Origin of the sequence: Sphingopyxis sp. 22461, from assembly GCF_052044915.1 — a bacterium.
GTDB lineage: Bacteria > Pseudomonadota > Alphaproteobacteria > Sphingomonadales > Sphingomonadaceae > Sphingopyxis.
In genome coordinates, this window is sequence record NZ_JBQENY010000010.1 from 57,672 (window position 1) to 112,394 (window position 54,723).

56 protein-coding genes are annotated in these 54,723 nt (G+C 63.2%); 26 read left to right on the forward strand and 30 right to left on the reverse strand.

Annotated elements, in window-relative coordinates:
• Positions 1-189: 189 nt before the first annotated feature.
• The 4 genes from ACTJI5_RS16925 to ACTJI5_RS16940 all read right to left on the reverse strand — a co-directional run bounded on the left by ACTJI5_RS16925 (position 190) and on the right by ACTJI5_RS16940 (position 3,270).
• Positions 190-543: a dihydroneopterin aldolase gene (locus tag ACTJI5_RS16925; protein ID WP_440861152.1), complete on the reverse strand. Its 354-nt coding sequence runs from the start codon at positions 541-543 to the stop codon at positions 190-192.
• The gene (locus tag ACTJI5_RS16930) at positions 540-1,394 is read right to left on the reverse strand and encodes a bifunctional 5,10-methylenetetrahydrofolate dehydrogenase/5,10-methenyltetrahydrofolate cyclohydrolase (protein ID WP_440861153.1); all 855 of its coding nucleotides are present in this window, start codon (positions 1,392-1,394) and stop codon (positions 540-542) included. Before ACTJI5_RS16930 ends, ACTJI5_RS16925 begins: the two co-directional genes overlap by 4 nt.
• A 4-nt stretch (positions 1,395-1,398) precedes the next feature.
• The gene (gene purU, locus ACTJI5_RS16935) at positions 1,399-2,256 is read right to left on the reverse strand and encodes a formyltetrahydrofolate deformylase (protein ID WP_440861154.1); all 858 of its coding nucleotides are present in this window, start codon (positions 2,254-2,256) and stop codon (positions 1,399-1,401) included.
• 144 nt (positions 2,257-2,400) lie between these two features.
• Positions 2,401-3,270: a methylenetetrahydrofolate reductase gene (locus tag ACTJI5_RS16940; RefSeq protein ID WP_440861155.1), complete on the reverse strand. Its 870-nt coding sequence runs from the start codon at positions 3,268-3,270 to the stop codon at positions 2,401-2,403.
• A 95-nt stretch (positions 3,271-3,365) separates the two neighbouring features.
• Here ACTJI5_RS16940 and ACTJI5_RS16945 point away from each other — a divergent pair, with 95 nt between their 5' ends.
• A complete protein-coding gene (locus ACTJI5_RS16945) occupies positions 3,366-4,076 on the forward strand; it encodes an alpha/beta fold hydrolase (protein WP_440861156.1) in 711 nt (236 codons plus the stop codon).
• A gap of 24 nt (positions 4,077-4,100) precedes the next feature.
• A complete protein-coding gene (desA, locus tag ACTJI5_RS16950) occupies positions 4,101-5,501 on the forward strand; it encodes a syringate O-demethylase (protein ID WP_440861157.1) in 1,401 nt (466 codons plus the stop codon).
• A 126-nt stretch (positions 5,502-5,627) separates the two neighbouring features.
• Here desA and ACTJI5_RS16955 read toward each other — a convergent pair whose 3' ends face one another.
• From ACTJI5_RS16955 to ACTJI5_RS17000, 10 genes are all read right to left on the reverse strand, one after another.
• Positions 5,628-6,374 carry an IclR family transcriptional regulator gene (locus ACTJI5_RS16955; RefSeq protein ID WP_440861158.1) on the reverse strand — a complete coding sequence of 249 codons (747 nt, stop codon included), beginning with the start codon at positions 6,372-6,374 and terminating at the stop codon, positions 5,628-5,630.
• A gap of 22 nt (positions 6,375-6,396) precedes the next feature.
• Positions 6,397-6,786 (reverse strand): nuclear transport factor 2 family protein, encoded by a 390-nt coding sequence (locus ACTJI5_RS16960; protein ID WP_440861159.1) that lies wholly within the window; start codon positions 6,784-6,786, stop codon positions 6,397-6,399.
• The gene (locus tag ACTJI5_RS16965) at positions 6,783-7,907 is read right to left on the reverse strand and encodes a cobalamin-independent methionine synthase II family protein (RefSeq protein ID WP_440861160.1); all 1,125 of its coding nucleotides are present in this window, start codon (positions 7,905-7,907) and stop codon (positions 6,783-6,785) included. Before ACTJI5_RS16965 ends, ACTJI5_RS16960 begins: the two co-directional genes overlap by 4 nt.
• A gap of 316 nt (positions 7,908-8,223) precedes the next feature.
• The gene (locus ACTJI5_RS16970; protein WP_440861161.1) at positions 8,224-8,628 is read right to left on the reverse strand and encodes a hypothetical protein; all 405 of its coding nucleotides are present in this window, start codon (positions 8,626-8,628) and stop codon (positions 8,224-8,226) included.
• 13 nt (positions 8,629-8,641) lie between these two features.
• Positions 8,642-9,580, reverse strand: coding sequence for a Gfo/Idh/MocA family oxidoreductase (locus ACTJI5_RS16975; protein ID WP_440861162.1), 939 nt, complete (start codon positions 9,578-9,580; stop codon positions 8,642-8,644).
• A gap of 26 nt (positions 9,581-9,606) precedes the next feature.
• The gene (locus tag ACTJI5_RS16980) at positions 9,607-10,476 is read right to left on the reverse strand and encodes a class III extradiol dioxygenase subunit beta (protein WP_440861163.1); all 870 of its coding nucleotides are present in this window, start codon (positions 10,474-10,476) and stop codon (positions 9,607-9,609) included.
• Position 10,477: 1 nt separating this feature from the next.
• Entirely contained in the window at positions 10,478-10,900 is a 423-nt protein-coding gene (gene ligA / locus ACTJI5_RS16985; protein WP_440861164.1) for a protocatechuate 4,5-dioxygenase subunit alpha, read from the reverse strand.
• Positions 10,897-11,922, reverse strand: a complete 1,026-nt coding sequence (locus tag ACTJI5_RS16990) for an amidohydrolase family protein (RefSeq protein ID WP_440861165.1) — start codon at positions 11,920-11,922, stop codon at positions 10,897-10,899. Before ACTJI5_RS16990 ends, ligA begins: the two co-directional genes overlap by 4 nt.
• On the reverse strand, positions 11,919-12,797 hold the full coding sequence (locus ACTJI5_RS16995) for a DUF1932 domain-containing protein (RefSeq protein ID WP_440861166.1): 879 nt from the start codon (positions 12,795-12,797) through the stop codon (positions 11,919-11,921). Before ACTJI5_RS16995 ends, ACTJI5_RS16990 begins: the two co-directional genes overlap by 4 nt.
• Before the next feature lie 71 nt (positions 12,798-12,868).
• On the reverse strand, positions 12,869-14,035 hold the full coding sequence (locus tag ACTJI5_RS17000; protein ID WP_440861167.1) for a LysR family transcriptional regulator: 1,167 nt from the start codon (positions 14,033-14,035) through the stop codon (positions 12,869-12,871).
• 95 nt (positions 14,036-14,130) lie between these two features.
• Here ACTJI5_RS17000 and ligK point away from each other — a divergent pair, with 95 nt between their 5' ends.
• The 8 genes from ligK to ACTJI5_RS17040 all read left to right on the forward strand — a co-directional run bounded on the left by ligK (position 14,131) and on the right by ACTJI5_RS17040 (position 21,144).
• On the forward strand, positions 14,131-14,805 hold the full coding sequence (ligK, locus tag ACTJI5_RS17005; RefSeq protein WP_440861168.1) for a 4-carboxy-4-hydroxy-2-oxoadipate aldolase/oxaloacetate decarboxylase: 675 nt from the start codon (positions 14,131-14,133) through the stop codon (positions 14,803-14,805).
• Positions 14,802-15,857, forward strand: coding sequence for a 4-oxalomesaconate tautomerase (locus ACTJI5_RS17010; protein ID WP_440861169.1), 1,056 nt, complete (start codon positions 14,802-14,804; stop codon positions 15,855-15,857). Before ligK ends, ACTJI5_RS17010 begins: the two co-directional genes overlap by 4 nt.
• Complete coding sequence (locus ACTJI5_RS17015; RefSeq protein ID WP_440861170.1) at positions 15,854-16,744, forward strand: amidohydrolase family protein; 891 nt, start codon at positions 15,854-15,856, stop codon at positions 16,742-16,744. Before ACTJI5_RS17010 ends, ACTJI5_RS17015 begins: the two co-directional genes overlap by 4 nt.
• 137 nt (positions 16,745-16,881) lie before the next feature.
• Positions 16,882-18,159 carry an aminodeoxychorismate synthase component I gene (gene pabB, locus ACTJI5_RS17020; protein ID WP_440861171.1) on the forward strand — a complete coding sequence of 426 codons (1,278 nt, stop codon included), beginning with the start codon at positions 16,882-16,884 and terminating at the stop codon, positions 18,157-18,159.
• A gap of 329 nt (positions 18,160-18,488) precedes the next feature.
• Positions 18,489-19,682 carry a DUF932 domain-containing protein gene (locus ACTJI5_RS17025; protein WP_440861172.1) on the forward strand — a complete coding sequence of 398 codons (1,194 nt, stop codon included), beginning with the start codon at positions 18,489-18,491 and terminating at the stop codon, positions 19,680-19,682.
• A 58-nt stretch (positions 19,683-19,740) separates the two neighbouring features.
• On the forward strand, positions 19,741-20,151 hold the full coding sequence (locus ACTJI5_RS17030) for a hypothetical protein (protein ID WP_440861173.1): 411 nt from the start codon (positions 19,741-19,743) through the stop codon (positions 20,149-20,151).
• Complete coding sequence (locus ACTJI5_RS17035) at positions 20,145-20,381, forward strand: hypothetical protein (RefSeq protein WP_440861174.1); 237 nt, start codon at positions 20,145-20,147, stop codon at positions 20,379-20,381. The genes ACTJI5_RS17030 and ACTJI5_RS17035 overlap by 7 nt, the downstream gene beginning before the upstream one ends.
• A 61-nt stretch (positions 20,382-20,442) precedes the next feature.
• Positions 20,443-21,144 (forward strand): hypothetical protein, encoded by a 702-nt coding sequence (locus tag ACTJI5_RS17040; RefSeq protein ID WP_440861175.1) that lies wholly within the window; start codon positions 20,443-20,445, stop codon positions 21,142-21,144.
• A gap of 29 nt (positions 21,145-21,173) precedes the next feature.
• Here the strand turns inward: ACTJI5_RS17040 and ACTJI5_RS17045 are convergent, their stop codons facing one another.
• A complete protein-coding gene (locus tag ACTJI5_RS17045) occupies positions 21,174-21,365 on the reverse strand; it encodes a hypothetical protein (protein WP_440861176.1) in 192 nt (63 codons plus the stop codon).
• Positions 21,366-21,626: 261 nt separating this feature from the next.
• Here ACTJI5_RS17045 and ACTJI5_RS17050 point away from each other — a divergent pair, with 261 nt between their 5' ends.
• The 5 genes from ACTJI5_RS17050 to ACTJI5_RS17070 all read left to right on the forward strand — a co-directional run bounded on the left by ACTJI5_RS17050 (position 21,627) and on the right by ACTJI5_RS17070 (position 25,718).
• Complete coding sequence (locus ACTJI5_RS17050) at positions 21,627-22,166, forward strand: hypothetical protein (RefSeq protein ID WP_440861177.1); 540 nt, start codon at positions 21,627-21,629, stop codon at positions 22,164-22,166.
• Between the two features lie 156 nt (positions 22,167-22,322).
• Positions 22,323-22,970 (forward strand): hypothetical protein, encoded by a 648-nt coding sequence (locus tag ACTJI5_RS17055; protein ID WP_440861178.1) that lies wholly within the window; start codon positions 22,323-22,325, stop codon positions 22,968-22,970.
• A gap of 11 nt (positions 22,971-22,981) precedes the next feature.
• Positions 22,982-23,440: a hypothetical protein gene (locus tag ACTJI5_RS17060; RefSeq protein WP_440861179.1), complete on the forward strand. Its 459-nt coding sequence runs from the start codon at positions 22,982-22,984 to the stop codon at positions 23,438-23,440.
• Positions 23,441-23,494: 54 nt separating this feature from the next.
• Positions 23,495-23,977 (forward strand): hypothetical protein, encoded by a 483-nt coding sequence (locus ACTJI5_RS17065; protein ID WP_440861180.1) that lies wholly within the window; start codon positions 23,495-23,497, stop codon positions 23,975-23,977.
• 79 nt (positions 23,978-24,056) lie between these two features.
• Positions 24,057-25,718, forward strand: a complete 1,662-nt coding sequence (locus ACTJI5_RS17070; RefSeq protein ID WP_440861181.1) for an ATP-binding protein — start codon at positions 24,057-24,059, stop codon at positions 25,716-25,718.
• Between the two features lie 52 nt (positions 25,719-25,770).
• On the opposite strand, the gene ACTJI5_RS17075 is transcribed toward ACTJI5_RS17070, so the two are convergent.
• A complete protein-coding gene (locus ACTJI5_RS17075) occupies positions 25,771-26,046 on the reverse strand; it encodes an HU family DNA-binding protein (RefSeq protein WP_440861182.1) in 276 nt (91 codons plus the stop codon).
• 1,073 nt (positions 26,047-27,119) lie between these two features.
• Between ACTJI5_RS17075 and ACTJI5_RS17080 the strand changes: the two genes are divergently transcribed.
• From ACTJI5_RS17080 to ACTJI5_RS17090, 3 genes are all read left to right on the forward strand, one after another.
• Complete coding sequence (locus ACTJI5_RS17080) at positions 27,120-27,587, forward strand: DUF736 domain-containing protein (RefSeq protein WP_440861250.1); 468 nt, start codon at positions 27,120-27,122, stop codon at positions 27,585-27,587.
• Positions 27,588-27,667: 80 nt separating this feature from the next.
• Positions 27,668-28,720 carry an SLOG family protein gene (locus ACTJI5_RS17085; RefSeq protein WP_440861183.1) on the forward strand — a complete coding sequence of 351 codons (1,053 nt, stop codon included), beginning with the start codon at positions 27,668-27,670 and terminating at the stop codon, positions 28,718-28,720.
• 508 nt (positions 28,721-29,228) lie between these two features.
• Positions 29,229-30,212, forward strand: coding sequence for an SLOG family protein (locus ACTJI5_RS17090; protein ID WP_440861184.1), 984 nt, complete (start codon positions 29,229-29,231; stop codon positions 30,210-30,212).
• Positions 30,213-30,408: 196 nt separating this feature from the next.
• Here the strand turns inward: ACTJI5_RS17090 and ACTJI5_RS17095 are convergent, their stop codons facing one another.
• On the reverse strand, positions 30,409-30,654 hold the full coding sequence (locus tag ACTJI5_RS17095; protein WP_440861185.1) for a hypothetical protein: 246 nt from the start codon (positions 30,652-30,654) through the stop codon (positions 30,409-30,411).
• A gap of 474 nt (positions 30,655-31,128) precedes the next feature.
• Here ACTJI5_RS17095 and ACTJI5_RS17100 point away from each other — a divergent pair, with 474 nt between their 5' ends.
• The 4 genes from ACTJI5_RS17100 to ACTJI5_RS17115 all read left to right on the forward strand — a co-directional run bounded on the left by ACTJI5_RS17100 (position 31,129) and on the right by ACTJI5_RS17115 (position 36,993).
• Complete coding sequence (locus ACTJI5_RS17100) at positions 31,129-31,452, forward strand: hypothetical protein (protein WP_058537153.1); 324 nt, start codon at positions 31,129-31,131, stop codon at positions 31,450-31,452.
• Positions 31,449-33,470 carry a type IV secretion system DNA-binding domain-containing protein gene (locus ACTJI5_RS17105; protein WP_058537152.1) on the forward strand — a complete coding sequence of 674 codons (2,022 nt, stop codon included), beginning with the start codon at positions 31,449-31,451 and terminating at the stop codon, positions 33,468-33,470. Before ACTJI5_RS17100 ends, ACTJI5_RS17105 begins: the two co-directional genes overlap by 4 nt.
• Positions 33,467-36,397, forward strand: coding sequence for a MobF family relaxase (mobF, locus tag ACTJI5_RS17110; RefSeq protein ID WP_440861186.1), 2,931 nt, complete (start codon positions 33,467-33,469; stop codon positions 36,395-36,397). The genes ACTJI5_RS17105 and mobF overlap by 4 nt, the downstream gene beginning before the upstream one ends.
• A 113-nt stretch (positions 36,398-36,510) precedes the next feature.
• Complete coding sequence (locus ACTJI5_RS17115) at positions 36,511-36,993, forward strand: lytic transglycosylase domain-containing protein (RefSeq protein ID WP_231732609.1); 483 nt, start codon at positions 36,511-36,513, stop codon at positions 36,991-36,993.
• 41 nt (positions 36,994-37,034) lie between these two features.
• Here the strand turns inward: ACTJI5_RS17115 and ACTJI5_RS17120 are convergent, their stop codons facing one another.
• Positions 37,035-37,865, reverse strand: coding sequence for a transcriptional regulator domain-containing protein (locus ACTJI5_RS17120; RefSeq protein WP_082639814.1), 831 nt, complete (start codon positions 37,863-37,865; stop codon positions 37,035-37,037).
• Positions 37,866-38,394: 529 nt separating this feature from the next.
• On the opposite strand from ACTJI5_RS17120, the gene ACTJI5_RS17125 reads away from it, so the two are divergent.
• Positions 38,395-38,796, forward strand: coding sequence for a MarR family transcriptional regulator (locus ACTJI5_RS17125; RefSeq protein WP_058540028.1), 402 nt, complete (start codon positions 38,395-38,397; stop codon positions 38,794-38,796).
• An 11-nt stretch (positions 38,797-38,807) separates the two neighbouring features.
• Here the strand turns inward: ACTJI5_RS17125 and ACTJI5_RS17130 are convergent, their stop codons facing one another.
• The gene (locus ACTJI5_RS17130; RefSeq protein ID WP_411340995.1) at positions 38,808-39,860 is read right to left on the reverse strand and encodes a nucleotidyl transferase AbiEii/AbiGii toxin family protein; all 1,053 of its coding nucleotides are present in this window, start codon (positions 39,858-39,860) and stop codon (positions 38,808-38,810) included.
• A complete protein-coding gene (locus tag ACTJI5_RS17135) occupies positions 39,853-40,461 on the reverse strand; it encodes a DUF6088 family protein (protein ID WP_058537147.1) in 609 nt (202 codons plus the stop codon). Before ACTJI5_RS17135 ends, ACTJI5_RS17130 begins: the two co-directional genes overlap by 8 nt.
• A 208-nt stretch (positions 40,462-40,669) precedes the next feature.
• On the opposite strand from ACTJI5_RS17135, the gene ACTJI5_RS17140 reads away from it, so the two are divergent.
• A complete protein-coding gene (locus tag ACTJI5_RS17140) occupies positions 40,670-41,194 on the forward strand; it encodes a hypothetical protein (protein WP_231732608.1) in 525 nt (174 codons plus the stop codon).
• Here the strand turns inward: ACTJI5_RS17140 and ACTJI5_RS17145 are convergent.
• From ACTJI5_RS17145 to ACTJI5_RS17155, 3 genes are read right to left on the reverse strand one after another with little or no spacing between them, the layout of a single operon-like run.
• Positions 41,191-44,931 (reverse strand): conjugal transfer protein TraG N-terminal domain-containing protein, encoded by a 3,741-nt coding sequence (locus ACTJI5_RS17145; protein ID WP_440861187.1) that lies wholly within the window; start codon positions 44,929-44,931, stop codon positions 41,191-41,193. The two genes, ACTJI5_RS17140 and ACTJI5_RS17145, sit on opposite strands and share 4 nt — an antisense overlap.
• Positions 44,932-44,936: 5 nt before the next feature.
• On the reverse strand, positions 44,937-46,358 hold the full coding sequence (locus tag ACTJI5_RS17150; protein ID WP_411340997.1) for a conjugal transfer protein TraH: 1,422 nt from the start codon (positions 46,356-46,358) through the stop codon (positions 44,937-44,939).
• Positions 46,359-46,410: 52 nt separating this feature from the next.
• Positions 46,411-46,920, reverse strand: a complete 510-nt coding sequence (locus ACTJI5_RS17155) for a conjugal transfer protein TraF (protein WP_231732607.1) — start codon at positions 46,918-46,920, stop codon at positions 46,411-46,413.
• Between the two features lie 127 nt (positions 46,921-47,047).
• On the opposite strand from ACTJI5_RS17155, the gene ACTJI5_RS17160 reads away from it, so the two are divergent.
• Both ACTJI5_RS17160 and ACTJI5_RS17165 read left to right on the forward strand, forming a co-directional pair.
• Positions 47,048-47,299, forward strand: a complete 252-nt coding sequence (locus ACTJI5_RS17160; protein WP_058537142.1) for an AbrB/MazE/SpoVT family DNA-binding domain-containing protein — start codon at positions 47,048-47,050, stop codon at positions 47,297-47,299.
• Positions 47,296-47,694 carry a type II toxin-antitoxin system VapC family toxin gene (locus tag ACTJI5_RS17165; RefSeq protein WP_058537415.1) on the forward strand — a complete coding sequence of 133 codons (399 nt, stop codon included), beginning with the start codon at positions 47,296-47,298 and terminating at the stop codon, positions 47,692-47,694. Before ACTJI5_RS17160 ends, ACTJI5_RS17165 begins: the two co-directional genes overlap by 4 nt.
• A 47-nt stretch (positions 47,695-47,741) precedes the next feature.
• Here the strand turns inward: ACTJI5_RS17165 and ACTJI5_RS17170 are convergent, their stop codons facing one another.
• The 7 genes from ACTJI5_RS17170 to ACTJI5_RS17200 form a co-directional block, all read right to left on the reverse strand.
• The gene (locus tag ACTJI5_RS17170; RefSeq protein ID WP_058537141.1) at positions 47,742-48,626 is read right to left on the reverse strand and encodes a conjugal transfer protein TraF; all 885 of its coding nucleotides are present in this window, start codon (positions 48,624-48,626) and stop codon (positions 47,742-47,744) included.
• The gene (locus ACTJI5_RS17175) at positions 48,626-49,084 is read right to left on the reverse strand and encodes a S26 family signal peptidase (RefSeq protein ID WP_440861188.1); all 459 of its coding nucleotides are present in this window, start codon (positions 49,082-49,084) and stop codon (positions 48,626-48,628) included. The genes ACTJI5_RS17170 and ACTJI5_RS17175 overlap by 1 nt, the downstream gene beginning before the upstream one ends.
• A complete protein-coding gene (locus ACTJI5_RS17180; protein WP_440861189.1) occupies positions 49,081-49,224 on the reverse strand; it encodes a hypothetical protein in 144 nt (47 codons plus the stop codon). The genes ACTJI5_RS17175 and ACTJI5_RS17180 overlap by 4 nt, the downstream gene beginning before the upstream one ends.
• Positions 49,196-50,098, reverse strand: a complete 903-nt coding sequence (locus ACTJI5_RS17185) for a type-F conjugative transfer system pilin assembly protein TrbC (RefSeq protein ID WP_082639811.1) — start codon at positions 50,096-50,098, stop codon at positions 49,196-49,198. The genes ACTJI5_RS17180 and ACTJI5_RS17185 overlap by 29 nt, the downstream gene beginning before the upstream one ends.
• Positions 50,070-51,074 carry a conjugal transfer protein TraN gene (traN, locus tag ACTJI5_RS17190; protein ID WP_440861251.1) on the reverse strand — a complete coding sequence of 335 codons (1,005 nt, stop codon included), beginning with the start codon at positions 51,072-51,074 and terminating at the stop codon, positions 50,070-50,072. The genes ACTJI5_RS17185 and traN overlap by 29 nt, the downstream gene beginning before the upstream one ends.
• Positions 51,075-51,181: 107 nt before the next feature.
• Entirely contained in the window at positions 51,182-53,125 is a 1,944-nt protein-coding gene (locus ACTJI5_RS17195) for a hypothetical protein (protein ID WP_440861190.1), read from the reverse strand.
• Positions 53,126-53,464: 339 nt separating this feature from the next.
• The gene (locus ACTJI5_RS17200; protein ID WP_082639808.1) at positions 53,465-54,550 is read right to left on the reverse strand and encodes a TraU family protein; all 1,086 of its coding nucleotides are present in this window, start codon (positions 54,548-54,550) and stop codon (positions 53,465-53,467) included.
• Between the last annotated feature and the right edge of the window lie 173 nt (positions 54,551-54,723).

Genomic DNA, 54,723 nt, shown 5'->3' on the forward strand with positions numbered 1-54,723 from the left:
TGGGAGGCCGGCGGAAATTGCAACGAGTTCGAGCCGGCTTCCCACAAGACCTACTATGTAGGAAATCCAAAAGCGTAGCGGCGCGTGCAAGGTGGTGATCGCGCCCGCAGAGGTGAAGGGCCAACGTAACCGGTCCGGTTCCCCAATCGGCAAACGAAGAGCACTGATACCGGCGCAGCGCGGGGTCGGTCAGCGGCCTATCACGACCTCCACGCCGGCAAGCCCGCGCGTCAGGGCAAAGGGTTTGTCGATGACCAGCCGGGCTTCGACGACGGCATGCCAGCCGATGAACTCTCGTCCCAGCCGCTGCGCGAAGGTCTCGATCAGCGGCACATGTTCTTCCGCCAGGGTTTCGGCAGCCTTCGCAATGCGCCTGTAGTCGACCGTCTCGGCGATCGCGGTCACCCTCGCGCTGTCCAGTACCAGTTCCACGGTGATGACCAGCGGCTGGCGGCGCCCGATTTCGTCCGGATTGATTCCGATGTCCGCCAGCAAGGGCAGATCGCGCACCCGGACCGTGGTGCGCATCGCCGCGTCATTCATGCATGCCTCTCGGCGGCCATGGCCGTGTTGCTCAAGAGGCACGCGATCGTCATCGGTCCGACGCCTCCCGGCACGGGGGTCACCGCCTTGGCATGATCCAGCTCGTGGGTGGCGCAATCGCCCACAATCCGCGACGTCCCGTCATGGTCAATCACGCGCGTAATGCCAACATCGATGACGATCGCCTCCGGTTTGATCCAGTAACCGCGGACGAGATGGGGCGCGCCCGCGGCCGCGATGACGATGTCGGCCGCGCGCGCAATGTCGGGCAGGTTTCGCGTCTCGATATGGGTGACGGTCACCGTTGCTTCGCGTTCCAGAAGCAGCATCGCGACCGGCTTGCCCACGATATTGGATTTGCCGATGATGACCACATTGAGGCCGCGATAATCGTCGACCACGCTGTCGAGCAACATCATGATTCCGAGCGGCGTGCACGGGACAAGACCAAGCGAACCGGTGGACAGGCGGCCGACGTTGACGGGGTGGAACCCATCGACATCCTTGTCGGGGGAAATCCGGTCGAGCACCTTCGCCGCATCGATCGCCGCCGGCAGCGGCAATTGGACGAGGATGCCGTGGATCCGGCTGTCCTCGTTCATCGTCTCAAGCAGGTCCAGAAGCGCTTCCTCCGTGCAATCGCCCGGCAACCGCCGTTCAATCGAATGAATTCCGACCTTGCGGCACTCGCTGATCTTGCGGCGGACATACACGTCGCTCGCCGGGTCGTCGCCAACGAGGACGACCGCAAGAGTCGGCTCGATCCCGCGTGCGTTGAGGTGGTGAACCGTCTCGGATGTTTTGTCGGACAGCGCACGCGCAATGGCTCGGCCGTCGATACGCACGCTCACCGGCTCAACCCCGAAAAACGACGGTGCGGGTCTGGCTCAGGAAGACGCGATCGTCGAGGTGGAGACGGACCGCCTCGGCCAGGACGCGGCGTTCGATATCCCGCCCCCTGCGAACCAGTTCTTCGGGCAGATCGGCATGGCCGATCGGTTCGACATCCTGGTGGATGATCGGACCCTCGTCGAGATCCATGGTCACATAATGCGCAGTCGCGCCGATCATCTTGACGCCGCGATCATAGGCCTGATGATAGGGCTTGGCGCCCTTGAAGCCCGGCAGGAAGCTGTGATGGATATTGATACAGCGGCCCGACAAAAAGACCGACAGATCGTCGGACAGGATCTGCATGTAGCGGGCCAGCACGATCAGTTCGGCGCCCGTTTCCAACACCACCTGCTTGATCTGCGATTCCTGTTGCGGTTTGGTGTCTTTCGAGATCGGAAAATGATAATAGGGAATGTCGCCGATCATCGAGGTGCGCAGCGTTTCCCTCGGATGGTTCGAAATGATGGCGACGACGTCCATCTGCAGCTCACCGATACGGTTGCGATAAAGCAGGTCGCCCAGGCAATGGTCGAATTTTGAAACCATCAGCACGACCTTCTTTGCCGCCGTCCAATCCCGCAAGGCCCATTCCATGCGGGCTTCGTCGGCGATGGACACAAAGCCAGCCCTGAGGCTCTCCGCCGTCTCGCCGTCGCCCGGCCTGAACGCGACGCGCATGAAGAACTGATCATTCATGCTGTCGTTGAATTGCTGCGCATCTACGATGTTGCAGCCGCGCTGCGCAAGATAGCCTGCCACCTGCGCAACCAGGCCGGGCTTGTCGGTGCATTGCAGACGCAGGGTGAAGATGTCGGTCACATTGGGGCTCCTCGATGCAGGCTCGTCAGCAAGGGGGGAAGGGGGTCTCGTGTGCCGCGCGCAGGCGCCAGATCGTGTCGCGGAGGGCGTCGGCGGTTTAGTACTCGCCCGAAAGCCAGAGTGGCGCGCTCGTGCGCATCGGTGTCAATGCGAGCGGGCATAGTCGCTGATCCAGCCGACCGTCCGTTCGAGGCCGCCGAATGGATAGAAGTGCAGGCGCACGCGACCATGCTCCGGTCGCAGGCCCTGTTCAAAGCCTTCGACCAGCTTGTCGGGGCCGGCCGCGCCGATGAGACGGGTTATCGAAATACCATATTTCGTAAGGACCGAGGTGGAGGCACCGACCCCGCATCGGGCAGCGAACCGCAACAGGGTCTTGACGCCGGCGGGACCGGGTACGCCGATGCGGACCGGCGCGTCGATTCCCCGGATCCGGAGCTCGCGGAGCCAGTCGAGGACGAGGTCGGCATCGAACACGAATTGCGTGACGATGAGAGGCGCCATGCCGCGCTCAGAGATTTCGGCGCACTTGCGTTCGAGAACCGACCAGCATTGGTCGCGCGACATGTTGGGATGGCCTTCGGGATGGCCGCCAATGCCGATGGCGGTGATCCCCTCACGTTCGAACGCTCCACTGCCGATGAGGGCGCTGCTGTCGAAGAAAGGTCCCTCGGGCTCCGAAGGATCGCCCGCAATGACGAAGCAGCGCCTGACCCCGGCCTTTGCCGCGACGGCGGACAGATAATGCTCGAACTCGTCCGCTGTGCCGATGCGGCGTGCGGAAAAATGAGGCATCGGCTCAAAACCCAGCGCCCTTACAGCCTCGGCCGCATCGAGCCGCGCCGAAAAGTCCTCACCGGGGAGGAAGGTGATCGCGACCGGTGTGTCGCGGGGAATCCCGGGCGCCGCTGCCCGGAGCGCATCGACATCTTTCGCGGTTATTTCCAGCGAAAAACCATCGACCATATTGATCGCGGGACGATCCCAATTGGGATGAATGACAGGCCTGCTCACCCTAATTCTCCTCCACCATTTGAATTGCATCTAGCGTCGCGTGATAAATTCGTATAGATGAAAATTTCGAGTATACGAATTTTATCGGAGATGGGATGTCTGAGCAATTGGTGATTCTTCCCGGTTTGATGTGCGACTCCCGCATGTTCGGCAGGCAGATCGGCGCCTTCGGGGCCGTCGTGGTCGATGGGTTTTACGGCGGTGCCGATCGGATCGGGAAAATGGCGGATTGGGCGCTTGCCCGCATGCCCGCACGCGCCGCATTGCTAGGGCATTCGATGGGCGCGCGGGTCGCTCTCGAAATCTACCGCCGCGCGCCCGATCGCGTGACGCGCCTGGCGCTGGCCGATACCGGAGTCCACCCGGCAAGGCCGGGCGAAGCGGAAAAGCGTTATGCATTGCGCGATCTGGGGCGCGAGCAGGGAATCGCGGCACTGGTGGACATATGGCTGCCGCCCATGATCGGACCGGCGCGCCGCGACGACGCCGGACTCGTTTCGACGTTGCGCGCAATGGCAGTCGATGCCGGCATCGAGATCTACGAGGCGCAGATCGAAGCGCTTCTGTGCCGTCCCGTGCTCGACGACCTCCTGCCTGCGATCACTTGTCCGGTCACCGCCATCGTGGGGCGCGACGACGAATGGTCGCCGGTCGCGCAACATGAGGCATTCGTCGCGGCAATGCCCCGTGCGCTCCTCTCCATCGTCGAAGCGGCAGGCCATATGGCTCCGGCCGAGCAGCCTGACGATTTCAACGAGGCCGTCCGCACATGGCTGGACATGCCCTCGAACGACGTTCCCTTGTAAACCCTAACTGAAAGGCACCCGAATATGAGTGACAAGTCCCTCCAGCAGCTGGTCGACGAGAAAGTCGATATCGTAGAGTTTCTGCGCAACCAGCAGGTTGGTCCCAACGTCTATCCCGGCGTCCCGGCCGAATATTCAAACTGGCGTGACGAACAGCGCTCCTGGGCCGAAACAGCGGTCTTCTTCAACCAGAGCTTCCACATGGTCGACTTGCTGGTCACCGGACCCGGCGCTTTCGACATGCTGGCCTATCTCGCTCCCAACAGCTTCAAGGGCTTCGTGCCGAACCGCGCCAAGCAGTTCGCGCCGGTCACGCCCGAAGGCTATGTTATCGGCGACGTCATCCTTTTCTATCTCGAAGAAGAAAAATTCGAGCTGGTCGGTCGCGCGCCATCGATCGAATGGGTCGAATATTGGGCCTCGACCGGCAAGTGGGACGTGAAGGTGGAGCGCGATGAGCGCACCGCCGCACGGCCGATCGACCAGCAGGGCTATCGCCGCAACTATCGCTTCCAGCTCCAGGGGCCGAACGCCATGCCGGTGCTTGAAAAGGCGATGGGCCAAACGCCGCCGGACCTCAAATTCTTCCACATGGCTCCGATCACGATCGCGGGAGTTGAGGTGCGCGCGCTGCGCCACGGCATGGCGGGCCAGCCCGGCTACGAGCTCTTTGGTCCGTGGAAGGATTATGACACCGTGCGCGACGCGCTGATCGAAGCGGGCAAGGGCCATGGCCTCACCCTGTGCGGCGGTCGCACCTATTCGTCGAACACGCTCGAATCCGGCTGGATTCCCTCGCCACTGCCCGCAACCTACACTGGCGAGGGTTCGAAAGGCTTTCGCGAATGGATCGGCGCCAATAGTTACGAAGGCAAATGCTCGCTGGGTGGCAGCTTCGTGTCGGACAATATCGAGGATTATTATCTCAACCCGTGGGAACTGGGCTATGGCATCATGGTGAAGTTCGACCATGACTTTGTCGGCCGCGAAGCACTGGAGAGGATCAAGGACCAGCCGCACCGGCAGAAAGTGACGCTGGCGCTGGATAATGAAGATATTGTCCGCGTCATGAGTTCGATGCTCCAGACCGGCGACAAGGCGAAGTTTCTGGAGTTTCCGAGCGCCGTCTATTCTATGCATCCTTATGATGCGGTCCAGAAGGATGGCAAGACCGTCGGTCTGTCGACCTGGATCGGATATTCGATCAACGCCGGTCGTTTCCTCGCGCTGGCGATGGTCGATGCCGAATATGCCGCGCCGGGCACCGAGGTCACGCTCCTATGGGGCGAACCCGACGGCGGCACCAGCAAGCCGACGGTCGAACCCCATGTTCAGACCGAAATCAAGGCGCGGGTCGCGCCGGTGCCTTACTCCGAAGTCGCGCGCGACTCCTACGCCGATGGCTGGCGCACGCACAAGGCCTGAGCTGGAACTGAAAAGACGGACCGGTCGGGGCATTCGCTCCGGCCGGCCCGCCTTGTGCCAAGCGCGTGTCTCAGGTCGGAAATCGAAAGCGGGAAAAGGACTGACGCGACGCGGTTCGCGAAAGCTTCAGGCTCGGTTATCCGTCTGCAGCGCGCGCGCCGTGCCTCTCAGAAGTTCCATGATTCGCATTTCGGTTTCCGTATCCATGCGAAGCGACGGCGCCGCTACGCTGATCGCCGTGTCGTCGCTCAGCGCGATACTGAAGGCCGTGATACCAGACGTATACTCGTTGCGGGCCGCGGCAATGCCTTGGTCTCGCACTCCCGCGATCTCGTCGCGCAACGCCTTGCGATCGCAGATGGTCGCTTCGGTGAAGCGTTCCGGTTTCACCTTCGCGAAATATTGTTGCAGCTGCGCGTCGCTCATTCGAGCCAACAAGGCCTTGCCCGCGGCAACGCAGTAAAGGGGCGCGCGCGTGCCGACTTCGATGGCATAGCGGAGGGGCTGCGGCGTCGTTTCGGAAAAAACGGCTTCGACTTCCCAATCGACGAGCCGGAAAAGAGTGGCCGTTTCATTGAGGCGCAGTTGCAGAGCCTTGACCAGGGGGCGCGCCCGATCAAGCAACGAATATTCGCCGTTCGCGCCCCGCAATCGCTCAAGCCCCTGTCCAGCGACATATTGCCGACCGTCCCGCCGCAAATATCCGCGCTCAACCAGAGTTGCCAGAAGGTAAGACAGACTACTGACCGGAATCGCCAGCGCTGCCGCTATGTCCTGCGCAACTACGCCCGACGGACTTGCGACGACGAATTCAATGACGTCGAGCGTCCTCAAGGCAGATTTTACGCCGGCCTGCAGCCCAGTCGATGTCATTCAGTCCGTCCCATTTCGAAGTTCAATACGCCAGACTACCGCGGCGCTCGCCAAATTTCCAACCTCCCGCGGTTCGAACGAAGCGATCATGGAAGGAGCCCAGTTTTGGAGCGGCACCCTCGGTGAAAAGCGCGACGGCGCATTCTCCCCGCGCGTCGGTCTCATCGATCACATCGATGACAACATTGGTACATAAATGCCGCCCCTTTCGGCCGGGTCGCTCCTGAAACGCTGCCAGGATCGCATCGCGCCCCTCGATCCATATGTCCGGCGCCGACGGGCGAGCCATCCTTCCGTCGGCCGTATAGAGATCAGAAAGTCCGCACCAGTCGCCTGCATCGTTGAGATTGGCGTATTGCGCAACCAGTCGGGCGCAATCCTGCGCAATCGCGCGTCGGTCCTCGTCTCTCACAGGCGGCTATCCGCGATATCGGCGCCCTGACGCAAGGCAGCCAGCTTCTTCCACGCGACCGCCGGATCGACTTTGCCATAGCCCGCGAAGGTGCCGAAGCCGCAATCGGTGCTCGCCACCACACGATCCTTGCCGACGAAACCGGCGAAACGCTCGATCCGCTGCGCGATCAGCTCGGGATGTTCGACATAATTGGAGCAGCTGTCGATCAGGCCGGGAGCCAGGATCTTGTGATCAGGCAGGGCGGCGTCCCGCCAGACCTTCCATTCATGCTCGTGCCTCGGGTTCGCCGCCTCAAACAGAATCGTGCCGGGACGGGCCGAAATAACGATATCGACGATCTTCTCGAGCGCGATATCGTGATCATGCGGGCCTTCATAATTGCCCCAGCAGACGTGCATGCGCAACCTATCGGGCGGGATATTCGCGGTGGCCGCATTGAGCGCTTCCACATTGGCCGCGGCGGTTCGCAGAAACTCCTTCTCGCTCTGATCCTGATAGCCGGTGTGCCGCGACATGGCGAGGTCTGGGCAATCGAGTTGCAGATCGAACCCCGCCTCGACGATGGCCTCATATTCCGGGCGCATTGCATCGACAATGTCGGCCAGATAGGCCTCGTGCGTCGGATAATGGCGATTGACCTGAAACGCCGTGATCAGGCCGGGCGAGGCCGAATTCATGAATGCGCGCAAGCCCTCGCCCTTTCGATCCAGCGCGGTCCTCAGTCGCCGAATATCGTCGTACAGCGGCTGAAGACCGACAAGGCGAACGGGGCCGATACAGGACGCCCGCGTGAACTCCTGGGTGCCCATGATCGCCGACAGTTTCCTTGATAAATCGGGATGGGAGGCGAGGTCCGCGGCGGGCCGACGTTCGACATGGCCGCCAAAACCCTCCAGGCGCTCGATCATGTAGGTTGAATAGCCGATCTTGCCGAGCTCTCCGTCGCTGACGATCGATATGCCGGCCGCAGCCTGATCGGCGATGGCCGCATCGACGGCGTCTTGCACCACGGCGTCGAAGACATCGGAGTCATAGGGCTGGCCCTTGTCGCGAGCCAGGAGCAACGGCGTCAGGAGATCGCCCCTGGGAAGGCTGCCGACATGTGTGGTTGCGATCATCTCTCTATCCCTCTCGTTGATACCACCCTCCTGCCACAGTTTCTCATTTGCGGACAAATCATAAATGTGAAATTAGCTTCTTTGCTGATCGATTACCTCGCAGATCATGGGTCGCCCCAAATCGCTCCCTGGGGAGAAGCGGATTGTCGCGTCTGGCAGGCGTCTTCGACGCGAAGGGCGCACTCGATCCTCGTCCAAGCGCACGGGCTGCGTGAGCGCGGGACGTGGCGGGTCGGCGCGCAAGTCGTAACAAAAGGCGGTATCTCCCCTGCGGCTGGGAACCGTCTATTGCTTGAACAAACGCGAGGCTTAATACCTACTTCCTCTGGAGACGGCCGCTTTCATGGTCCGCGGCGAGCAACCGTAGCCAGGCCATGAACTCTTCGAGGCGCTGCTGCACATCGTTCGCCGACACATTGTAGGCGGCGGCGGTGTCCGCCTGCACCGCTACGGTCGGCCATTCTGCCTGATGTAGCGCGAGGCGCGAGCGCAAGGCGGAGAGGCGGTCGCGGATCATGGGGCCGTTGTCGAAGCCCGGCATATCGGTCAGGTCTGCGGTGATACGGATCATCTGACCGACATGGTCGCTCAACTCACGGCGCAGGGCGACCAATGTCCTGCGATCCTCGTCGAACCGGGTATGAGCGGCCCAGGACTGCATGGCTCTGCTGGTCCGCTCAAGTGCGTCGGCTTCGCGTAACAGAGCCTCGATCGCGGTCATCGTATCATTTGGATCAGAGGAGGCATTCGAGTTCGCCAAGAATCCTGTAGCAGTCGATCACCTGGCTCACGCTGGCGTTCGGCTCACGGCCCTCACGGATCGCTGCGATGAACTCGCGATTCTGTAATTCGATCCCGTTCATCGAAACATCGATCTGACTGACGTCGATCGGTTCCTCCTTGCCGGTCACGAGATCGTCATAACGCGCCAGATAGGTTCCGGTGTCGCCAATGTAGCGGAAGAAAGTTCCCAGCGGTCCGTCATTGTTGAAGCTGAGCGCGAGGGTCAGGATCTGGCCCCTCGCGGTCTTCATCTGGATCGACATATCCATGGCGATGTCGAGGTCCGGGTGATGAGGCCCTTCCAATATGTTCATTGCGACGAGCGGTTCGCCCGTCATATATTGGAAGATGTCGACCGTATGCGCGGCATGATGCCACAACAGATGATCGGTCCAGCTTCGCGGCTCGCCCTTGGCGTTGATATTCTTGCGACGAAAGAAAAACGTCTGCACGTCCATCGCCTGGATTGTGAACTCCCCGGCGTCGATCCGCTTCCTGATCCACTGGTGCGACGGATTGAACCGGCGAGTGTGGCCGACCATACAGACGAGCCCCGTTTCCTTCTGCTTGCGCGCGACCGCCTGCGCGGCGGCCCAGCTGTCGGCAAGCGGTATTTCGACTTCGACATGCTTGCCCGCATCCATCGCCCTGATCGCCTGCGCGGCGTGTAGCGGCGTCGGGGTAGCCAGGATCACTGCATCGATGTCGGCGCGTCCGAGCGTTGCGTCATAGCTGTCGCTCGTATCTGTGATACCATATTTGACGGCCAGCGCGTCGGCCTCGGCCTTCGACACGCTAACGATCGAGGCGATTTCGGCGCCGTCGATCGCCTTGAAGGCATCGAGATGCTTTTCAGCGAAGGCCCCGGCACCGATAAGCGCAATACGCATGGTCAAATCTCAATTTCCGATGTGTGTCAGGCGGCCGCGGCAGTGTCTGTCGCGCTCGGCACCGGCTCCAGGACCATGTGCCCGATCGCGGTGTTGCTGCAGGGAATATGGTAATGGCGATGCAGGCAGCGCGTTTCCTTGCCGAGCGCGCCGCGCATGATGAGCCACATTACCATCTCGATGCCCTCCGATCCGGTTTCGCGAAGATATTCGATATGCGGAATCCAGCGGTTGGCATCGCTCTCTCCGATCAGCCCGTCCATGAAACGATTGTCCCATTCGCGATTGAGCAAGCCGGCACGTGGACCCTGCAATTGATGGCTCATCCCACCGGTGCCCCATATCTGAACATTGAGGTCCTCGGGGAAGCTTTCGACGGCACGCGCGATCGCCTCCCCAATCGCCCAGCAGCGATTGCCGGTGGGCACGGGATAGGTGACGACGTTCACCGCGAAAGGGATCACCTTGACCGGCCATGTCCCCGGCGTGCCGAACATCATCGACAAAGGCACGGTCAGGCCATGATCGACGTCCATCTCGTTGATGATCGTCATGTCGAATTCGTCGAGGATCAGGCTCTGCGCGATATGCCAGGCGAGCGCGGGATGGCCTTCCACGTCGGGAACGGGACGCGGACCCCATCCTTCGTCGGCGGGGATGTAGGATTCGCCGCAACCGATCGCGAAGGTGGGAACGATCTTCATATCGAAGGCCGTCGCATGATCATTGAAGACGAGAATGACGACGTCGGGCTGCTGTTCCCGTTCCCACGCGCGGGTCCATTCATAACCGCGGAAGATGGGGCCGAAATAATCGTCCCCCGTCTTGGCCTGATCCACCGCAACGCCCAGGAGCGGCACATGGCTGGATCCGACGCCTGCCGTAATGCGCGCCATCTCAATATCCTCCTTTGATGGACCGGTTTCCCTCGGGGGAGCGTCCGCCTTGCAACATCATCTCTCGATATTGGGGGAAGCTCATGTCGGTCATCGTCGAGACCGCCTCGGCGAACGGTATGCCGTCGGTCGAGAACAGCTTCGCGAGGAAATAGACGTTGCCGCCGAGGTCAAGCAAAGCATTATAGTCGCGCCGCAGCAGCGCGTCCTTGGCCTCCTCGCTCAGACGCCACCCAGCGAGATAGGCCCGCTCGTCGGCGCGGAAAAGGTCGCGATTCTCTGCCTTCATCAGACTCATGGCGAACTGGTTGATGTGATAGCCCTTTTGCGCGCGTGCGGCGGTGAATATCCGCGTGCCGGGAATATCTTCCAGTTCGGCAAGATATTCGTGAATGTTCGGCCGAGGGTCGCCAGAGTCGGTCATAGTCCTCTTTCCTTCAGCTTGGCGTCGAGGCGGGGGAACACCCTGCGGGCGTTGCCCTCGAAGATCGCGTGCCGCTGCGCCTCGCTGATATCCAGGGCATCGACATAGCGCTTGGTGTCATCGAAATAATGTCCGGTCGTCGGGTCGATGCCGCGCACCGCGCCGACCATTTCGGACCCGAACAGAATGTTCCTGGTCTCGATCACCTTGGCCAGAAGGTCAATGCCGGGCTGATGATAGACACAGGTGTCGAAGAACACATTGTTCATCAAATGGGTATCGAGCTGCGGGCGTTTGAGCATGTCGGCGAGGCCGCGATAGCGTCCCCAGTGAAAGGGGACGGCGCCGCCGCCATGCGGAATGATGAAGCGCAAGGCCGGGAAGCGGCTGAAGAGGTCGCCCTGCAGCAACTGCATGAATGCAACCGTATCGGCGGCGAGGTAGAAGCCGCCCGTGGCGTGCATCGCCGGGTTGCAGCTGCCCGAGACATGGATCATCGCCGGCACGTCCAGCGCACACATCGCTTCGTAGATCGGGAACCAATATTCGTCGGTCAGCGGTGGATGTGCGAAATGGCCGCCGCCCGGATCGGGATTGAGATTGCAGCCGACGAAGCCCAGATCCTCGACGCACCGGTGCAGTTCCGCGACGCTCGCGCTTAGGTCCGCCTTGGGACTCTGCGGCAGCATACATGCGCCCACGAAAGTCTCAGGATAAAGCTGCGTCACCCGATGGACGAGATTGTTGCAATGCGTCGCCCAGGCTGCGCTGACTTGCTGATCGCCAACATGGTGAGCCATAGCCGAAGCACGCGGACTGAAGATCGTAAGGTCAGCGCCGCGTTCGCGGACGAGTTTGAGCTGGTTCGACTCGATCGTCTCCCTGACCGCGTTGTCGGGAATGTCGGGGTAGGGGGGCGGGGCCGCACCCGCCCTGAACGCTGCCTTCTGCTGCTCGCGCCAGGCATCGTGCGCCTCGGGCAGAACGGTATAATGGCCATGGCAGTCGATCACGAGCGTCATGCAGCTTCACTTTTCGATGGTCGGGTTGCGGCTATTCGAGCGGAAAGTCCGTCAGGGGGCGAGTTGACGCCCAGCGCGCCGATTTCGCGCTGACGAACCGCGGTGCCGCGGGTCATGACGCTCCCCGTCCCGAGGGCGTCGAGCGTCCGGACGACTTCATCCATCTCGGCCGCGCGGCGCACACCATGCACGAGCATCCGGTCGAGATTATACGCCGCGCGCCCGGCCCAGGGGAGGGACTGCTCGCTGGCGTCGAGCGATGCGAGGACTTCGTCGAGGACTCCTGCCTCCTCGGCCGCGCATACGCATTCGGCGGTGAGCGCCTCCATGCCCTTGACGATAACCGACCGGATCATCTTGATCGACGAGGCGCGCCCGACGACCTCGCCGACGACCTGGACGTTGGAGAAGCCGAGAGTGCCGAGCTGCCTGGCCGCGCGACGAGCGGCCCGCCCGCTCAGCAGGATGGGAACCGCAAGGCGCGCCGGCTCGACTGGCGCCATGATCGCCATATCGACATAATGGCCGCCCGATTCTTCAACGATGCGCGCCGCGGCGCGCTTGGTGTCGGGCGCGACGCTGTTGCCGTCGCAATAGAGCGCGGCGGATCCCAAGTGCGGGGCGCTTGCCGCCGCGGCGGCCACGGTCTGGTCCGCTGTGACAAGCGAAAGGATGGTATCGGCGCCCATGACCGCGTCCGCGGCGCTTTTCGCGACCCGCAGACCCGCCGCCCCTATATCGGCGAGCTTGGCCTCGCGTGTCGCGGGATCGTCCACCTTCCGGTCGTAGGCGGCCGCGGCGACAGCGCGCCATCCAGCGCGCGCGAAGCTTCCCGCTGCTTCCCCGAATCCGATGAGGCCGACATCTTGCGTCATGCGAACGGCTATTGCGTCTCGCCGACGACGGAGCCAATCCGAATTGCATTGTTGCTATTAGTGTTTGCGAACTAAGCTGGGCCGGGCGGCTTGCCGGGCGCCGCTGCGTTAAGGCATGCGAGAAACATGTCCTGAGCCTTTGTCGGCCGCCAGTCCTCGCGAACAGTCACTCCGATGGTCCGGGCAAGGTCGCCGGGTGCCGGGCCTATGATAGCCAGCCAACTGGCGTCGATTTCCGCCGCTACCTGATCGGCCGAAAGCAAAGTCAGATAATCGGTGCGAATAAGGAGCTGTCGTATCGTCATCGCCGAACCGCATTCGATCGCGACATGCGGCAGCGCGAGGCCGATCGTCTCGAACATGCGCTTCCACAATCGCCGGAGCGGTGTGCCCTCCGACGGCACGATCCAGGGGAATTGCGTGATTTCCAAAGCTGTGGGCGATCGCGTGGTAGCTGCCAGAGGATGGCCGTGGCGGGCGACGATGACCGGACAATCGTCGAACAGCTTCGTGCTCGAAAGGCCCGGCACCTCCCCTGATCGCAATGCGCCGATCATCAGATCGATCCGTCCGTTGCGAAGCGGTTCGACGAGCTCCGAATGCGAGCCTTCGACGATTTTCAGATCAATGTCCGGATGACGGCCATGAAAGGCGCATATGGCTTCGGGAAGGATGCGTGCTCTCGACAGCGGCATGGCACCGATCAGGATCCGGCCTTGCTCGCGCCCCAGCAGCGCCGACAGTTCGAAAAGCGCGGATTGAATTTCCGCGACCCCCAGCGCGAGCGACCGGGCGATCTCGGTTCCGCGTCGCGTCAGGATCAGTGCACGGCCGCGCCGATCGAGCAGGCGCACGCCGGTTGCCCCAGACAGATCAAGGATCGCTCGATGGAGCGAGGCTTTCGATAATCCGGTCAGCTCGCTGGCTGCCGAAAAAGTTCCCATCTCGACATAGGCCAGGAAGGCGCGCGTCTGTGCGCTGGTTACCCGGCTGGTTCCCATCAGACGCAGCGCCTGCGCGGCGCGGTCGCCGATGATACGCCCCGCGTCGGTGGGGACCATGCCATCGGGCTGCCGCACGAAGAGCGTGGCCGCCAGTTGCCGCTCCAGCTTGGCGATCGCCTGGCTGATCGCCGGTTGTGTCAGATGAACCAGCTGGGCGGCCTCGCTGACCGAACCGGCTTTGACCACAGCCGCGACAGAAGCCAGGTGACGGAAATTCAGATCATAGGGCGTCATCTTTCATCGTTAGCACATCCTTATAGCTCAGCCAGCCATCGAATTGGCATGTCGAAGCGTCCGGGACCAACGAGGCATGAGCAGGAGGCCAGACAATGAGCGGCGTTGTAGTCCAGACGATCGAGCGGGCGGGTCATGATGTGGTCGATGGGCTTGCGGCGGCCGGCGTCGCGACAGTCCACGAGGCCCAGAGGCGTACCGGCCTGCTAGCGAGCTATATGCGGCCGATCTATCGTGGCGCACGGATCGCGGGCACTGCCGTGACGATCAGCGCGCCGCCCGGCGACAATTGGATGGTGCATGTCGCGATCGAACAACTCAAGGCCGGGGACGTTCTGGTGCTCGCGCCGACATCGCCTTGCGACGACGGATATTTTGGCGATCTGCTGGCGACGTCGGCGCAGGCGCGGGGATGCCGGGGACTGATTATCGATGCCGGCGTTCGCGACATACGCGACCTTGCCGAGATGCAGTTTCCGGTCTGGTCGAAGGCCATCTCCGCGCAGGGCACGGTCAAGAATACGCTGGGCAGCGTCAATATACCTGTCGTGTGTGCGGGTACCGTCGTGCATCCCGGTGATGTCATCGTTGCCGACGATGACGGCGTGTGCTGCGTGCCGCGCGAAACGGCTGCCCATGTGCTCACGCAGGCGCGGATGCGCGAGGCCAACGAGGCCGACAAGCGCGCCAAGCTGGCATCCGGCGTCCTTGGACTCGACATATACCAGATGCGCGAGCGGCTCGAAAAAGAGGGGCTGAAATATATATGAGTGCGTCGGTACGCTGCATGTGGATGCGCGGCGGCACGTCCAAGGGCGGCTACTTCCTGGCGGATGATCTGCCCGCCGATGTCGCGGCCCGCGACGCATTTCTCCTGCGCGCGATGGGATCGCCCGATCCACGCCAGATCGACGGAATGGGGGGTGCCGATCCACTGACGAGCAAGGTCGCCATCGTGCGCAAATCGGACAGGGCGGGTGTCGATGTCGATTATCTGTTCCTTCAGGTTTTCGTCGATCAGGCGCTGGTCAGCGACGCGCAGAATTGCGGAAACATCTTGGCAGGCGTGGGGCCGTTCGCCGTCGAACGCGGGCTTATTGCGGCGGCGGGCGAGGAAACGCCCGTCACCATCTTCATGGAAAATACCGGGCAGATCGCAGTCGCGACCGTCCAGACGCCGTCGGCCATGCCTCGCTATGATGGCGATGCCGCTGTCGATGGCGTGCCCGGCACGGCGGCGCCGATCCCGATCGAATTTCGCGACACGGCTGGTTCGAGCTGCGGCGCGCTCTTGCCCACCGGGAACATAGTCGACGAGATCGACGGCATCCGGGTCACGCTGATCGACAATGGTATGCCTTGCGTCGTGATGAAGGCCACCGATGTCGGCGTCACCGGCTATGAGGATCGCGACAGCCTCGACGCGAACATGGACCTCAAGGCCAGGATCGAGGCGATCCGCCTCGTGGTTGGCGCGCGAATGAACCTCGGCGACGTACGCGAGAAATCGGTGCCCAAGATGATGCTTGTCGCGCCGCCGCGCCACGGCGGCGCCGTCACCGTCCGAAGTTTCATCCCGCATCGCGCGCACGCGACGATCGGCGTCCTCGGAGCGGTCAGCGTGGCGACCGCGTGCCTTATAGAAGGCTCGCCGGCGGCCGAAGTCGCCGATATTCCAGCGGGAATGCGCAAGACGCTTTCGATCGAACATCCGACCGGGGAGATGAGCTGCGTTCTTGATCTGGGTCCTGGGGGCGAGGTCGTGCGCGCCGCGCTACTTCGTACGGCGCGCAAGCTGATGGACGGGGAAATCTTTGCATGAAGGGCGAACATAATCGGGTGAAAAGCTGGCACGACGCGCCGACCAAGCCGCGCTTCGTCCCGCCGCGAGGTGCGGTCGATGCCCATTGTCACGTGTTCGGGCCGATGGCGCACTTCCCGTTCAGCGCGAAGGCCAAATATCTGCCGCAAGACGCCGGACCGGAAGACCTCTTCGCCCTGCGCGACCATCTGGGCTTCGCGCGCAACGTGATCGTGCAGGCCAGCTGTCACGGAACCGACAATCGCGCGACCCTGGATGCGATCGCCCGGTCGGAAGGCCGCGCCCGAGGCGTGGCGGTGGTGGATCCCGATATTTCCGGCGCCGAGCTGGCCGCTCTGCACGAACAAGGCGTGCGGGGTATCCGCTTCAATTTCCTGAAACGCCTCGTCGATGATACGCCGAAGGACGGGCTTCTGGACGTCGCGTCGCGTCTTCCCGCCGATTGGCACGTCGTTGTCTATTTCGAGGCAGACATACTGGCCGATCTGCGGCCTTTTCTTGCCGCCATCCCCGTGCCCCTGGTCATCGATCATATGGGTCGGCCCGATGTTGCCCAAGGTCCGGACGGTCCGGACATGCGCGCCTTCCGGTCCTTGCTCGACAGCCGGGGCGACATTTGGTTCAAGGCAAGCTGTCCGGATCGTCTCGACCCGGCGGGCGCGCCCTGGCATGATTTCGTGCGCAGCGTGGCGCCGCTCGTGGCGGACTATCCCGACCGGGCCTTGTGGGGCACGGACTGGCCGCATCCCAATATGCAGGCCGCGATCCCCGACGATGGCGCCCTGGTCGATGTCATCCCGTACATCGCGCCGACGGAGGCACTGATCCGCCGCCTTCTGGTCGATAATCCGATGCGCCTCTACTGGCCGGAACTGGTCGGCCGCTGATCGATGACCGCTTTGCAATGCCTCTTGTCCGCAGCTTCGCCCGGGCGATTCGGGCTGGCAGCCATGTTCGCCGCAAGACGGCCGCTGGCGTCCTGGGCTGAGCTGCCACGCTACGCGAACGGTGCTGCGCGTCGCCGATGAACGCGACGCCGCCGCCCGGCAATGATCGGCCCTTTCGCGAAGCGATATCGGCGCGGCCTCGGGGGTGGTTCGGTGAGCCGGAGGGTGCGGACAATGCCGAGAGCGGCACTCCGGGGGCAATGCGGGGCAGGCTGGCGGATATTCTTTCACATGCCTCTGCGACCGAAAGTCCCTTTGCCTTGCTGGACGACCAACTGCGCGGGCGTGCGACGCTTTTCACTCGCCCGGTCCGCGTTTTCACCACGCACGATGCATCGCGTTTTCCTGCCATTCTGGACGATATGCGCGCAGCGCTTGCGAGCGGTTCGATCTTGGCCGGATTCCTTTCGTATCGTGCGGGATCATTATTCGATGCGGTCGCAACGGGACAAGTGTTGCTTCCCTCCGGGGTGACCGCGTGCCCGCTTCTGTGGTTCGCCGAATTCGAGCGTCAACAGGACGTCTTCACCGATCCTGCCGACCTGTCACTTCGCCCCACCAGGTTCGAGCCTGCCATCGCGCGCACCAATTATGAGGCAATGGTCGGCGCGGCCCTGGAACATATCCGGCGGGGCGATGCCTATCAGGTAAACCTTACCTTCCCCGCAACGGTTGCGATCGGAGATCCCATCGCATTCTATTGCGCGGTACGAGAGCGGTCCAGAGCACCCTATGGCGCGTATATCGACATGGGGGCGCGGCAAATCCACTCCTTTTCGCCGGAACTCTTCTTCCGGATGGAGGGGCGTCTGATCGAAACCCGACCGATGAAGGGAACCCGCAGGCGCGGATCCGGATCCGCCGCAGACTACGACAATGCGCGCGCGCTCTTCGCCAGCGCCAAGGAACGGGCCGAGAATCTGATGATAGTCGACCTCATGCGCAACGATATCTCGAAAATATGCGTGCCGGGCAGCGTTCGCGTACCCCACTTATTTGCATTGGAACCCTATCCAAGCGTCTGGCAAATGACGTCGACCGTGTCGGGGCGGTTGAAAGAGACGTCCGATGCGTTCGACGTTCTTCAGGCGCTTTTCCCCTGTGGGTCGATAACCGGCGCGCCGAAGATCATGGCGACGCACCTCATCGCGGCGCTCGAACAGTTCGACCGCGGGCTATATACCGGGGCCATCGGGATTATGGGAGGTGAAAACGCGACTTTCAACGTCGCAATCCGAACGATTGACCAAGTCGGAACCCAAGGCCGGGTCGACGTTGGCGCAGGAATCGTCGCTGACAGCCGCCCGCACGATGAGTGGCTCGAATGTCTTGCCAAGGCCGCCTTTTTGCCGTGACGCTGCGTGACTGAATGGCCGACGTCACCTTCGACGCTCGTGACCACACCGGCGCCATCGCAACGGTCGGTGCCGACAGCTTCCTGCACATTACCGACCGCAAAAGGGCGTCATCGCATCGGGAGGCGAGTAAAAAAGCTTGTCCGATATCGAGAATTCGGCAGCCGCCTGCCGGGGGGTGAAGGTTGCCGCCGTCGTCGGCGTCTTTCATCCAAAATGGGAGGAACGGCCGCTCAAGGGGGGCAAAAAAAAAGGGAGAGGGGGGTGGTCGGAGCGAGCTTGGCGCGAATGCGTCGCGGCTCAACCCCTTTCACTTCCGGAGATTTCCCATGACCCGTCTCGCTACCGTTGCCGACCGCGTGGTCGGCGGCGCCTATCGCGTCGATATATCCCGCGGCCACAATATCGACCGCGTATCCTCCGAGTGGTTCTCGCGCCCCGATGACGAGCGCTACCTTTCGCTGAGCGACCTGTACCACGACGTCCGCGCCCGCGCTGATCGGGCGACGACGCGCGTTGTCGACAGTAAGGCAATCCGCGTCGAAGCCTACAGCGACAATCCCGAGCGTCTCGCGCTGATTGTGCCTGATAGCGATCGACCCGTCGCACCGACCAACTGGTCGTTCGGCCAGTTATGCAGCCTCGTCGGTGCTCCGGCGTCCTACCTCCGCGAACTCCCGGCCGCGCTCGCCGGGATCAATCTCCAACATGGTCTTTTCGCGCACCGCGGCGAGCAGTTGAAGCTGCTCCAGGCTGAGACGGGGCGCACTGAGCTGCGAGCGGCGACCGGGCCGGATTATGGCCGCATCTGGGATCATGAACTCGTCGCCGCAGTCATGAAAATTGCCGGCGATGGCGTTGGACAGACGCGGTGGAAAGTCCCGGGCGTGCTGGACTGGTCGAGCATGTACTATAACCCATATGTCGATGTCACCAAGGACACGACAACGCTCTACGCTTCGGATCGTGACGTGTTTCTGTTCCTTGTCGATGACACGCACCCGATCGAGGCCGGAAAACTCCCCAACGGCGAGCCCGATCTTTATTTTCGCGGCTTTTACTGCTGGAATTCTGAGGTTGGCGCCAAGACGCTTGGCATGGCGACCTTTTACCTCCGCGCCGTGTGCATGAACCGTAACCTATGGGGCGTCGAGAATTTCGAGGAGGTCAAGATCCGTCACTCGAAGTTCGCGGCGAACCGCTTTGCTTATGAAGCAGCGCCCGCGCTCGAGCATTTCGCTGAATCCTCGCCGATGCGGTTTATCAGCGGTGTCAAGGCGGCGCGCGAGCGCGTCGTTGCCCGCAACGACGAGGACCGCGAGACCTTCCTGCGCAAGCGCGGCTTCTCGAAGGCCGAAACCGCGAAGATCGTGGCGACCGTGCTTCACGAGGAAGGTCGGCCGCCCGAGACCATCTACGATTTCGTCCAGGGCATCACCGCCTTCGCCCGTACCAAGGCGCACCAGGACAACCGGCTCGATGTCGAGCGCAAGGCGGGAAAGCTCCTCGAAACGGTTCACTGAACCCTCACCGCCGACGGGACCGCGGTCCCGCCGGCGTCCTCCGCTCAGGAGACGATCCATGACAGACCCACGCTACATCTTGCTCGGTGCGATGCAGGATCTGATGACGAACTATTTCCTCGACGAATGCGCGGCCAATATCGCTTGGGAGGATTTCGACACCGAGATCGACGCGCTGCGGACAACCGTCACCGACATCGCCGATGACCATTGCCGCGGGCCGCGGCCTGCGCTGCCCGCGCTCACAACCTATCTCGTCGACGTCGATTTCTTCAGCGGCGACGATCGCTTCGCGACAGAAGTCTATGCAATCGATGCCTCGACACCGGAGCGGGCACGAACCCGTGCGCTCGCGAAGTCGCTCGACAGCAGTTACAATGACCCGCGTATCCCCGGCCTCTGTCGAGCCGCGGTTGCCCGATCTACGGACGATCCGGCGACGCCACCGCCAGAAGAAATGCCATGCTGAATCCGTTTCAGCAGCTTTGCGCGCAAAGTTATGGCGGCGGCGATTTCGCGCATGTCGAAAGCGTCCCGCAAGCCCGTGAAACGGGTGATACGCTTTTCGCGTTTCTCATGATCGAGCTATCCGAAAGCGAGGGCTGCAAAACGCGCGAGGAAGCGGTGCGGCGTCTCGAAATGGCGATATCCGATATTCAATGTGTCATCGCTGCAGTCGATCGGAAAGCGGCCCGCTGACCGGGGAGCGTCAATCTGAAGCGTCGGCGAGCACTCGGCTATTTTTATACAGGATATTCCCATGTCGGAAGAAAATATGCGCGCCTTTGCGCAACTGCTCGCGCGCGCTCGCGCTGCTTTCGAAACTGCCACCGATCTTGACGATGCGGCACGCGAAGCCCTGATCGAAGACATCTCCGCATTCGAGGACTGCCTTGTGGAAGAACGGCTTCCCTGGCCAATCGAAGTCTATATCGGGACGATCGATCATCGACACGGGGTTAATCATTATGTCGCATTGACGCGCGGCCATCTGATAGCGGAAATCGCCGACTACTGCCGCGAATGGTGGGCGGAGATCGACGACAGGCGCGACCCGGCCCAGCTCGACGACGAGACGGTTGCCGACCGCTATTTCGACGATCATCCGAGTGAGTATCTCGTTACCGACCGCGTTCGTATCGAACCGATTCACATGGTCCGGCCGCTGCCGGATGTTGAAGCCGGGCGCTACTGTGTCCTCTCAACAGCGCATCTGTCGACTGCGACGGCTACCTTGCTCACCAAATGGTGCGCTGATGCTGGACCTGATCGGCCGATTAATGTGGCGAGCACCCTCTATGGATGGTTCGTCCCGACGCGCGAAAACGACGAAGCAACAGGGGCCTTGTTGCCCGCCGACCTTTCGAAGGCCATGCAATATGGCCGATCAGGCGGCTTCGATCATATCCTGTTCGATTGTGACGCCAGCGGGGTCGATAGCTTGCCGGCGTTCGACTGGTAATATTCAGGTCATTTGCAAAGCGAACGCGTTCAGCGCCTCTGACCTGTGCTCAGATATTCAAGCCGGTCGGCGGCGAGCTCAGCGATATTGGCTTGGATTACTAGGCTGCGTTCACGCAGCACGGCGCCCAGATCCCTGACCATGAGGATCAGGTCCGACGTCGCGACATTGCCGTCAAGCTGGCGCAGCAGGCTGCGCTCCTCTTCGTCGAGCTCTCGCATCATGATTCTCCCGTCGTCCCCCGCGTTAGAACAAGCGGGCAGGACTGAAGTCCCAGCCTCGGTAATGTCGCCTCATAGCATATCCGGGCTCGCCGTACTTCGTGCAAAAGCGGAGCGGGGGGGAGCGATGCGACGTGAGGAGGAACATCGCCGTGGACCGAACAATTTTTGAAACGCTCGCCGCCGAGGAAGGGCTGGGCGCCAGCTACCCAGATTCTCGTCCTGCTCGGCTCGCGCTGAATTTTCCAAAGGAGATATCCGGTGGCCAATCATTTTCTGGAGGCTTCGTTTCAGATACGGGTGTCGGCGGCCGAGGCCGCCTTGCTCGCAGAATGCTTCGAAGCCGCCGATATCATCAGCTCCGACTTCGTTGGAATCGACCACGAAGAACTCGATGCGGCCAAAATATGCTACGCGGTTCGCAGTGACGCGTTCCGCACGGCCTTCCCTAAGCAGGACAAGGAAGAAAATCCCTTCGCCACGTTTCTGGAACTTTGGTCCGACCCCGATTTTCCGAGCTTTAACGCTGACCTTTCCATCGGAGAAACCGACGCCGGTACGGCGCTGATGGCTTTGGTCAGCGGTTATCAGGTCGATGTCGAGGCGCTGGCGTGTTTGATCCAGACGGTTTGCAAATCCGCTCTGCCGTTCGCCTTCGAATGGGCGGCTCGCTGCGACAGGCTGCGGCCCGGCGAATTCGGCGGTGGCTATTTCGTGATTACCGAAACTGATATTTCAGGCGGCTCGACCGGCTGGCTGATGCAGCTGGCGCTCGAAGCCGCACAGGCTGACATCAGATGACGGCCAGTACGGTCGCGCTCAAAGCTCTCGGCTACCCGCCTCTGACTCTTCCAGCCTGATCCACGGCCGTGACGTCTGACCCGTATTTCGCTTGGTGAAGGGGGAGGGTGATTGTCGACGGGCGCATCGGGTGCCCGGACTGGAGGAGCCAATCCCATGGCCTATGATATCGCACTTCGCTTCCAGCAGGCGCTCGATCCCTCGAGCCTTGCAACGCTACCGGCCTGCCTTCACGCCCTGTCCGCCGCAATCGACGATTGCCGAAATGCCGGCAAAGCCGATGACAGCGATCCCGCCGTCATCCTGCTCGCGCGGCATCTCGGCATCCTCGCCGCTACTATCGGCGGAGGCGATAGCGGTTTGCGGCGCTTGTGCATGGACCAGATCGCCGACCTGCGCGGCAAACCGGCCTTGGTTGCGTTGGCTCACAAGGGGGTCGCATATGACGATTTGGCCAAACAGCAGTTTCACGCTGATGGCCGCAAGGCGCTCAAGCGCCTCGCCGCCGCTCTCGGACTGGCCGAGGGCAGCTATGACCTGCGTTCGAACAAGGGCGGGGTCGCGGTCAGCGGCGAGATCACGCTGCACGGCGACGAGGTCTATGTCCAGCTCGGCATCGGCTGCATGGGTCGGGGCCGAGAAGTCCTGTTTCGCCATGTCGTCGGCCGCAAGGACTATTGCGGCGACCGCAACCATTGGGCGGACATCGCGGAGCTGATGGCGCCCGACTGCTTGGCCGCGCGCATCCGCCGCGAGCTTCATCTTGCCGCGCCCGACACCGCGCCGACGCGGCTAGTCGCCTGAAGGGAACTCGCATGGAAATGATCATGTCCCGTTCTCGCATCGCGGGCGCGTACCCGCATTATAGCTATCGCGTGCTCGTGCCTGCCGAAGCGGTCACGGCCGAACGGCGCAGATTGTCAGGTACCATCGCCGGCCCGGATTGTGGGTCGGGTTCCTTGCGTCCGTATTGCGCGGCTGCTGGCGCCGACCATTATTACGCGATGCAGCATGCCGAGCGAAGCACGCTGGCGCCGCGTATCGGCAGGGCCGCGCGGCGGATCGAGGCGCTGATCATGCGAACCATCCTTCCCGAAATTGCGGCGGATTCGGCCCCTGTTGTTTTCGGGCTTGATTGCGAACCCGGCGATGCCTGCGCCTTGATCGATATCGACAACCTCAACGCCAGCTTCGATCGCATCGAGCCCAAGGCCGATATTCTCACGGCCTTCGATCTCGAACTTCGCCCGAGCGACTGCCGCCGGGACTCCTGATTCGATCACCACGCGCTTTTATCGCCCACCCGGCATCATGGAGGAGACGTCTTTATGACCGTCATCGGCCACAATCATATCCGCAAGGTCGAGTCTTTCGACGATTATGAAATCCTGGCGCATCCGCTGCCGAAGCGCGACGAGCGATCCTTCTACCCCGAGGATGGCGACAGCTTGCGCGTCGGTGTCACCTATGCCTCGCATGATGTGATGATTGCGAGGCCGACGGGCATCGGACGTGGCGGCAGGCTAGCAATCCTGATGCATCATGGCGGCGGCCGTCACGCCCTCGAATTTTACGAGGGTTTGCTCCCGGTTGCCACGGCGCTGCTTCAGCTTCCCGAACGCGAGCAATATGCACTCGCGTACACGATCTTCGAGCAGGCGGACGAATGTGCCGTCGGGGCGCGCAGCGCCGAAGCGCAGCGTTGGGCGGGCGCCTATTCCGACGGGCGAATTCGGACGCGCCAGCGCGGCCGTGCGCGTCATGTCTTCGTCGAAACCGAGGCCGAAAAGCTACTTCGACGCTCGAGGTAGAGCCAAAAAGGCGGAGGAAGAGATGGGGCGGTGATGGGCCCGAATGGAGGTTCCCCCCGAACTTGTCCGGAGATAGTCTATGAAACTTCCGACCGAAATCCAGCCCGCGGTTGGGCAGGCGCTGATCACCAAGGTATCCCGCCTGTTCAACGGGACGGCCAGTGATGTGCTAGGCGAGTTGTTTCAGAACGCCCGCCGGGCGAGCGCGACACGGATCGATGTTCGCATAGGCGAGTATGAAGGTCGCCCCGCATTATTCATCGCCGACGACGGGATCGGTATCGACGATCCGGCGTCCGTCGTCACCCTCGGCCAGTCGGGTTGGAACGCAGAGATTGCGCATCGCGAGGATCCTGCCGGAATGGGCGTTTTCAGTCTTGCCGGAAAGCGCGTGACTGTCCGCTCCTTCTCGAGGTCCGCGAATGCTGGGTGGGCAGTTACAATTCCGGAAGATGGCTGGGAAGGCGCTGGGCCACTCGCAGTTGGGTCGTCCGCGATTCTGAGGGGCACGCAGATCATCATCGCCGTGCCCGATGCTTGGAGGTCCAGCCTCGAAATCCGGCTCAGTGCTGCCGCGAAACATTTCCCCTTGCCGATCCGATTTCAAGGCGAGGTTCTGCCTCGCGAGGATTTCCTCGAACGGGCTTGCCGGGTCGAAGAATGGCAAGGATGCAGGATCGGCATTTTTCGGGCGAGCCCCCATGAACCGGCGGATACGCCGCGCATTAACTTCCACGGCGTCACGGTACCATGCCGCATGCCGGGCGTAAGGGAGATTGAGGCGCCGCAAAAATGGGCCGTCCGCATCGACATCGTCGATGCGCCCTCGCTTCAATTGGTGCTGCCCGCCCGCAAGGAGATGGTTGAGAACGCCGCCCTCGATGCGCTGCGCGCAGCAGCCTTAGCCGCAATTTACCGAACCATCGCCCTTGAGCGTGGGCATCGCCTGTCGTTTCAGGACTGGGAGCGGGCTGCCGGGCTCGGTATAGGCCTGCCCGAGGCCAGTCCGTGGCTCCATGCCTGGCTTCCGCGCACCGCTGAACATCGACATCGCGAACTGAGTGAACGCATCGCGGCCGTCCCCATGATCATCCTCACCGATCATGAACCCGACATCGAGCAGTGCGCGGCCGCAGTCTTGACAGAGGAGGCGCTCGGTTACCGTCCGGTTTGCGAGAATGACGCGTTCTCGGGCTATGATTGGTATGATAGCCTACCGCGGATTCCGAACCTCTCCGTTGCAGTCGAGAAGGACGGTTGGCGCCTCAGCTATTCCGATCGGTTACCGATCCCTCCGGATGTGGCATCCGGATATGTCGATCAGATTATGCTCGAGGTACCGATCATTGGCTCGGCCAAATCTGACGAACCTCACGCATTGCTCAGCTTTTCGCTCGACATGCTGGTCTGCGCCAATGGCGGTAGCGGTCTCGACGAAGCGCATGTTTTTGTCCGCGCCGAAGCCGGGGTCGAGCCATCGGCACTCGCGCACTTGATTGAAGCATGCTGTTTCTGCTTCTATGAGGACGGTGACTGCGACAGCTGGGATACCCAACATCGCGGCTTCGAGCGCGACGCGTGGGCGATAGCGAATGCCATAATTATCGGAGCGGACGACGCGATTCTCGAGCAAATCCGCTCAGTTTTTCTCGAAGAAATCCAGTATTTGATCCCGAAGGGTCGACAAATCACGTTGACAGCGTCGGCGAGCAGCCTCGCCGTAGCGTTCGCTGCGGCGTGAACGCGGACGCAGAAGAAGCGCGCGGCCGGATATCCACGCGCTCGCGGCGGGATTAGCCGTTTAGCTTGTCTTTCACCGCCTTGGCGAACGTGAAGGTCAGCTTCCTCGAGGGAGCGATCGGGATCGCCTCGCCGGTGCGCGGATTGCGGCCTTCGCGCGCCGGACTGTTTTTCACTTTAAACTTGCCGAAGCCGCTCAGCGCGACGTCATCGCCATTGGCGGCTGCGTCGGCAATGGCGTCGAACAGCGCGTCGATGATCTTGCGCGCATCGGCTTTCGTCGTACCGTGTTCGGCGGCGATTTTCTCCGCGAGATCATTGTTGTTCATGTCTCGATTCTCCCTCTTGTTAAGCCTTCGCGGCGCTTAGCCGTCGGCCACTTTCGCGTCATCCTGAAATTCGACATCGCGATTGCCGCGCCGCGCTTTTCGAGGGCGTTGACCTCGGTTCTTCGGTGAACACCGTAAAGACTGCACCGGAAATCCGACCAGCTCTCGCCGCAGCATGTGGTTGGCTCACGCCTTATTCGAACCCTCCCTATGATCGTAAAGGCTGCCTTGCCTGGGGACAGGCGAAGCGAGGGGCGGCAACCTCTGTCCTCGCCATTGACGTTCTGTGATCACAAGGGCTCCTCGACCCTTTCCTGTTCCTTGGCCAGTCTCGCTTTGACGACGATTGGGTTCCGGCGCGGCAGTCCATGCGCCCGCGGAGAATAGCCATGACAACACTGTCTCCCCTTCGTGCCCGTTTGGCTGGTTTCGAGCATGCCTATGCGGTTGCTGCACAGCGGCGCCGAGCGAGTGGCCGTCTGCAATTCGTCGTCGGCACCGACAATCCGCTTCAGCCGTTTCGAATCACGAGTTGCCCGCCGCGTCCACACGAGCGAGTGTTGATGCTCCTCGCCTGACGAAGGCTTCCCGTTCCCGCATTCTCTAATTCTCGCCAAGTTCATCATGTTCGCACCCGACCTGTCGGTGGGTGAGCTGGCTGGCGTGCGCGTCCCGCGGTGCCGCCCGTTGCCGCTGCGCCGGAAATGGGCGTTGGCAGAGCTCCGCACTGTCATCGATCGAAGCGCTGCAACCGCCCGCTCGATCTTATGTTGACCGCTGATATGGGGTCGAAGCCGGCGGCGCGCATACGCCCTGCCGGGCTCCAGATCATTCGCGCCATCCTGACGTTTCAATCGCGCCCGACACTCGCCGCCGCGCCCGGCGTGGTGGAGCTGCGGCGCACGCCTTTCATTGCCAGGAAACATCCAGCGACCTTCGGGGTAGAGGCTTCGATGTGAGCGCACGCATGCGCCGCCGCGCCGGGCAGCGTTGGTGGCTCTGGAGAGGAGAGGAGGATCGAAATGGGTGTCGCCGGGAAATGGTTCGCGCGCGACACTCGAAAGGTAAGTGTCATGAATATTGGTGAAATCCGGAATGTGAATGATCGTCTGACCGGTTCGATCGCGACCCGCACGATCGACCTTCCGCGCATCGGTCTGCGCAAGGTTGAAAGCATGAATCCGAAGGCTCCGGTCTACGAGGTGCTGGCGCTGAACGTCGCGCGGCGCTGGGTCCAGATCGGCGCGCTGTGGGAAGCTGCATCGAAAAAGACCGGCGAGATTTTCCTCGCCGGCAATATCGACGATCCGAGCCTTCCTGAACCGCTGCCGGTGGCGATGTTCCCGGTCGAGGACGGAGGCTACACCATCGCGTGGCGCCGCGAGACCGTCCGCGGCGATTTCGGCGGCGGTTTTGGTGCAAACACGCGCTCCTATGACGAGCGGCCGCAGACCGGCGGCTTCGGTGACAGCACCGCCGGACCGGCCGGCGAATTGGTGGGCGCCGGCGGCGATGTCGACGACGAGGTGCCGTTCGGCTGACCGGCGAACTGAACCGGGCTGGGGCGCGCAGCCGCGCGTCCCGGCCATTTCTACATTCTTCCAATCGAGGGAGGTCCATCATGACCACCAATGCATTCCGGCAGAGAATTGACAGCCTCGCCGATCTTTCCGTCCTGATCGCCGAACAGATCGCGACGCCTGAGTTCGAGGCGTCGTTCGGCGACCCCTTACCCCTGTCGATCGTCGAACCGGGCGACGGGCCAAGCGAATATGAAATGCCTGAGCCGTTCGCCGCGCAAGCCGAATGTGGCGGTGTGATCGCCGCGATCTTCGACCTGATGAGCGATACGCGGCTTGAAGCGCTCGCCGCTGACATTGCGTGGGGATTTGTCAACAGCTTCCACTTCGTCGCGGGCAAGCTCTCCCGCCGCGAGGAGGCGCTCGCCGACGAAATCCGGGACATGGCGCGAAACATGGATGTGGGCGAGGTCTTCACCAGCCGGCTCGAGGAAAAGCAACTCCTATGCCAGTCGACCTTTGAGCAACGCGAGGCGGTCGAATGCATGCGCGATTATGCCGCCGAGATGTATCGCGCTGAGTGCGGCCGCCCGTGGTCGCCGGCGCGGGGGTCGCGCGCCTCAGCCGCGTCAAGTGCGAGCCAGATCGCCGCGCAGGACTTCCTGCGCGAACGGGCGCTCGCGGCGCGTGAGCGCTATCTGCCGCAAGGTCCGGTCGTCGTCTTTTCTGGACCGGCGCAGTGGCACGACTGGGAAATGCTTTGGCGCCGGCTCGACGAGATTCACTCCCGCGTCCCGAACATGATGCTGGTGACGACGGGACAGCGCAAGGGTGCCGACGCCATCGCGGCGGCGTGGGCGGCGCGGGCTCAGACCCGCGTTCCCGTCGTGGCCTTCGGTCTCTACGGAACCGGGCGCGGGAAGGCGTTTGACCGCAATCGCAAGCTCGCCGAGCTTCGCCCCGTCGAGGCGGTGGTCTGCGAAGGCTCGGGCTTGCAGGCGAACCTCTATCAGACGCTTCGCAAGGGGGGGATTCCGATCCATGCTTTCCGCAAGGCGGATCAGGCGCCGGATATCCGGAATGATCGGCGCAGCGCGTCGATTCACAGCATCATGAAGGGCGCGCGCGGGGACGCCATGTATATCGCAGCCTGACTGGGAAGCGCGGGTCTGCCCACGCTTCTGTCTTCGTTTTCGGGGATGCCTCGGGCCGTCACGCTTTTGCGTGGCGGCCCTTTTTCTTGTTATTCTGGCCGTGCGCCATCGGTCTAGTTCGATCGAGTGAGCGGGGAAGAGTTTGCGGTCTGCGGGTGTAGCCAAAGGGCTCTCGGGGAATACCCCGCATCCGGCTTTCCCAAGGCGTCGCCTATGGGCGCACCCATTTGCGGATCGGGGCATCGAGCCCCGATCCGCAAACCTATCTCTCTCTCATACAAGACGAGCGATGGTGGCACGGGGACGCGCCGGCCTCAAGGACGGTGGGGCCCCACCATTTTCCTTGGCGGGTCAGGCTCAGGTCTCCGGAACGGGCGTTGGCGTCCGCCAAGGAAAATCGTTTCCCCCACCGCCGCTGCGCGGCCCGCGTGCCGCGGGTCCTTGACCCCGGCGCTCGGAGCCCGTGCAGGGGGAGTGACCTCTTGAATGTCAAACAGAGGAGGTCATCATGACGAATTTCAAGCGCAGCATCCCGAACTTTTCAGAAATCGCAGCCTTCATCGCCGAGGAAGCGATGCCGCCCAGCGACAGCTTCGCCGCCGCCTTCGCATCGAACTTCGACGGTGTGCAGATCGGGCGCGACGAAATGCAGATATCGACCGAGATGCCCGATCCGGTCGAGGCGCAGCACGCGGTGGAATTGATCGTCACCACAGTGTTCGACGTTCTCCGCGACACGCGCCTTGAAAGCGCAGCCGAACGCATCGCTTGGGGGATCGTGCACAGCTTCCATCGGGTCGCGGGCCAGTGGCAGTCGCAGGCCGACAAGGCGACGCGTGATGTGCAGGATCTGCTGCGATCGGCGGATCCGAGCGAAATCTTCAGCGTCCGTCTGGAGGAAGCGCAGGACAGCCTCATCCTGCTGGATGAAGGAGCCGACGCGCTGGCGTGCATGCGCGACCATGCGGCCGACGTCTATCACGGCGAAACGCGCCGGCCATGGTCGGCGCCGAAGGCGACGATGGTATCGTCGAAACGCACCGCGGCGGTCATCGACGGGATGGCCTATCTCGCCGCACGCCGCCAGCGCCGGGTCGCCGAGCATCACCCGGACGGGCCGCTGGTGGTCTTCTCGGGCGGGCAATGCTGGGCCGACTATCGGCCGATCTGGAAGGCGCTTGACGAGATGAAGCGCACGCGGCCGACGATGCTTCTTTTGACGACCGCGCAGGGCAAGGGCGGCGATGCCATTGCCGAAGCATGGGCAGCAAAGACCAAGACGCCGGTGGTGCGGCTCGGTATCGACACGGCGCGCTGGGGCAAACGCGCCGGGTTCGTCCGCAACGGCCAGATCGCGCGGTTGCAGCCCGTGGACGCCGTCGTCGCCGAAGGAACGGGCGTCCAGTCGCAGCTTGTGCGGGTGCTCAGGTCGGTGGGCATCCAGCCGGTGCTGCTCTCGCTATACGGTGGTCTGGAGGATTGGGCGCGCTGACCTGCAAGGGCGGGATCGGTCCGGGGTATTCCCGGCTCGGTCCCGCCCTTTTTCTTTTGTCGTGTTGCCTTTCGCCGCCCTCGGGGAACAGGGCCAAGGCCCGTTCCCGTCGAGCGGCGATGCGGTGCTCAAGAGCCCCGGCCGCCTGCGCGCGGCTCCGCCGTGCTCGTCGCAGGGACATCCCTTCGGGATGGCTTCATTTACTTGGGGCTATCGCCGACAGGGCTTTCAGGGCGGTAAGGGACGCTGCCCCACCGGCACGAATGACAAGGTCGACGACGTCCCGGAATTCACGTTCGGTCAGTCTCTCGACGGCGAACTCGGTGATGATCGAGCCATATCTGCCGCGCAGAGCGCGTCGGGCGCTTTCTACTTCTTCCGCAACCTTGCTCTGACGCAGTTCTAGGTCCGCAAGGCGTTCGCGTTCACTCTTCTTGGGCATGACCAACATCCTTTTTCGGGTCTGCCCGCCGATCGCTTTCTATCGAAAGGATACGCCATGCTTCAATGTCCAAATTTCATGGTCGACGTGCCGCCGACTCATGAAGAGGTCCCCTATCGGGGAGCCCCGCGCCTTCCGGCACGAGGCATGTCGCAGCGACGCGTCGCTGCGATGGGCGGACGCACGCCGTTGGCGTTTGTAATGCACCCTACGCACGGGTGCTGCGGCTCGGGTTTCCACGGTAAAACAACGCTTTGAAGCCGCCCTGCCAAGGTGGCTCGGTCGGCGTCACTTGGCGGCCGCGGCAGCCAGAACCGGCAGCATCCGGCTACCAGCCTCGCCAAGGCGCTGATAAGGCTTGGCATCTTCCGGCAGCCGCGACAGCCAGCTTAAGCTATTGGAAAATAGCCCTCTCTCGGCTATAGTAGCTCTGCTTCATGTCCTCTTGCCGAAGCTCCAACCCAGGAGCTTGCCGTGGCAAGATTGACCATACGTCTCGACGACGCCTTCTATGATCGGCTGGTCGCCGATGCCGATTCCGCTGGCATGCCGACCGCGACCTATGTCCGCGATGCGCTCGAGCAGCTCGATGGCGCCGACCCCTTCGGCTTCCATGCCCGCTTCGACGAACTCCATTCGACGGTCATCCAGATGCTGGCGATCGTTGCAAGCGATGTCGGCGCCCGCGCGCCCGAGAGCCTCGCGAAAGGGATGGAGGACACGCGCCGCCTGCTCCTCGATCGGGGGCTGGTTGCGGCTGAAGATCTCCCCGGTGCGGGGGGAGGGAGGCGGGCATGAGCATCTTCCGCAACGACACGCTTGGGAGTTGGACGCGGGGCGGCCAGGCGATCGTCCACAATGTCCGCATGACCACCCAGGTTTTTTTCCAGACGGTGCTTGCGGGGCTCGCCATCTGGGTCATCGGCGCCGCTTGGTATGCGTTTGAGAAGTCGGATGAGTATCAGCGCTTCGTGTTGATGAAGCTCGTAGAAGCCAGCTTCAAGGCAGACGCTGCTCCGGGGACCAACGACCCGGTCCTCTTCCGAACCCCCTCTGGGCAAGAATATTGGACCTCGGCCGACTGGCTGCTCGAATCTATGGTCGCCAAGGAAGCGCTGAAGAAGCTCGAAGCCGATCTCATCGGCGGCGCTGTGTTGGCGGGCCTGTTCGCCCTCGCGGCGCTCATCGTCGCCTGGTTCTATTTCACCCGGATGGGCAGGGGGCTCGGTTCCAACGAATATATCCGCGGCGCCCGTTTCGGGACTGCCTGGCAGGTGCGCCGGGCGCTCTGGGGTGAGGACAAGGGCAGCTTCACGATCGGCGGCATCGATGTCCCGCACGCGTTCGAGCCTGAGCATGTTCTGATCTGCGGCGCCCCCGGAACGGGCAAGACCAACATGATCGTCAAGATGCTCGAAGGCATCCGCGCCAAGGGCAAGCGTGCGATCGTCTATGATACCGCGGGGACCTTCGTCGAGAAATTCTACCGGGAGAAGAAGGACATTCTCCTCAATCCGCTCGACGAACGCAGCGCGGTCTGGTCGCCCTGGGTCGATGTCCCGAAGGACTATCATTACGACCAGATTGCGGAATCGACGATCCCCGACAAGCATGGCGATCCCTTCTGGCCAAAGGCGGCGCGCGGCACCCTGGTCGCGGTGTTGCGCAAGCTCGCGGCGCAGGGGCGCACCTATGTGTCGATCTTGCTGCGCACCGTCGTGCGCTCCCCGCTCAAGGAGCTCTCGGCCTTCGCCGCGGGAACCGATGCGGCGGCGTTCATCTCGACCGAGGGCGAGCGCACCTCGGCGGGCGTCCAGGCCGAACTTGCTTCGGTCATGCGTAGCTTCGCCTATCTTGACGATACCGAGGACGGGCTTTCGATCCGCGACTGGGTAACCACCGAGGGCGATGACAGCTGGCTGTTCATCACGGTCAAGGCCGACCAGCTTCCTTCGCTTCGGCCCCTGATCACCGTGTGGCTCGACATTGCGATCAGCGCGATCATGAGTCTGAAGCCCAATCGCGATCGCCGCCTCTACTGCGTGATCGACGAACTCCCCAGCCTGCAGAAGCTTCCCTCGCTATCGGATTTTCTCGCCCGCGCCCGTAAATATGGCGGTTGCGGCATATTGGGGTTCCAGTCCTATCCCCAGCTCCGGGCGACTTACGGCAAGGAGGATGCCGCCGCCATCACCGGCTATTGCTCGACCTGGGTGGCGCTCCGGGCGAACGACACCGACACGGCGGAGCATGTCTCGAAGAACCTCGGCCAGGTCGAGCAGGTCGAGGCCAATGAGGGGATGAGCTACGGCGTCAATGACATGCGCGACGGGGTCAATCTCAGCCGCATCCAGGTGACGCGGCCGCTCGTCATGCACACCGAGGTCACCAACCTCCCGAACCTCGCGGGCTATCTCCGATTCGGCCGCAATCTGCCGGTGATCCGCTTCGCCGACAAATATAACAGGGTGCCCTCGATCTGCGACGCGTTCATCGAGCGAACCCGCCCACCGCTCCGTTTCGCCGCGCCGCAGGAAGCGCCGGCTGCGGAAACGAACAAACCTGTCGCGCCCCGAAAACGGTCCGGCAAGCAGGTGGATAATAGTGCGAACCCAGAACTGCCGCTCAAGTTGCAGACGGGGCCGGGTCGGGGCCGGGAATCGGGCGACAAGGGCAGTAGGGGTGCGGAAGGGCAGGGCGCCACGCCGCCCGCATCGCCGCCGGCAGCCTTCGAAATCATCGCGCCGCCCTGGACGCATAATCTCCGCCAGCATGGCCGCCCGGGCGGTCGCCGCAGACCGGCGAAGCCGGCATGATCCATCCGGTCCGCCTCTACGGCAAGCCCGGCAATATCGCGCGCTATTATGCGATAGGCGATTATTACACCAAGGGCGGTGACGAGCACTCGGAATGGGGTGGCAAGATCGCCGCCGACCTCGGGCTCGAGGGTGCGGTCGACCGCAAGACATTACAGAGGCTGCTCGCAGGCAAGGTCGGTGAGCAGCAGCTCGGTCGCCACCGCGAGGACGGCGAAATCCAGCATCACCCCGGCTGGGACTTCGCGGTCAATGCCCCCAAGTCGATATCGATCATGGCGCTGGTCGCGGGCGACGAGCGTATCATCGCCGCGCACGAACGCGCCGTCGGCACGGCGCTCGGCTGGCTCGAGGAGCATGCCGAGCTTCGCCGCCGGATGGACGGCAAGGTCACGCACGAGACGACCGGGCGGCTGCTGTTCGCGCGCTTCACGGAACATGCCTCGCGCGAACTCGACCCGCATCTCCATACCCATGTCGTGGTCCTCAATATGACGAACTGCAGAGACGATGCGCAGATGGTCAGCCTCGAGACGCGCGCGATGTTCGCCGAACAGATGACCGCGGGACAAATCTACCGGAACGAGCTCGCGTATCGGCTTCGGGACCTCGGCTATGCGATCGACTTCGATCCGCGCAGGGGCCTGTTCGAGATCAGGGGCGTGCCGCCTGATCTCATCACCGAGATGTCGCAGCGGGCGGAGCAGATCAATGCCCATGCGAAGGAGCATGGGCTCGAAGGCCAGGCGGCGCGGACGGCGGCCTTCTATCAAACCCGCCCGGCCAAGCAGAAGGTCGGTCTTGAAGCGCTGCACGCGCAGTGGAACGCCCGCGCGCACTCGCAGGCACCAGAGCTGGACGCGCTGCGCCAGGCTGCGGATGAACGAGGGGAGCGCGAGCATTCCGCCGACCTTGCCGTCGCGCGGCGCGCGACGCTGTTCGGACTTCGCCAATCCGAGACCCGCGAGGCGGTCAACAATCTCGGACGCCTTCTGCGTACGGGACTCGCGTCGCACGTCGGCGAGGTGCGTCTCGGCGACGTGTTGCCACTGCTCGCGCAGCATGAGGAACGGCGCAAGCTGCTGAAGACGCGGAATCAAACCGGCGATGCGGTCCTGACCCGCGGTCGAACCTCGGTCCGCACTGCGCGGCTCGAGATCGCGCTTTCGACCCATCTCTCGCTCAGTCTGGACGATGCGGTGCCGCTCGCGGACCGCGATCGCATTGGCGCTGCGCTAGATGGCTCGATCCTCAACGACGATCAGCGCCGCGTGCTATCCGAACTCGCCTTGTCGCGCGACCGCATCGTCGGTGTCCACGGCGTGGCGGGCTCGGGCAAATCGACGCTCGTCAGGGAACTGAAGGACGCCGCAGGCGCCAGCTGGACCTTCATCGGGCTCGCACCGACCTCGTCCGCCGCGGCGAAGCTCGGTCAGGATGCCGCCATCGATTCCCGGACCGTCGCGATGCTGCTCGCCGGTGGCGGCCATGACATCGACGGTCGTCATGTGCTCGTCGTCGACGAGGCGGGCCAGCTCGGGAATCGCCAGGCGCTGCGCCTGCTCCAGATCAGCCATGACACCGGCGCCCGGATTATCCTCCTCGGCGACAACAAGCAGACCGGCGCGATCGAACAGGGCAAGGCCTTCTGGCTGATGCAGCAGCTCGGCCTCCCAACGAGCGAGCTTCTCCAGGCCGTACGCCAGCAAACCCGGACGATGAAGGATGCCGTCGCCGCGGCGCGCGCCGGCGACTATGCCCGTTCGCTTAGCCATCTCGACAAGGTGGTAAGCGGGGAGGGCGGGGCCGAGCTTGCGAAGAATTTGGTCGCCGAATGGACACGCCTCAAACCCGAAAGCAGGGCAAAGACGAACATCCTCGTCCTCGACAACGCGACCCGACTGATCGTCAACACGCGCATTCGCGAGGCCCTGCGGAAAGAAGGTGTCGTCGCGGCCGAGGATACGCGCCTCCAGATGCTCGCCCCGTCGGGCATGACCGATCAGGAAAAGCGGTTCGCGCGCTTCTATTCGGGCGGGCAGGTGGTGACCTTCGCGCGCGATGATGCGGGTCTCGGTATCTCGCGCGGTGCCGAATATCGCGTCGACGGGATCGAACGCGATGCCCGGGGTCGGCAGCTTGTCCGGCTGGTCGACGAGAATGGCCGCACCATCCGCTGGAATCCGCGCACGGGCCGCGCCGCCCAGGTCAATGTGTTCGTCGCCGACACGCGCGACCTTGCGGTCGGCGACCGCATCCAGTGGCGCCTCGCGGCGAAGGAGCTCGACCTCAAGAATGCTGAGCGCGGGACGGTCGAGCGGATCGACGGTAACCTCGCGACGATCCGGTGGGATCGCAAGGCAGAGGCGCAGACCATCGACCTGTCGGCCCACAAGACTTGGGACCATGGCTATGCCGAAACCGTCTATTCGTCGCAGTCGAAGACCTATGACCGCGTCTATGTGCTCGCGCCGGTGAACTCGGGTCTCGTCAATGGTCAGAATTTCTATACCGCCATCACCCGCGCTCGGTTCGGGGTGAAGCTTTGGACCGAAGACCCCGAACGTCTCGCCGAGAAACTAGCCCTTCGGTCCGGCGAAAAGACGTCAGCCCTAGAAGGCCTCGGGCGACTTCTGCGCGACAGTCAGAAGGCGCGCAGCGAGCGGCACGGCATCCGGCTCGACGGCGCGCGTGACGAGATGATGCGCCGCCGCGTTGAACGCGCCGAGCAACGCGCTGCACGCGAGCGAGGGTGGGAAGAGATACTCCGGCCAGCGAGCCTAGCCGAGCGGCTGGCGGGACGCGCCCATAAGATCGCCGACCGTTTCGACGGCTATCTCCGCGGGGTGCTCGCGGACCGCCCACCGGCTGAGCCTGAGAAAACGCCGTCGCCATCGCGCGAACCCTCCCGAGGACATGACCGATGAACGGCCAGGTGCTTGTCGTGACTGACGCGACTACGGCCGCAATCGCATGGCTCGCAACAGCCGTGCGACCAGGTGCTGCGCGCGGATACCGCACTGGGGGAGGCGTAAGGAAAATGCGGACTTGTCTTCTCCTGCTTTCTGCGCTCGGAACGGCGAACAGCGCCTTGGCGGGTTTGCCCAACGCCGCACGCGAAGCCGATGTTGCTGTCTGCATCCGTCAGGCGGCCAAGGGGCATAAATGGCTTGAGCGTACCCTTTGGGGACTGCGCGATCAGGAGGGCGGCTGGATCGGGGCAGCAGTCGCCAACACTAACGGCACGCATGATCTCGGGCCGTTGCAGGTGAACAGCTGGTGGGTTCCGAAAATTGCGGCGCTGGTGAAGCGACCGGAAGCGCATGTCCGATATTGGCTTCAGAATGATGCCTGCTTCAACGCCGAAGCCGCGCGCTGGATCTTCCTGTCCGGGCTTGCCGTCACCGGCGACTATTGGAAGGCGATCGGCGCCTATCATAGTCCAACGGCCTGGCGGCAGGCGCGCTACGCCAAAGGTGTCGCTCTGCATCTCCGAAAACGGTATGGAGACGCGGTGTGGTGAACTCTTGCTCCATGTCAGCGATACGGCTTCGTCCGGGCTCTTCACTCGAACCAAGGGCCGCTGAGCGGGTGGGCGAGGCGATGACGGGCAATCCGCACCAGCCGCTGCACGCGAAGCCGATAGGACGCATTTTCTCGTCGCCAACGCTTCGGCGCGATGGCATCCTTGAACAATTCTCGCGCTATATCCTGCTCGGTCGCACCGGTCAGGATTGCATCTCCAACCCGTAATTCCAATATCCATCGGGAAGCGCGGCGCTCGCGTGGAACCAGCGAGGCGGGAAGTCGGCCTTGTTCTGAAAGAGCCAGGAACTGGCGAAGCGCGTCCAGCTTGGATCTTGCCGATTCCACTCCGTGTAACTGATACTCGATCAAGGCTGGGCCGCCGAGCAGCGTTCCCCCATAGACATCGAGTCTGATGGCCCAGCGACCATCGCTGAACAGCCAGTGTTCGGCACGATCTGCGTCGATTTCGACGGACACGAAAGGTGCAATCGCGCGGATGTCGAAGAGGTCGGCGGAGGGCGCGCTTCTGGTTGCGAGGCGTCCCTTGAGTACTTTCGGGTCCATTCTGGTGCTCCAGATCGGCCTTGCCTGGGGGGAGGCGAGAGCTGGATCGACCCAGCCGAGGAGGCCAATGTCTTTCGGTGCATCGATGGGTAGGGATTCACGCGCGGCCCAGAGTGAGCGATAGATTTGGTTTCGCCTGAGCCATTCCCAGGCGAAGGCGCGGCGATCACAGCGCAGCAGCGCGTCATATCCATCGGATGCGCGCCAATCGGAGGCCGGCAAGTTGCAGGAGAATGGAAATGCGCGCTTGGGCCGGTTGATATATAGAGCATCGCGACGCTGTGGAGGTGCCTCCAACCCCATCACGCCTCATCCGCCTCGGGCGAACTGGTCGTGATGACGGATGGATGGCGGATATATCGCCGGCGCAAGACGAAAATCGAGCGACGAAGCGCGCGTGTTCGCCGAGGCGGACCTATGGTTTGGATGGCGTGAATTCACGATCGACCCCGAATAGGCAGCGCATCTAGCGCCTTTGACCTATCTCATGGGTCATCGATATCGTTCGCCGCTACCCCCGGAGTTTCCGGTGCGAATTTCCGGGGGCAATCAAATTTTGTTCACCGTCGTCAAGCAGTTCGGCGCATCACTTCCATTGAAGCACCAACCCGCAACTCGCCCATTTCATCATTCGATTGTTTGTGAAGGCCAAGCCTGCCGCTCAATACTCGTGCGGCCCCGCAATTTTTTGCTTCATATTCGAACCGCGAGGGGATCGATTTTTGACAGTCGCATTTTCGAGCCTCTTCAAGCCCCGTCCCTCGTCCCAGCTTGTCTACCGCGCTGAACCTTCGGTTTTTCGCGCAGCCAATACCGGGATTTGTTCGGGCGCATGTCGATCGAAGAGGCACATCCAGATGGCGCGATGCAGGATGTCACATTCCGGCGGCTTTGCTTTTGTCGCATGCTTCTTGCCGAACGACGGATCATTGCCCGATATCTCAAGAAATGCGACTGGAGCCACGCGGAATGGATCATGTTGCTGGAACTCTATATCGCGGATGCGGCCGACAAGCCGCTGTCGGTTTCGAGTCTGGGATATGCCAGCGGTGTTTCGCTCCCGACGGCAACGCGGCTTGCCGTCGGTCTGGAATCAAAGGAATTTGTCGATCGTGACCGCGACGCGTTCGATGGGCGCCGGATCAATGTAACACTTGCTGCTCGCGGACGAGCTACAATGCGATGCATCCTTGATGATTGCGGAAAACTTCGAGCGTTAGCGCCCGAAAATTAGCTTTCAATCCTTCAGGCGCTAGCGTTGATGGTGGCTTCAATCGCTTCCAGCCCTCCGAGGAGATCATCGAAACGGGGCGGCGCGTTCATGAACATCTCGGACATCGCGTCATAATCTTCCGCGAGCCTATCGCGAACGAGACCGGTTGCGGCAATCCGTAAGGTCCCCAGTCGCGCGGTCTCATACCAGGCTGACTTGTCGGCAAACATCAGGCTTTTGTTGCGCACCACCTGTGGGAGCAGTTCGGGACGGGCGAGAGCCGCTTTTGTAACGCCGGCCCGATCGAGCATCAGCACGTCATAATAATGGCGCGACATTCCATCGCGTAATTTGCCGTTGTGGTGAAGGGCATGGAGGATCGTGATCTTCTCCCAATAGGTTCGTTCGACCGCCAGCGTCGGCACCTCGGTAACTGCATCGGGCAGCTCTTCGGGAAAGTCTTCGGCAAGATAGGGTGAAATCGGACGCAGTTCGAATGGCTCGGTTTCTCCCCGCGCCCCGAACTCGAGCTTGATGCGAGGCTTGATATAGCCGCTCCCATTCGCGCCGCCATAATTCTCTCCGTAGGCAAGACCATACCCCGATGTCGGAGGATAAGTGAAGAGCAAGGTCTGCCCGTCCTTGTCTTCTGGATCGAGCTCAAGCCTCCAACCTTCCGCCGTTCCCAGCCCCACCTCGATTTCGCGCGCCAGCAACGGGTGCGCGAGCGTCTGTACAAAAGCTTGCGCCGCGGCCTTCAATGCCTTTGTGCGACGGTCTCGCTCCTTTCCGCTGATATCATCCTGCATGGGGGAGAGAACATCGTCGAGCTTGGGGGCCGAGCGACTAATGGTTAGATCGACATCTTCGGAAAACCGCTCGATGATACCGTAGGCCTTCGATAGCGATGTCCCTCCCTTGAAGGTCAACTGGCCGACAAGATCGGGGCAGGCCACCAGGCGCCGGAGAATCCAGCAAACCCAGAAGTCCTTTTCGATGATGATGGCGGTGAGATCGCGCCGTGCCGCCGCTTCTGCGATGAAGGCCCGCCGGTTAGCGACATCGCTGCGCGCGAACTCATCCATGACGCGCTGCTTCGATCTTGAGTACGATATCCGCCATCCAGCCGGACATCTCGGGCCGGGCTTGAACAAGACGCTTCATGGAATTGTCGTCCAGGCGTGCCGCGAAGTAGCGAACCTTGTCGTCATCGACACCGCCCTTCCCGAGATGAGCAAGCGCCTGCAGAACCGTGTTGGCGGCGTCGGAGCCATTGTCGAGAACCGGCGCCCTGCTGTGCTTGAGGGTGAGGCTGCGCCCGCCAGCGCGTTTGACTCGGGTCCGACCTGTTGTGGCATAGCTTGCTTTGGCGGGAACTTGCGTCGAAAACCCGAGACTGTTCGCGGCCGAAGCGCCGGAGGGCGCCAGCTTGTCGCCACTTTGGACAGCAAGCGCGTCGGCGACGCGTGCCGGATCGGGACTGAGAAGGCCGAGCTTGTCATGTTGGCGGGGATAGTCATAAAGACCGCGGCCGATACGGCGAATATTACCGGCATGCGCAAGGCGCGAAAGCGCCATGTCGACCGACCCGCGAGTGCCGAAGTCGATGAAATGTCTGGGCGTAAAGACCCAGCCGCGGCCTTTGCCGCGCACGCGCTTCATGATCCGATCAGCCATGGCAGGCATTGAGCCCACTCCTTTCTGTTAGAAAATAGCATATAAGTTTCTAACAAGCTATAGTCGATTAGTTCCGCAATTTTCACCGTTCCAAACGCTGCGCGTGGTCAAGCATCCATTCCGCTCAATGTCAGGCCCATAAGGAGAGAGGGTGATGTGTTGGCGTTCGGAGGGGCAGCGAAAGAGGGGCATGCTCTGCCCGACAAGGAGGACGCAATTGTTCAACCTCAACGCCACTTTGGATTCCGTTGCGCGGCCACGCATGGTAAGCTCGCCAGAGAGGAGTGCTATGCAGGCCAATCTGTCTTCCGAGCCCTCAAAGGCCGAAATGCCACCGCCAGTGCTTGGTGATTGGCTTTGGAAGCCTTGGTACGCCAAAATCTGGTGGGCAGCGATTCCGCTTTACTGGGCAATCACGATGGCCTCGCTCAAGATTCCAGCGCTGGCGTCGTTTTTTGAGACCGCGCTTGTCGGCTATCTCAATGTTCTGTTCTTCCCGATGACGGCGCTGCTCGTGCTTGGCTTCGGATTTGTCCGTGCCCGGCTCGATGCACCTACGGCGGATCGCGGAGATCCTTTAACCGATGAGGAAATCGACGAACTGGAGCGCCTGAGGGTCGAACAAGAGATGCTGTGGAATCCACCCGATCACTTGCGCCCCGTCGGCGACATTTACGACCCATTTTCGGGAACAAGCTATATCGGCAACCCCCTCAGCCCCAACAACGGGTCGCGAATTTAGCGTCTCTTATAGCTGCTATCGCCGTCGAACGGACCGTTTGCCAAGTCAGTTGAAAATCGCCCTTTGTCGAGGATCGTTGATTGTTCCAAGGACGTCATGGGGCCGGTGATGTCGGCCGTCCCACGCGCGGAGTCTGCCTGACCAAGATAGCGATTTCGCAGACCTGTTTCTCCGAGCACTTGGCGGTTTAGTTCCCGCGTAAAGGAGGCTTCCGGATTTGCAGAGCGCGCTGCGGCGCGCTCGGCGTTTGCGATCGCTGTGCGTACATCATAGTTCATGATGTCCAGCGATGCCTGAGCACTCTCGTTGCTGATTCCCACGTCGCGGCTCGTAAATCCAACGCTTGCGCCAACCTTCCCCGATCGTCCGGTCTGCGACCGCGCACTTCCTTTCTGCCCGCCGCCGCGGGAGGCATAGTCGCTGCTATGTGCGCTTGCCCCCATATCGCCGCCCACTGTCGTTCCCATTGAGACCTGATCCTGCGCAGATCGTGATATTGACCGCTGCCACCCCGTCTGCGCGACGATCGCCGACACATCGCGCTGCAGCGTGTCGGCGACCTGCGGATTGAGGCGCCATTCGCCCTTGCTATCCATCTCGAATCCGCCCTTCAGCCAGTTGGCCATCATCGCCTGACCCTCGTCTCCACTGCTCAGCATATGCTCGATCGTATCGGGTCCGGCCTGCTTGCCAGCCTCATACTTGGTGCTGGTGTCGCTCCGCGCCGATTGCGCGAACCCGGTGCTGCTCGACACAAGGAGGTCGTTATCGGCAAAGCTGAACCGCGCGCGGCCGCCTGCGGCGATCGCGCCATATTGGCTGTCGTTGATCAGCCCGGCCCGGTGAAGTTGCGCGGCAACCTCCGGCGAAACGTTGAGATTAAGGTCGCCATTCTGCGACATTGCGAGCTGACGCTTCGTCATCGTGATGCCCTCGGCGCGCAGCAGGCCCTGCATGCGCGACAATCGCTCATTGTCGACGATGCGCGTCAGCCGCTCGTTGCGTGCGCGGTCGGCGATGCCCGCAGCGCCGCTTTCGGCCATATCGACCTGATTGCCCGCTGTGCGGCTGAGCGCCCCGATGAACGCATCGAGCTTCGCTGCCTCGCGCGTCGACACGCCGGCGGCCGCTGCGCCTTCGGCATAGCCGAAATTGTCGCTCTGCCTCCGCTGCTCGCCGATGCGGGCCGCGCCGCGGACACCGCCATGGCCGACCTCGCGCTGGGCATCGAGCTTGCCCGACCGCTCGGCAAAGTCATAGCCCGCCGCCTCTCGCGTCCGGCCATAGACGCTCGTGCCTTCGCGACCGGCCTCGGCGGTCGCGCCGTCGGCTGTGCCGAGCTGCACCGACGCGTTGTACATTTCGAGGGCGCGCATGACATGGGCCTCGTTGCGGCCCGGCGAGCGCGAGAGTGAGGAGATCGCCGTCGAGCGCGCCTCGCCCGACAACGTGTTGATGAACCCGATGCGTCGCGAGGTTTCGTCGACGGAGAGGCCGAGCATGGCTGCCGCGTTCCGTTGACCTTCATTGTTGCCGGTGCGCCATGCCTGTTCGGTCTTGACATTGCGCCGCTCGATCCCTGCGACATTATCGCCGGCGTAATCGCGGCGGCCTTCCATCGCGCCGACATTGACCTGTGCACCGGTGAGGTCGTTTCGCAGCATCTGTTCCTGCTCGAAGCTGTTGGCGATGAGCTTGGCGAAAGTCGGGTCGGCCGACGCCTGTGCGATCACGGACGACGCCTTGAGATCGGCGTCCTTGCCAACATAGCCATGGCGCTCGAAGTGCCGCCGCGCCCCCTGGAACATCATGTCGTAGGCGCGGGTGTCGCCGAATGCCTTCCATTGCACCATGTTCTGCGTGAAAGCCGCGAACGCCCGCTCACCCGATTGCCTCTCACCGAAATAACTGGTGCCGAGGCCGCGGAGCGCATCCTTCTCGGCAAAATTGTGAATCGCGGAGGTGGTCGCGTTGGCGCGCACGGCTGCGGCGGTGGCAGGGTGCGAGAGGTCGCGGCCGACGAGGGCAGGGGCGAGGCCGCCAAGCTCGCGCGCGGCATCGGTCGCGCCGAGCGCGAAGCCCGTCGTTCCCGCTGCGCCGGGCGTGCGATCAGCCAGATAGCCGCCGGCGGCGCCGAACGCGCGGTTGCTGCCGAGCGTCGACCGTTCCCCGAAGTCCCCGAAGCTCGATACCGCGCTGCGCCGCGCCATCGTGCCGGTCGCGGAGGCCTGCGCTTCGAGCGCCTGCGCGCGGCCTTCGTGCGTCATGATCGGCGTCGCCGCCGCAGTCCCCTGGCCCTGGGCGCCGAGCGCGCCGCTGGTGAAGGAGGTGAAGACATTGCCCGAGAAGCGGAACACGGTGAACACGAAGGCGCCGGCCAGCCCCGCCGCCGCGGTGCGAAAGCTGCCGAAGATCGCGAGCGCCTTCATCGCAGAGGAGGGCGCGAGCATCCAGGCGTTGGCGGCGACATGGTTGGAGCGCATCTCGGCGAGCACGTCCATCGCGCGGCCGAGGGTGAGTTGGTAGATACCGGCGTCAATCACGCCCCACATGGCGACGAATACGAACAGGCCGAGCGCGAAGCTCGCCACGCGCAGGTTGATCGGGGTCAGGATGAAGAGCAGCGCGATCGGCATCATGAACAGCATGATCCCGAACACGGTCGCCCGGATCGTCGGCATCCACTCGTTGGCGGTCGACATGGTCGCAAGACCGCTCGAGACGACCGCGCGGTTGGCCATGACCCTTGCCGCGGTCGCCGGGCTGTCCTCGAACAGCACGTCGCCGACCGCGTTCCCGAGATTGATGTTGGTCATCAACTGCTGGAGCGTCAGCGGCGTGCCGAGCATCTTGTCGCCGAGCGCGCCGAGGTTCGAGCGGCAGCGCTGAAGCTGGCCCGCGTTGCTCACATCATAGCCCGTTCGCTCGCACACCTGCCGACTGTAATCCTCGAACAGCGCGGGATCGGATAGCCGGTCCGAGATATAGGTCCAGGCTTCGGTGCAGCTCACGGTCGTGCCGCCCTTGTCGGTCGCGGTGAAGACGGTGCTGAAGGTCGCCGGTCCCGCCATCGCGGCGAATGCTGCGGGAAGATCGTTCGTGGTCCGGAAGAGCTGGTCGTCGTCGATGCCATAGGCGGGCGACACGCGCGCGACCGGATAGCATTGCCGCACATAGTCCTTGATCGTCGCATCAAGGAAGCTGTCGGTCATGGGACCGCGCGGGGAGACGGCGTTCAGGAACAGGTCGAAGCTGTGCCCCCCCGCGCCGAATTCCAGCTTGGCATTGGGATCGATCGTGTTGTCGTCGATCGTCTCTGCGATCGCTCGCTCCATCATGTTGGTGACGCCCGCGACCAGCACGATCAGGTTCGGGACGTCGCCGACGGGCTGATAGGCGTTGCGGACCCGGTCGTAGACATGGACGGTGCCCGTCGTCGCGACGAGGCCGACGAAGAGCCCGACGCCGACGAGCGTCTGGAAGCCGAAAGCCACGATGCCCATGCCGTTGCCGCGGACGCTCGCGAGCAGCGCGCCGAGCGCGATCCCGGCAACCGCGATGATGAAGACGAGCGTCTCGTAGCGCGGGTCGGCGAAGATCATCGAGACGAGGCGGAAGGCGTCGACCGTCTCGTTGAACCCGTCATAGGTGTGGAAGCTCGTTTCGAGGGCGAACGCCGCGGTCGGCGCCAGAGCGGTGAAGGCGGCGAGGAGCGCGGAAAGGGTGTGGGCGCGCATGGCGGTCAGCGAATGCGGTTGGCGGCGGCGCCGGCGGCGTCGCGCGCGTCACGGTCGCGCTGTCGGACGAGACCGGAGTAATTGGCGGAGAGGTTGGTCTGTTCGAGGGCCGCCATGTAGGATTGGCGCATCTGTGCGCGTTGGCGCAGCACCTCGTCGCGCAGACCCTGCAACTGCTCGATCCCCTTGGTGAGAATACGCGTCTGGCAGATATTGGCATTTCCGGCGTCGGCCGCGCCCGCGGCCGTGGTGCCGCGCTCGGCGTTCGATAGCGCGAAGTCGATCGAGCGGGTGAGGTCGTTGAGCATCTGGTAGGCGAGGGTGAGCGCGACCAGTTCATCGGTATCACCGATCACGCTGTCCTCGACGCCTTCGCGCACACCCCATTCGAGCATCCGGTAGACCGGTAGCGTCTTCACATTGGCGACGAACTGGCGTTCCTCGGCCGTCAGCGCCGAGCGCGTGCGGATCTTCGTCGCGATCGCCTGCATGCGCTCGCGCGCGAGGATCAGCGCGCCGCGGCCCGGCCCGTCGATCTGGCAGTCGGCGCCGGTCGGCGGCATGTTGAGCGCGCGCGACTGGACGCGCCCGGTCAGGAAATCGTCGACGCCTTCGGTCTCCTGGCGCGGGCAGGCGGGGATCGCCGAGAAGAGCGGCACCTTGTCGGTCGTATCCCAGCGCATATAGACGTCGCCGACCCGCGCCCGCATGACGCCGGTCCACTCGCCGGCGCCGACGCGCGCCGCGGCGTGGGCGAGGAGCGAGCCGGTACGGAAGATGTCGGTGACCTCCCACGGGCAGTTGGCGAGTGCGCCCTTCAAATCCTCGGTCGGGTTGTTCTGGTTCGCCTGGATCTTCTCGCGGCTCTGCTGATAACTCTTCGCATAGCCTTCCTTGATCGACTTGTAGCCGGTCATCTCCTCGATGATGCCCGACATATTGTCGTCGCCCTTGGCGATCTGGACCATGCGGTTGGCGAGGCGGCAGTCGTTGACCTGGATCGAGTTCAGGAAGTTCGTCGCCGCCTCCATCTTCGAGATGATGTTGCCCATCTTCTCGTCGAGGGTCTCGAGGAGATACTGGAACGCCACCGCGGGCGCGGCCTGCAATATGCTCTCGAGTTTCTGGACGAGGTAGTCGGGATCGAGGAAGGACATGCCGCCGAGGAACATGTCGATTCCGCCGCAACCCGCCTTCACCTTGGGGAGAGTCAGACTCATCAGATAATCGTTGTGGACGTCGACGCGGCCCGAGAGGCCGCCGGCTGTCACATAACCGCGCGCCTGGTCCTCGAAGCTGCCGGGCGACGTATAGGTGACATTGTCGAACCAATGCTCCGCCCAGCTCTGCGCCGCAGCGGGCGTCGCGGCGCTTGCCGAGGAAAGGGCTAGGGCGATCAGCGGCAGGCGAAAGCGGGCGGTCGGCATGTTCGACGTCCTTTGGTCTGGTGCAGGTAAGGGAAGAGCTGAGTTGCCATGCTCAGCGCCTCGGGCGGTTGGGCGGGACGGCGCCAACGATCCCCGTGAATTTCGAGAGCGCGCGAACGCCGACGGCAGGGCGAACCCCGGTCAGCATCTTGGCGGCCAAGTATAGGTTACGCGCGAGGTTCGGCGCATGGTCGGTCCCGATGGCGATAGGAATAATGCGGTTCTGATCGGCCGCCGGGCGCACCCAGGTGACGGGATGACCGATCCACGGCAGCCCGAGTCGGCCCGAGCGCAGCATTGCTTCCTGTTCGCCGATCGCGCGTACCTCCCAGCCATAGCGAGCGCGAAGACCGGCGAGTTTCGCCCAGAGGTCCGCGCAAGGCGCACAGCCGGGCGCCGTGCTCATCTCGATGACGAAGATGCCGCGTTGGCCTCGCAGCGTCTCGGCGAGGTCCGGGGGGAAGGCGCGTGTTATGGGCACTCGGCCCAGCCAGTTCCGCATCTCCGCCATCGTCGCGACCGGGTGGACCGCAGCTCGTGCAGCAATCTCGCGACTGACCATTTGGGCGCCTGCGGGCGAGCCGAGCATGATCGCCACACTTGCTGCCAGGAGGATGTTAGTCCGCCAGAACCCGCCTTGCAGGTAAGGGTAATTTACCTTACATTGAAAGGCGGAAAGGGTATTACGTATGAACGCAGTCACGATCACGACGAAGGGGCAGATCACGCTGAGGAAGGAGTTGCTCAGGCATCTCGGCGTCCACCCCGGCGACAAGATCAGCCTCGAGAAACTGCCCGACGGTCGGATCGCAATTCGGCCGATGATGAAAGCCGGCAAGATTTCGGAGGTTTTCGGGATGCTCAAGCGGGACGGCCAAAAGCCGCTCTCGATCGACGAGATGAACGAGATTATCGCAAAAGGATGGGCTGGCGAACGGTGAATATCATTGCCGACACCAACATCCTCGTTCGCGCAATTGCGGATGACGACAAAATTCAAAGCCCGATCGCCAAGGCGCAACTCGATGGGGCTGAACTCGTCGCGCTTACGCTGCCGGCGCTTTGCGAACTCTGCTGGGTATTCCTTCGCGGGTACAAGGTGAGCCGAGAGGACTTGGCCGGATCGATCCGGGTCCTGATTTCTGCGGACAATGTGAAAGTGGACGTGCAAGCCGTCGAAGCCGGGCTCGCCATGCTGGATGCGGGCGGAGACTTTGCCGATGGCGTCATCGCCCACGATGGCCAATGGCTCGGCGGTGAAACCTTCGTCAGCTTTGACCGAGGCGCCGTTGGTTTGCTGCAGAAGCACGGACAGACCGCAATAATCCCCAAATGATTGCATGTCCGCGCTGGGTGCGTTGCAAACTGTTGTAATAGCCCCCGTCATCGCCGCGGCTCCATTCCGATCCCAACGAGATCGCCCCTGAGCACGCGCGGGTCGGTCGCTGACACTGGCCCATTCGACAGCGCGTCGAAGAAGCCGTCTTCCTCGCCCGCGCCGGTCAGGAACTGCTCGGGCCGAATGTCGCCGAGCAACAGCCGGACCGCCTGGTAGGTCGTCTGGGTGAGATTGGGATAGGATTCGACGCCGCTCGCGATCACCATGCGCTGCGCGCTGCCGCGACGGATCACCATCGTCGTCGGAGTAACCTCGACCCCAAAGCGCTGGCCGAGTTCGGGGCGCTGGTCGATGTCCATCTGCGTTACCTGCCAGCCGGTCTCTTCGCGGAACCGCTCGAGGATCGGCCATTGCACGCGGCAATAGCCGCACGAGGCGCGCGAGAACATCACCAGCGCAAACTGTCCGGCATTGGCGCGCAGATAGTGGCGCCGGATCGCGTCTTTCTCGGCTCCCATTGCCGAACGTGCGTCGCCGACCATGGGGTTGGCCGACTTGGAATTAAGCTCGGGATTCTGAAGCAGGGCGATCTGCGTGACGCCCGCGAACGCCCGCGCTTTCCTCCGCGCGAAGTCCTGCAACCGCCAGAAGTCCGCGACCGCATCGACGGAGAGCACCGTCGCGGCATAGTCGCGCTGCTGTTCGATCAGCTTGCGGATCTTCGGTGGCGTCCAGGTCGCGAGCTCCGCCATTGGCGGGATCGTGGGTTTTACGAGCGCGTCGGGATCGGGCTCGCTCGGCTCCGGCGGCGGCGCTTGGTACCACCAATAGCCCTGTTTCAGCTCGGGCGCGCGGGAGGAGGATGGGTTTTGCGCGAGCGCGGCGGTTGTGGTGGAGAGGGCGATGCTGGCGAGAAGGAGCGCCCGCATCACAGCACCTTCACCACGCGAGAGAGCCGCGCGATCGAAACCGGGCCATAATAGCGGCTGTCGAACCCGCTCGGATGCGAGGAGCCGACATAGATGGTGCCGGGCTTGATCAGCCCATTGTCCGGGCGCCAGTAATCGAGCTTCTGGCCATTCCGCCCATAGGGCTTGGTCACTCCCAGCAATTTGCCGTCGCAATAATACCAACCATCCATTGCGTCCGGCGCGATCATGGAGGGTTTCTCGATCAGCGAGATGCGCTCGCTTGGCATGCAGAGCGCGCGCTTCGTCACGTTGATCGGCTCGGGACCGGCCAGCGGATGCGACAGCTTGAACATGACGAGGTCGCCCTTCGTGATCGGGCCGGGGTTCGACCGCACCGCCCAGGCGTCGATCGACGGCGACATGACGAGCGTGATTTGCTGGACGGCCCAGCTGGCAAACAAGCCGAGCGGGATCACGAGCGCACAGGCTTTCCACAGCCGGTCGGGCCGCGTCGCTCGCCGAGGCCTTCGGCACCGAGCGCCACGGCCGTGCGCCGCGGCAAATTCTTGAGGCCGATGGCCAGCTGCTTACCGGCCTTCCAGGCGAGACTGAGCATCGCGCACCTCCTCCTTTCCACCAAGACGGGCGATTCCTTCGAGCAAGCCAGAGAGCGCGGCGTCGCCGTAAACGACGCGGCCCGCGCGGGGGCTTTCGTCCTCGCGCTCGCAATAAGGGAGCACGGGATCGCCGGGGATCATCGCTAGCGCGGGAACGCGCGTGACGCCATGCTGCCGGAACACGAGCGGATCGACGATGAGCTGGACGTCGCGCATCGCGCAGGCCGGGCCTTCGCAGCCGGGATCGAGCCGGAGGATTTCGGCGGTCAGCTTCGCCATCGGCGCGACCTTGGTCATCCCGCCCGGCATTCCGCGGAACGCGATCACGCCGCGCGCCTTCTCGAGCTGAGCGGCATAGGTGCGCAGCGTCGCCGTGGGCATAGAGGAGGAGGCGAACAGCACCGGCACCCACCCCGTCGCCGCTGGTGCAGGACCGGCGTCGGCGACGGCCTTCATGTCGGGCGCTTCGAGGCCCAGCGCCTGTTCGAGGCGCTTCGCCATCGCTGCGCGCTCAGCGGCGAACCGGTCCTTGCCCGCTTCCATCGCCTTGCGGGCGCGGGATTCCATCGCGGGAGAGGGCGCCTGGCTCCGCAGCACTTCGAAGGCGCGGCGGCGCTCGGCTTCGGTCGGCTTGGGCAGTTCGGACGGCCCCGCCTGCGGTTCCGCCTTGCGCCGTTCGATGGCTCTGCGCAGCCGGTCCATCGCGGCATCGCCCTCCATCTCTATTCCGACGCGCGCTGATGGAGGAGCCTTTTGGTCGGGTGCCCCCGGCGATATCTGCGCTGCCGCGAGGCTCGCGAAACCCATCGCGCCGCCGATCGTCAGCGCGATCGCGAAGCGCACGTCAGCGGCCGATGGCCTGGTAATAGGCATCGATACGTTCCTTCATGTCGATTTGAATGTCAGCCTGCGCGCGGGCCTCGATCTCGGAATAATATTCGGACAGGTCCATCTTGGAGAAGTCGAGCGCCTGGAACTCCTCGGGCGTGAAGCCGCGGCAGTTCGGCGTTTTCACCGGACCCCAGCCATCGGGAAATGACTTCAATTGCGGGCGGCCCTGTTCCTGGATGATGCGGCCGAGCTTGGTGTTGAAGCAGCAATGGCTCTTCGACTTCTGGATGCAGATGCCGAGAATCTTCGACGAGCAATAGCTGCCGACCTCGACGCACATGCCCGAGCTGCGCAACATGCCGACTTCCATGTCCTGCTGGTCGCAGGACGAGAGCAGGAACTCCATCATCACGTTGATCGCGAGGCTGATCGCAATCGACGTCGGATCGATGCCGATGACGAGGGCATTGGCCCCGGCGCTCGCCGCCTGGCTCGCTGTCGCGCCCGCCTGGAATGCGGCATAGGCAGCCTTGGCGCCGGTGAACACGCCTTTCGCGATCGCGATCTTGGTCTGAGTCGACGCAATCGACGAGCCCATGCCGTCCTTGACGATCTTGCCCTTGTCCTTGCAACAGTTCGAGAAAGTCGTCTTGAGACCCGCGGGACGGCAGCGAAGCGCGCGTCCGCCGAAGATCTCTATATTGCCAAGACAATTGCCCTCGGCGTCGACGGGACCATCGGCGGGCGCGCCGGGATCGTCGATCACCGGCTCATCCTCGATCGGGCTCGCCGCGGTGTCGATGCAGGCGTTCGGGGTGCAGGCGGGAACGCCGCCGCTCGCGGGCGTCTCGCACGGATATTGCGTACCGAGCGGGCACGACCACGCGCCGCCGGGCTCGGGCGCGCACCAAGTACGCTCAAGTGGGCATTGGTAGCCGCCGTCTGTGGTGCCTACGCAGATCGCAGTTTCGCCGGGGCCGTCGGCTTCGCCACTGCCGTCGAGATCGACGGCGCACATATGCTGCGCGTACGCCGGCGGCGCGGCGAAGGCGCTGCCGATCAGGACGCCCACGATCACCAAGGCGATCAGCACCGCGCGGTGCGGCCAGAGGATATCGCGCCAACTCATCGCGCGGTCGCCGTGCAGGCGAGGTCGGCCCCGGCGAGCCGGACCGCCTGCATCATTACCACCGCTTCGGGGAAATCATCGAGACAGCCGCAGGCCGAAACGATCTGTTCGCCGGGGCCTGCCGGGCAGACATTGTCACTCGCGCAGGCGTGATAGAAGGTGTCCCAGCCGGTCGGGTTCGTCTGCTGCGCGCCGACGACGCCTGCCGGAGCAGCGTCGGTGTTGGCCTTCGGCTTGCGCGTCTTGCAGATCGCCTCGCAGCGCGGGACCGACCCACGGTCGGGGAGGGCGAAGGGGCGGGTAGAAGCGGCCATGCCGCCGTCCGCTGTCCGCACGCGGTCGGCGAGAATCGTCTCGGTCGAATGGTCGATGATATAGGCGCCGCGCGACAAGTCCGGCTCGGACAGCGCGCCATTGTCGACGACGCATTTATAGGTGCGCTCGCGGCGGAAGAAGTCGCGGGTCAGCTGAACGGTGCAGGACCCGGTGCCGAACAGGCGTGTTTGCGGCAGCGGCCTGAGACCGGTGCCGACGCCATTGCGGAAGGTCTGAACCGCGTCGACCGTCTCGCTATCGAGGCGGCATTTGGGATCGGCGCCATAGCCTGCGCAGAGATCGACCAACCGCTCGCGCGGCTCGCAACCGGGCGAGACGCGGATCTCGACGTCGACGAGACCCCATTGGGTGGTGAGCGGCCCGCCACCGCCACCGCCCCGGACGCGCGCCGACACGGTCGTCGGGCCTGCCCTGAGATCGGCCGTGAAATCATAGGGCGTATAATTGCGCGCCGCGCCGCCATCGGTTCGGCAGTCGCCAGAAGGAAGGCCCGTCGTCAGCCATGGGCGCGGCCCGGCGGAGCCGACGATCCGGCCGTTGATACGGCCCTGGACCCAGTCGTCGGCGCCCATTTCGACGATCCGCGCGGAGACGAGCTTCGCGGGATCGCTGACTTCGAAGCGTGCTGTGAAGATCGGCGGCGAGCTGCTGCAATCGCCATCGCCGATGATGCGATAGCGGCGGCATCCCTCGCCGCAGTCGCGTACCGAGTAAATGGAGCCCGACGCCGAGACGATGTCGTCGTATGTCAGGGGCAGGAAGCTAATCTCGCGCTCGATCGTGCAGGCGCGGACCTGTTCTGCGCGGCCCGTTCCCGCGGGCGAACCGGCGAGCGACTGGAACAGGCTGTTCGCCTCGGAGGCGGCAAAGGCATCGCCCTGGATCGCCGTGGGGTTGGCGCGATAGGCCGTCTGGGGAAGGGTGGGTTCGGGGCTGCATGCCGTCGACTGCGCACCGACATATTGGATGAGCGGACCGTTGACGCGCGCGTCGGCGACGCCGATGCGCGGGTCGTGTGTCGAGAGCGCGCCGATCGCGCCGCCGCCGAGATCCTTCAGCACCGACGGCAGATTGCCCATGACGAGGTTCGCCCCGCAGCTATTGTTGATGCAATAACAGCCGGCGAGTTCGGGCATCTCGACTTCGGTCAGCTTGAGGTTGCCTCCGGCATCGACATCCCACTGGAAGGTGCGGCAACCGTTCCAGCTTCCGGGCTGGCACGAGATCACGCCGTTGGCGCAGATGCCCGACACCGCGACCGGCAGCGTCGAGACGCTGTCGAAATTGCCGTCGATATCCTTGTCGCGCGCGATGCGGACATTGGCGATGTCGCCGCCCGCGCCGGGCTGGATCAGGAGTTCGAGGAAGTTCGCTGTCTTCTGGCAGGCGAGGTTCGGTGTGAAGGTCCGGCTCTTGTCGACGGTCGCGATCAGCCGTCCGCCGAGGCCCGGGTTGATGTAGTTTTCAAGGATCGCTTCGCTGTCGCCGCTCTTTGCGCGCGCTGCTTCTGCCACGGCGCGTGCGCGATCTTCGACCGTTTGCGCCGATGCAAGGCCGGGGAGTATCACCGAAACGGGCAGCAGGATAAGGCACCGCGAGCTCATGAGCGGCCCTTCTCGACCGTGCGCGAACCCAGGGGCACGCGGAAGAGGTCTCCCGTCCGGAACGCGGCGGATCCGGGCGGGAGTAGCCGAAAGGCAGCCTGGCCTTCGAAGGACGTCAGCACGGCCTTCGCCCGGGGACGCTGCGGGACCTGATCGTGATGATCCGCCAGCGAAGGCGCTACGGCCGCTTCGGCGGAAGTTGGAGCGGCGCCCGAGAGGGGGCAGGGCGCCGCTCCCGCCTCGCGCGCCTGCCGGCAGCCACCGGGGCTGTGGCGGGCAGACCGGGCCGATTCCCGGCTGCGCGTGGGGCGATCGGTGTGCGCCGGAACCGACGCGGGATCAGGGCGTCGAGATGCCGGCACAGCAAATCGCTTTCTCGAAGAGCATGAACTGGGCGTTGTCCTTGCCGGGCGCGTGCTTGGCGCTCGTCCAGAGCGCGCCAGGCCGGCCGATGTTGACGCACTTGCCGCCCTTCACCGGCTCCATCAGCTGGAGCTTGTAGCGGCTCTTGGTCCAGATCGGCTGCGGCTTGAACGAGCAGCCGTCCGCCGAGTGGATCGTCAGCGCGCCGAGCCGCCCCATCATGAAGGTGCCGCGCGCGGCGAGGCCGGCCCAGGCTTCTATGCGGTCGCCCATGTGGATGTCGCCCGCGATCGGATAGGTCGATCCCCAGCTTCCCATGCACCAGAAGAGCGGATCAACCACCTTGCCAGCGGCGGCCGCGGCGCTGTCCGCCATGCAGGCGAGTCCTGCGGCGGGATTGCCGAAGAGAATGCCCTCGGGCTGGATGATCGCGCCGAACGTTCCCGACTGCCAGGTCGGCAGAAGCTCGGTCATCATCGCGACGTCGAAGCCGTCATCCTCGATGCAGGGCAGGTCGGTGAACATGTCGAGCATCTGCCAGACCGGAGCCTTGTAATAGTGCATCTGCGCGAAAAGCTTGGTGGTGTTGGTGCCGTCCGCGATTGACGACTGGCTACCCTGCAGGCGCCCGCCGGTCGGCATGATGTCGGCGCCGAGCGCCATCATGCAGCCAGGCTCGGTCACGATGTCGATCATCCGGTTCGGCGTCCAGAAGCTCACCTTCACGCCGAACCAGAAGGTTGCGCCCTTGCGGCAGGCACATAAGGGTTTCGAGGCCGATTGGGCGTCGAGTTCCTTGCTGAGCTTGTCGTGGCTGCCGATCCGCACCCCGCCGATGGTGATCGGGAAGATGCAGTTCCAGCGCACCTTGGTGATCGGATTGAAGATGGTGTCGCTCGGGCATTTGGAGGCATGGGCCGGAACCGCCGAAAGCGCGATTCCGGCGACGAGGGCTGCCGAGAGCGCTGCCAACCGAGTGCGGCTGGACCGCTGCTGCGCCGCGACCGCTGCGAGCCGCGCCTCGCTGGGTAATGGTGTGGCATGCGCGCGGCGAGCAGGCATAGGATCTCCGTTGCGCCGCGAACGGGCGCCTGAAGGTCGGCGAAGACGGATGGACGGCGTTTGGCCTGGCTATCCCGCCGGGAACTCGACGCCGTCCGATCTAAGGGATGCCCAGGGTTGATTGAGCGTGCAACGCGTGGGGCACGAGAGTGCCGAGGGAAGGCAAGGATGTT

What these genes read in the sequence shown, in the direction of transcription:
- ACTJI5_RS16925 (WP_440861152.1), bottom strand. Translation starts at nt 543, where the DNA reads ATGAATGACGCGGCGATGCGCACCACGGTCCGGGTGCGCGATCTGCCC.
- ACTJI5_RS16945 (WP_440861156.1), top strand. Translation starts at nt 3,366, where the DNA reads ATGTCTGAGCAATTGGTGATTCTTCCCGGTTTGATGTGCGACTCCCGC.
- desA (WP_440861157.1), top strand. Translation starts at nt 4,101, where the DNA reads ATGAGTGACAAGTCCCTCCAGCAGCTGGTCGACGAGAAAGTCGATATC.
- ACTJI5_RS16955 (WP_440861158.1), bottom strand. Translation starts at nt 6,374, where the DNA reads ATGACATCGACTGGGCTGCAGGCCGGCGTAAAATCTGCCTTGAGGACG.
- ACTJI5_RS16965 (WP_440861160.1), bottom strand. Translation starts at nt 7,907, where the DNA reads ATGATCGCAACCACACATGTCGGCAGCCTTCCCAGGGGCGATCTCCTG.
- ACTJI5_RS16970 (WP_440861161.1), bottom strand. Translation starts at nt 8,628, where the DNA reads ATGACCGCGATCGAGGCTCTGTTACGCGAAGCCGACGCACTTGAGCGG.
- ACTJI5_RS16975 (WP_440861162.1), bottom strand. Translation starts at nt 9,580, where the DNA reads ATGCGTATTGCGCTTATCGGTGCCGGGGCCTTCGCTGAAAAGCATCTC.
- ACTJI5_RS16980 (WP_440861163.1), bottom strand. Translation starts at nt 10,476, where the DNA reads ATGGCGCGCATTACGGCAGGCGTCGGATCCAGCCATGTGCCGCTCCTG.
- ligA (WP_440861164.1), bottom strand. Translation starts at nt 10,900, where the DNA reads ATGACCGACTCTGGCGACCCTCGGCCGAACATTCACGAATATCTTGCC.
- ACTJI5_RS16990 (WP_440861165.1), bottom strand. Translation starts at nt 11,922, where the DNA reads ATGACGCTCGTGATCGACTGCCATGGCCATTATACCGTTCTGCCCGAG.
- ACTJI5_RS16995 (WP_440861166.1), bottom strand. Translation starts at nt 12,797, where the DNA reads ATGACGCAAGATGTCGGCCTCATCGGATTCGGGGAAGCAGCGGGAAGC.
- ACTJI5_RS17000 (WP_440861167.1), bottom strand. Translation starts at nt 14,035, where the DNA reads ATGACGCCCTATGATCTGAATTTCCGTCACCTGGCTTCTGTCGCGGCT.
- ligK (WP_440861168.1), top strand. Translation starts at nt 14,131, where the DNA reads ATGAGCGGCGTTGTAGTCCAGACGATCGAGCGGGCGGGTCATGATGTG.
- ACTJI5_RS17010 (WP_440861169.1), top strand. Translation starts at nt 14,802, where the DNA reads ATGAGTGCGTCGGTACGCTGCATGTGGATGCGCGGCGGCACGTCCAAG.
- ACTJI5_RS17015 (WP_440861170.1), top strand. Translation starts at nt 15,854, where the DNA reads ATGAAGGGCGAACATAATCGGGTGAAAAGCTGGCACGACGCGCCGACC.
- pabB (WP_440861171.1), top strand. Translation starts at nt 16,882, where the DNA reads ATGAACGCGACGCCGCCGCCCGGCAATGATCGGCCCTTTCGCGAAGCG.
- ACTJI5_RS17025 (WP_440861172.1), top strand. Translation starts at nt 18,489, where the DNA reads ATGACCCGTCTCGCTACCGTTGCCGACCGCGTGGTCGGCGGCGCCTAT.
- ACTJI5_RS17030 (WP_440861173.1), top strand. Translation starts at nt 19,741, where the DNA reads ATGACAGACCCACGCTACATCTTGCTCGGTGCGATGCAGGATCTGATG.
- ACTJI5_RS17035 (WP_440861174.1), top strand. Translation starts at nt 20,145, where the DNA reads ATGCTGAATCCGTTTCAGCAGCTTTGCGCGCAAAGTTATGGCGGCGGC.
- ACTJI5_RS17040 (WP_440861175.1), top strand. Translation starts at nt 20,443, where the DNA reads ATGTCGGAAGAAAATATGCGCGCCTTTGCGCAACTGCTCGCGCGCGCT.
- ACTJI5_RS17045 (WP_440861176.1), bottom strand. Translation starts at nt 21,365, where the DNA reads ATGCGAGAGCTCGACGAAGAGGAGCGCAGCCTGCTGCGCCAGCTTGAC.
- ACTJI5_RS17055 (WP_440861178.1), top strand. Translation starts at nt 22,323, where the DNA reads ATGGCCTATGATATCGCACTTCGCTTCCAGCAGGCGCTCGATCCCTCG.
- ACTJI5_RS17060 (WP_440861179.1), top strand. Translation starts at nt 22,982, where the DNA reads ATGGAAATGATCATGTCCCGTTCTCGCATCGCGGGCGCGTACCCGCAT.
- ACTJI5_RS17065 (WP_440861180.1), top strand. Translation starts at nt 23,495, where the DNA reads ATGACCGTCATCGGCCACAATCATATCCGCAAGGTCGAGTCTTTCGAC.
- ACTJI5_RS17070 (WP_440861181.1), top strand. Translation starts at nt 24,057, where the DNA reads ATGAAACTTCCGACCGAAATCCAGCCCGCGGTTGGGCAGGCGCTGATC.
- ACTJI5_RS17075 (WP_440861182.1), bottom strand. Translation starts at nt 26,046, where the DNA reads ATGAACAACAATGATCTCGCGGAGAAAATCGCCGCCGAACACGGTACG.
- ACTJI5_RS17080 (WP_440861250.1), top strand. Translation starts at nt 27,120, where the DNA reads ATGAATATTGGTGAAATCCGGAATGTGAATGATCGTCTGACCGGTTCG.
- ACTJI5_RS17085 (WP_440861183.1), top strand. Translation starts at nt 27,668, where the DNA reads ATGACCACCAATGCATTCCGGCAGAGAATTGACAGCCTCGCCGATCTT.
- ACTJI5_RS17090 (WP_440861184.1), top strand. Translation starts at nt 29,229, where the DNA reads ATGACGAATTTCAAGCGCAGCATCCCGAACTTTTCAGAAATCGCAGCC.
- ACTJI5_RS17095 (WP_440861185.1), bottom strand. Translation starts at nt 30,654, where the DNA reads ATGCCCAAGAAGAGTGAACGCGAACGCCTTGCGGACCTAGAACTGCGT.
- ACTJI5_RS17105 (WP_058537152.1), top strand. Translation starts at nt 31,449, where the DNA reads ATGAGCATCTTCCGCAACGACACGCTTGGGAGTTGGACGCGGGGCGGC.
- mobF (WP_440861186.1), top strand. Translation starts at nt 33,467, where the DNA reads ATGATCCATCCGGTCCGCCTCTACGGCAAGCCCGGCAATATCGCGCGC.
- ACTJI5_RS17115 (WP_231732609.1), top strand. Translation starts at nt 36,511, where the DNA reads ATGCGGACTTGTCTTCTCCTGCTTTCTGCGCTCGGAACGGCGAACAGC.
- ACTJI5_RS17120 (WP_082639814.1), bottom strand. Translation starts at nt 37,865, where the DNA reads ATGGGGTTGGAGGCACCTCCACAGCGTCGCGATGCTCTATATATCAAC.
- ACTJI5_RS17125 (WP_058540028.1), top strand. Translation starts at nt 38,395, where the DNA reads ATGTCGATCGAAGAGGCACATCCAGATGGCGCGATGCAGGATGTCACA.
- ACTJI5_RS17130 (WP_411340995.1), bottom strand. Translation starts at nt 39,860, where the DNA reads ATGGATGAGTTCGCGCGCAGCGATGTCGCTAACCGGCGGGCCTTCATC.
- ACTJI5_RS17135 (WP_058537147.1), bottom strand. Translation starts at nt 40,461, where the DNA reads ATGCCTGCCATGGCTGATCGGATCATGAAGCGCGTGCGCGGCAAAGGC.
- ACTJI5_RS17145 (WP_440861187.1), bottom strand. Translation starts at nt 44,931, where the DNA reads ATGCGCGCCCACACCCTTTCCGCGCTCCTCGCCGCCTTCACCGCTCTG.
- ACTJI5_RS17150 (WP_411340997.1), bottom strand. Translation starts at nt 46,358, where the DNA reads ATGCCGACCGCCCGCTTTCGCCTGCCGCTGATCGCCCTAGCCCTTTCC.
- ACTJI5_RS17155 (WP_231732607.1), bottom strand. Translation starts at nt 46,920, where the DNA reads ATGGTCAGTCGCGAGATTGCTGCACGAGCTGCGGTCCACCCGGTCGCG.
- ACTJI5_RS17160 (WP_058537142.1), top strand. Translation starts at nt 47,048, where the DNA reads ATGAACGCAGTCACGATCACGACGAAGGGGCAGATCACGCTGAGGAAG.
- ACTJI5_RS17170 (WP_058537141.1), bottom strand. Translation starts at nt 48,626, where the DNA reads ATGCGGGCGCTCCTTCTCGCCAGCATCGCCCTCTCCACCACAACCGCC.
- ACTJI5_RS17180 (WP_440861189.1), bottom strand. Translation starts at nt 49,224, where the DNA reads ATGCTCAGTCTCGCCTGGAAGGCCGGTAAGCAGCTGGCCATCGGCCTC.
- ACTJI5_RS17185 (WP_082639811.1), bottom strand. Translation starts at nt 50,098, where the DNA reads ATGCCTATTACCAGGCCATCGGCCGCTGACGTGCGCTTCGCGATCGCG.
- traN (WP_440861251.1), bottom strand. Translation starts at nt 51,074, where the DNA reads ATGTGCGCCGTCGATCTCGACGGCAGTGGCGAAGCCGACGGCCCCGGC.
- ACTJI5_RS17195 (WP_440861190.1), bottom strand. Translation starts at nt 53,125, where the DNA reads ATGAGCTCGCGGTGCCTTATCCTGCTGCCCGTTTCGGTGATACTCCCC.
- ACTJI5_RS17200 (WP_082639808.1), bottom strand. Translation starts at nt 54,550, where the DNA reads ATGCCTGCTCGCCGCGCGCATGCCACACCATTACCCAGCGAGGCGCGG.